The organism is Bacillus cereus group sp. BfR-BA-01379, assembly GCF_022663605.1.
Lineage (GTDB): Bacteria > Bacillota > Bacilli > Bacillales > Bacillaceae_G > Bacillus_A > Bacillus_A mobilis.
Window position 1 is genome coordinate 1 of sequence record NZ_JAKUFT010000007.1, and the last position, 57,671, is coordinate 57,671.

A 57,671-nucleotide genomic window follows, 5' to 3' on the forward strand; every position below is an offset into this window, starting at 1 on the left:
TTCTCATGCGGAAGGTAATCATACATCAACAGCTCATTTTGCAGGTAGCCATATTATGGGGCGCTTCGGCACAGCAGAAGAATCTTATTCTTGGTTTATTGCTAACGGTACAAATGAAACCGATCATCATATTGGTGCAAAGTGGCTTGCTCATAATGGGGAAATGTATATTGATGGCGCTTCTTACAATGCAAGTGGAACTGATTTTGCACAAATGTTTGAAACAGCAGACAATAATCTTATTGATGTAGGTTATTTCGTTACATTTAGTAGCGAAGAAAAAATTCGGATCGCTACTTCAAACGATTCATTCATTTTAGGAATATCTAGCGCAACCCCGGCACTTATAGGAAATAGCGGTGCTTTAAGTTGGCAGAAACGCTACAAAACAGATAGCTTTGGAAAACGTCAATATGTATGTGCGGAATCGCAAGACATACAACCTCTTTTAAATACAGAATGGGATCCAGCTTGCAAATATATAGCAAGAAAAGATCGTGCCGAGTGGCTTCCTGTCGGATTAATTGGACAAATGCTAGTACGCGATGACGGCACTTGCGAAACGCATGGATATTGTCGTCCAAATAACGATGGCATTGCAACAAAATCCGAAAGTGGATTTTTCGTTATAAAGCGCACGGGTGAAAATCAAATTTTAATATTATTCCGCTAAGAAAAAAGGGAACAAAATTCTTCATTACATAAGAATTTTGTTCCCTTTTTAAGTATGCCTTACTACCTCCTGCATATCACTTGGAATCGTTGTAGTGAAAGACATTTTCTTCTCTAAAATAGGATGATAAAACGCCAATGATGTACTGTGAAGTGCTTGTCGTTTCATTTCATCCCTTTTCCCACCATATAAAGTATCGCCAAGTAACGGATGTCCTATATGCGCCATATGTACACGAATTTGATGCGTTCTTCCTGTTTCAAGCTCAAGCGATACATGCGTCTTATGATAGGCGCTATCAATCACTCTAAAGTGAGTAACTGCTCTTTGCCCCTTATCACAAACCGTTCGCTCAATAATGCTATCCGATTTTCGTCCAATCGGTGCGTCAATCGTTCCTTCTCGTTCGAGAATCTCACCATGCACGATTGCTTCATACGTTCTTTTCACAGCTTTTTGTTGATGCTGTTTCGATAAAAGATGATGCACGAAACGATTTTTTGCAATAAGCATAAGCCCTGAAGTATCACGATCTAATCTTGTTACAATATGCACTGTACTTGCAAGATGCTGCTTATCATAATGAGATAAGAGCGCATTCGCAACACTCCCTGCCGGATGTTCTCTAGACGGAATCGTTGACATGTCTGCCTCTTTGTTTATGACAAGAACCGCATCATCTTCATATACGATACACAAAGGAATATCTTCTGCAACCATCCCTTCGCTTCTTTCCTCCACTGGAAAAAAGACACGTAATTCTTCACCAGCTTGCAACTGATGACGAACGCTCGCATGCTGACCATTTACTTCAATAGCTCCGCCGTGAAACTTTATATCCGTTAATGCAGCTTTAGAAATCCCTTTTGTTTTTAAAAATTCTCTAACTAAAGCTCCCTCTTCAGCCGATTCTATATCCCATTTCAATGTAAATCTGTTCAAATATATAAACCCTTTCTATTTATCTGCAACAAACGAGTCACGAACTCGTTTCCAAAACGGGAATGGACGGAAACGAACAAATCGTACTTTCTCGTTTGCAACGCGATACTGGATTGATTTCACATCTTGATGCACCATCGTTAAATGGTCCACCGTAATTTGTAAGTTCATTCCTGCAGCCGGCTTCAACACACATGTATGATGCTTCGGCAGTACGAGCGGCGAACCTACCGTACGAAACACACGATTATTAATAGATGCCATTTCTGCAATTTGAATCGCTTCAATAGAAGGGTGAATAATTGCTCCGCCAAGCGCCTTATTATACGCAGTACTTCCCGAAGGAGTAGAAATACAAAGGCCATCTCCGCGGAACGTTTCGAAGTACTCTCCGCGTATTTCCACTTCTGTTACTAATGTACCTTCCGCACTTTTAACAGTTGCTTCATTCATCGCCAAATACTGTGACTCTTTACTCCCATTCACATAGCGAATAATCACTTCTAAAAGTGGATATTCCACCACTTGGAATGGTGTTTTAGCAATTGCAATTACTAATTTCTCTACTTCTGTCGGTAACCAATCTGCATAGAAACCTAAATGCCCTGTATGTACACCAACAAACGCTGTTTCATCCAATCGATTATAGTAACGATGAAACGCATATAAAAGCGTTCCATCTCCCCCAACAGAAATTACAATATCGGGTTCCTTTTCATCCATTATAAATCCAAAATCTAGCAAGTACTCTTTCATCGTGCCTGCCAATGTATCTGATGATTGATCTCCCTTTGACATAATTGTAAATTTCATCGCCCAACACCCTTTAGTTTATGATTCGGAATCTTTCGTTTCTTGTTTTCTTGAAAAAGCTTTCTGCGCTTCTTGAATTTCAAGACGGATAGAGGACATTTCTTCATCTAATAAAAATGCTGCTTCCGCTGCGCGTTGCAAGCGTATTTTAATATCTTCAGGAAAACGTCCACTATATTTATAATTTAAAGAATGCTCAATTGTTGCCCAAAAATTCATTGCTAACGTGCGTATTTGGATTTCTACTAATACTTTTTTTTCTCCCTGAATCGTTTGAACTGGATAACTAATGACAACGTGATAAGAACGATAACCGCTATCTTTCTTTTGCGTGACATAATCACGTTCTTCCACGATTTCAAAGTCATTTCGTTTTCGAAGATATTCTACAACAGGCTTAATTTCATCAACAAATTGACACATCATTCGAAGGCCCGCGATGTCTTGCATATCTTCTCTTAGCCGATCTAGCGGCACATTTCTCTTCTCCGCTTTATCAATAATACTAGCAACCGACTTTACCCTTCCAGTTACAAACTCAATTGGAGAATGCTCTGTTAACATTGAAAATTGAGTACGCATTCCTTTTAGTTTCACTTTCAGCTCTGCCACCGCTTGATGGTAAGGTGCTAAAAATTCTTCCCAATTTCGATTCATTTCAACCACCACCAAAATCAATCCATTTGCTTATAGAAATACTTTTTCTACAGCAGTTACTAGTTCTTCTCCGTAATTTGCATTACCTTCAATATTTTCAACTAAATATTCTACTTCTTCTTTTAAATTTTCTAATTCCATTTCAACGTCATTCACACGAACGAACATTACTATATCGTTATTCATCGCTTCATGCATTGCTTCCCAGCATGTGTGCGGAATACTTACATAAATGAAAGATGATTCGTTTTCTAAAATATATAAAAATGATAAATTGTCTGAGTCTACAAGTACGTGATTACGCGTACTTAACTCCTTTACCTCTATTTCATTATTTTCCGCACAAAAAATAAGCGCATTCTCTCTCTTTTCTACGCTCTTAACTTGAATTTTATTTTGCATGCTCTAACTCCTCCATCTCAACTTCCTGTCTTACTTAACAGTATTATTGTATCATAACATGGACGCAAACAAATAAAACATTGAACCAAATTTATGAAAAAGCGATAATGTGTAAAGAATTATTTTTTAAAAGGAGCGCGTATGCAATGACACAAGAAATTGAAATTGAATTTAAAAATATTGTTACAGAAGCAGAATTCGATACATTATGTAAATCATTCTCTATTGAGGTATTTACGAAACAGGTGAATCACTACTTTGAAACACCAGGCTTCTCATTAAAAGAAGCTGGCTCTGCACTTCGTATTCGTCATAAAGGAGAAACTTATACATTAACATTGAAACAACCTGCAGAAGTCGGCTTGCTGGAAACTCATCAAGTCGTAACAGAAGACAAAGCAAGAATGATGATGGAAACAAACGTAATCATTCCAGGGACTGTAATGGATCAACTACACAAATTACAAATTCCTGTTTCCACTTTAACTTATATGGGTAGTTTAACAACTGAAAGAGCCGAAACGCTATTTGAAGGCGGAACACTTGTCTTTGATCATAGTTTCTATTACAATCACGATGATTATGAAATTGAATTTGAAGTGCAAGATGAAGAAACAGGCAAAGCTGCATTTATGCATTTATTAAAGCAACATGACATACCAATCCGTCATACAAATAATAAAGTAAAACGCTTTTTCCTTGCCAAACAAAACAAAGCACGCTAAAGTGAAAATTCCACTAGTGAATACGTTCTACTAGTGGATATATCTCACTTTTTAAAAGGAACAGATTCTTTTACATCTGTAGAATAAGCAAAGAACGTTATGAAGGCTGTTTATTTGCCCTCTGGAACATTCCATTGCTACAATAGATATACATTTCATGGAAAAAGGAGTTTATAAAGGATGAGCAAGCAACCGATGACACCATTTGAGGCAATTGGCGGTGAACAATGCATTGCAATATTAGTAGACACATTTTATTCCTATGTCAGTAAACACCCTGACCTATCTCCCATCTTCCCGGATGATTTAACAGAAACCGCTAGGAAGCAAAAACAATTTTTAACACAATATTTAGGTGGTCCTAATTTGTACACTGAAGAACATGGTCATCCTATGTTAAGAGCACGCCATCTTCCGTTTGAGATTACTCCAAAACGAGCAGAGGCTTGGCTATCATGTATGGAGCAAGCAATGGATGACACAGGAGTGCACGGTCATATAAGAGAGTTCGTTTTTGAACGTTTAGCATTAACTGCTCAGCATATGGTTAATACTCCAAATGAAACAGGTGAAGTGTAATGGATAAGCAGGAAGCAAAGCATATAAATATGCCATCTCCTTCCGCATGTGAGCATAAGTCTGTAGAAGCATATTTATTTATTGATCCACTTTGTAAAGATTGCTGGGAAATTGAGCCCTTTATTATTAAACTATGGCTTGAATACGGGAAATACTTCTCTATCCGTCATATCGTAACAGGAAAAGTGGACGGAACGAACGCTTCCTCACACAAATGGAATAAACCTGCTAATATTCGATTTGTGTGGGAAAAGACAACAAGTTTACAAGGTTTTTCATGTGATGGAAAGGTACATATGCAAGAGGCATCGTCAACACCATATTTAGTATCGATGGCAATTAAGGCAGCGGAGTTGCAGGGCCGAAAAGCAGGTTCGAAGTTTTTGCGAAAACTCCAAGAATACATTTTCCTTGAAAATGTATCAAACCCTGACTGCGAATTATTACTTGCCTGTGCAAGAGATAGCGGTATTGATGTAGAAGAATTTAAAAAAGACCTACATTCCACTAGCGCAAAAAAAGCTTTCCAATGTGACTTAAAATTCACAAATGAGATGCATATTACAGAAATACCTTCTCTCGTATTTTTTCATGCGAATTCAGATGAAGAAGGTATTAAAATCGCTGGAACTTATTCTTACGACGTATACGTACAATTATTGAAAGAACTTGTAAAATGTGAAATTGAACCAGAACCGTTACCACCTTTAGAAGTATTATTAGAAGCCACACAATTTATCTCTTCAAAAGAAGTAGCATTTATATATGACTGCTCGCAGCAAGAGATCGAGCGTGAACTAAAAAAATTACAACTGAAACGAAAAGTACAAATGATTGACGTAAAATGTGAGCGTTATTGGAAATGGATAGCAAAAGAAAAAGACCTGGTGTAAAACACCAGGTCTTTTTCTTTACGGCTTATAAAAATATTAAAGGGGATGGGAGAAATTTTCACGTTCAAACAAAGGGGTATATGTTTGTATGTGAATTCGTTCACGCTTATTATATTACAAGATTCGACGTCAGATGACAACCCCTTTTGTCGAATTTCACACTTTTGTCACATTCTAAACGTTTTCATTTCTGAATAAGCTATAAAAAAGCTATTTTGGAGGTGTTCTGTATGAAAAAAACATATATTTTACTTATCTTACTAGCTGTCATCGTTTCTTTTTTCTTGTACATCCTCTCTCTACTACAAGCTTTTCCTAAAATTATTGCCTTCCCTCTTTTATTTGGAGTCATTGTCATCGCTCTCTCTTATTTCAACCATAAAAAACGATTTAAAGGGTTTTAACTACAAAAAAAATCGCAAAACTGCCTTCTAATTTAGAAAAAAGAAGGAAATTCACTTTATTTTTCCGACAAATATCGACAAAAATATTTAAAGCAAAAAAGACGAGGTAAATTCCTCGTCTTTTCTCTTACTTCTCTTCAAATAATAATGCTTCTAATTCATTTAATTTCTCTTCAAATACTTGCAATGCTTCTTTTACCGGTTCTGGAGATGCCATATCTACTCCAGCTTTTTTCAGAACTTCAATTGGATAATCTGAGCTTCCTGCTTTTAAGAACTCATTAATGTAACGTTCTACTGCTGGTTGCCCTTCTTCTAAAATTTGTTTAGATAGAGCTGTTGCTGCACTAAATCCTGTTGCGTATTGATATACGTAATAGTTGTAGTAGAAGTGCGGAATACGAGACCACTCTAAACCAATTTCTTCATCGATGACTAAAGCATCACCGAAATATTTCTTATTTAAATCATAGTAGATCTCCGTTAACATGTCTGGCGTAACCGCATGTCCCTCTTGTACTTTCTTATGAATAATATGCTCAAACTCTGCGAACATCGTTTGACGGAATACAGTACCACGGAATCCTTCTAAATAATGATTTAATAAGTATAGACGCTCTTTCTTATCTTCGGTCGTTTTTAATAAATAATCGTTTAGAAGCGCTTCATTACAAGTTGATGCAACTTCTGCAACGAAGATTGAATAATCACCGTATACGTGCGGCTGCGTTTTTCTTGTGTAGTAACTATGCACAGAATGACCGAACTCATGAGCAAGTGTATATAAATTATTTACATTATCATGCCAGTTCATTAAAATATACGGATTTGTTCCGTATGCACCAGATGAATATGCTCCGCTTCGTTTTCCTTTATTCTCGTACACATCTACCCAGCGATTTTCATATGCTTCTTTTAAAATGTCAACATACTCATCACCAAGCACGTTTAAAGACTTTAATAACATGTCTTGTGCTTCTTCATACTTCACGTTCATTTTCACTTCTGGTACAAGTGGTGTATATAAATCATACATATGAAGCTCATCAAGCCCTAGTGCACGCTTACGAATATCAATGTAACGATGTAGCAAGTGTAAATTATCATTTACAGATTCAACAAGTTGATCATACACCGCTTCAGGAATATTATTATTACTTAATGCCGCTTGACGTGCAGAATCGTATTTACGAACACGTGCATTGAAATTGTTACGTTTCACAGCTCCGCTTAACGTACTTGCAAATGTATTCTTATATTTTCCGTACGTTTCATATACAGCTTTGAATGCATCTTCGCGCACACGACGATCATCACTTTCTAAAAACTGAATGTAACGACCATGTGTAATTTCTACTTCTTCTCCATCCTCACCTTTAATAGATGGGAATTTCAAATCCGCATTATTCAACATACCGAATGTATTACTTGATGCGCTCATAACTTCAGATGCTTCTGCTAATAGAGCCTCTTCCGCTTCAGATAATACGTGCGGGCGTTGACGCGTAATTTCTTCTAATGCATGCTCATATACACTTAAGTCTCTATTTTCTTTCAAGAATGTTTGCAATGTATCTTCTGAAATCGATAAAATTTCAGGCACAATATATGCTGTGCTACTAGATACTTGTGAATATAAATTTGTCGCGCGGTCATTTAACGCTTGATACACAGAGTTTGTTGTATCTTGATCGTAACGCATATGCGCATATGTATATAGCTTACCTAATCGCATTGAAATTTCATCTTCATATTGCAATGCTTCAAGTAAATTGTTCGCAGAGTCACCAAGTTTCCCTTTAAATTCAGTTAACTTCGGTAATAGCTCTTTAATGGCTTGGAATTCTTTTTCCCATTCTGCATCTGTTTGGAAAATATCTTCTAATCGCCACGTACTTGATTCTTCAATCTCTTTGCGATCTGGTAATGTTTTTGCTGTGTTTTGTTCAGACATCCTTTAAGCCCTCCTTTAAATATCTCTACTTACATACAATTCGATTTTTCTTATGTAATTCCTTCACGATCAGTCTTTATTATATCCCCTTTTCCTTCTCTCATGTTGTACTTTGCCTCAAATAAAGATAAGGCATACGCCAAGCAAATTTCATCATATTTCATAACTTCCTCCTCTGTTTTCAGCATAACTACACCCCTTTTTTTTCGGTACTTATAAGTCCCTACTTTCTGCAATACACCTGCATAACATAGAAATACCATATATTCAGCAACTGCTACCTTCCATATATGCCGTGAAAAGTAAGGGAGCATACGCCTTTTCGTATACTTTTTCACATAACTACACACATACCCGAGGGAAATATAATCCCCTACCGCAAGCTCACCTATACACTTCATATATAGAAAAGCTTGCCATATAAATGGATTTGTTTGAAGAGCAAATGAAGACGGGAGCGGCACACCAATTTCAGAAGGAAAATTTGCTGGGGTACATTTACATTGATATAAGAGGCGTAATAGTGACTTATGATTGTAATTCCAAATCGGCAGAGCATTTTGCCGAAAGTAGCTCTTTCGCTGTTTCCATTCCTCACCTAATGTTTCTTTTCGGAAAGAGACGGGAGAAAAGAGCATTTCAAAAGTAGTTGTATCAGTTGGCAAATGAAGAGTATGTGAGAAAGAGACGCTTGTAGAAAATAAAGTGATAAACGCGCATTTCATAAATGATTTTTGTTCCGGACAGAAAAAAATAAGAAATGGCTGAGGATAAGATTGTAAGGAGAAAGCCATAAGGGAGGAGAATTTTATCCAATATGCTGATTGCTTTTTCAATTGATTTCCACCAATAATCCAAATGACCTTTATACCAACTCGCCAATACGAATAGGTTCGTTTGTACAGCTGCTCTATAGAGAGATTGGCGCATTGGTACTCAATCGCGATTTTCCTCCCTGCTCTCTCTATGAAAATATCTGGTCGTTGCTGAATCTCTGGCAGATAGTGCTCTATATTTACATGAAAGTTTTGACGTTTGAACCACCTATATAACAGTTCTTTACCGTGCATGTGATACATAGATTCTGCTTCATAAAAAGCAAGACATGCCTCCATTTTTTTATGAGCAAAATGCCAGCTTTTTTGTTTCCCTAATTTCATTTGCACTTCTTTCCCGCAAGCTATGCAAAAGAAGCTTTCTATTTTACGCATACGATGTAAAAGCTCTTCATCATGATGATAGAGTAGGTGAATTTTTTCTCCGTTTTCTCTTTTGGCGATAAACATCGGAATCACTCCCTTTCAGCTCCTTATATTCTACAATTTATTACAAATTCCTTTTAAAAAAGAGATGTCCCAATTTCGGACATCTCTTTTTATAATAAAGGTGATAATAATCGATACGTTGATTCCACAATCCGTCTATGAAGACGCCTTTTATGAAAACGATCGACATGAATTTCACTTGATTCTTCTATATCCTCTTTAAAATCTTGAACGAGTTTTCGAATGCTGTCTGTATCATATAAAAAGGCATTTACTTCAAAGTTCAAATGAAAACTTCTCATATCCATATTAGCGGTCCCAATTGAAGCTAAATCGGAATCGACAATGACAACTTTACTATGGAGAAAACCTTTTTCGTATTCATATATCTTTACCCCTGCATCTAAAAGCTCTGGGAAGTATGATCTCGATGCGTAAAAGACGGTGCGCTTATCGGGCTTACTCGGCATTAACAAACGAACATCAATACCAGCAAGCGCCGCTACCTTTAATGCAGATAAAATATCATCATCCGGAATGAAATACGGCGTCGCAATCCAAATGGATTTCCGTGCAGAAGAAATCATAGCAAAATATAAATGTTTAATTGTTTCCCATTTATTATCCGGTCCACCTGCAACGAGCTGCACGCCTCCCCAATGACCCCCCTCAACTGCTTTCGCTTGTAAATATTCAGGGGCTAGCACAGCCTCACCGGTCATATAAAACCAATCTTGAAGGAAAATAAGTTGCAAGCTTTGAACAGCTTCACCACGCAAATATAAATGCGTATCTCGCCAAAAGCCGAAGTACTTATCCTTCCCTAAATATTCATCACCAATATTTAATCCACCTACAAATCCTTCATTCCCATCAATAATAACGATTTTTCGGTGGTTTCGATAATTAATCTTATCGTTTAAAATCGGAAAGCGCACAGGGAAAAACGGAATCATTTCAACACCTGCGTCGTTTAATTCTTCAATATACGAATTCGATAATCTAAAACTTCCAACCGCATCATATAAAAAACGAACAACTACGCCTTCTTTTGATTTTTGTATTAAAATATCTTTAATTTCTGTTCCAAGCTTATCATCACGCACAATGTAATATTCCATATGAATGTGATGTTTCGCTCGTTTTAATCCATCTAAAATGGCCTGAAACGTTTCATCTCCATTTGTTAATGTTCTCGTTTCAGTTTGAAATGAAATATTTAAAGCGCCTAGGCGATCCGCTAAACGAAATAAAAGCTCTTGATGCTTATGATTACGCAAAATTCGTTCTTCGTAATCTTCATGCCCCTTATATTGTAAAAACGCTTGTTCATCGAGCAACGCCTTCTTTTGGAACATTCTCTTCCTCCGAAAGTTCTGTCCGAATAATAAATAAGCGAAGAATCCAAATACAGGAAAAATACCTAACACAATAAGCCATGTAAGTGTTTTTGACGGATGACGGTTCTCTAAGAAAATCACGCAGCCAATTAAAAATGCAGATACTGTAAATAAAATACTAATAATACCTAGAATCGACACATCTTTTATCCCAATTACATCCGAATAAAATGCTACATCAATAAACATACGTAACGAAACAAATAATGCGAACAATAGTAAAACAAAGAAAATCAACTTTAACGTATTTTTCATCTCTTACCTCCTTACTAAGAAAGCTTTCCTATTCTTCATATAAAAAGCCGATTTCATACTACAGAAATCGGCCTACGTTTTAGCAGGAAAATTATTGCGAATTGTTTCAAGCGCATGCTCTTTCACAATTTGTTTCCCATACTCACTTACACGATGAATTGTTAAAGTTGATTCTTCTCCGTACTCTAAAACAATACTTAAAATACGATCAATTTCTTCTTCATCATGTAGCACTTCATCGAATTCCACATATACATAATAGCGGTTCTCAAATGAATACAGCTCATCTTTTATATCTTCAAAGATAAGACGGTGGCTTAATGAAATGACATCTTCCAAATCATTAAACTTAATTAAAAAGCCAAACGTACCATCTTCGTTAAAGTTTGTTCCTGCTTGTTCTTCTACCTCTTCCACTAATTCTTGCTGGAATAATGATTCAATGCCTTCCTCTAGAGGAATGTCTATGATTTTATCTACACCTATTGGTAGTTCTAACTTTTGTCCATCCTTTGAAAGCTCTGCTTTCGTTACAAGTACTTCAATCCCTTTATCGACTGCTTGCACTTGAATCCATAACGGTCCATCAATAAAGAAATCGTCATGATCACGAGCTTCGTCCATCATCTCCCAAAAGAGCTCTTCACTTCGTTCGCGGTCGTACCAAATTTCTTCACGATTAAACCCTCTGTCCTCTATATCAATGTACGTAATAAAAAATTTCATCGTATGGTCATTAATTCTTTCAATATCCAAAATACAACTCTCCCTTCCTGCTTAGAATTGTTATGAAGGGATTCCCCACTCATATGACAAATCAATAGATTCTTGTACTCTCATTTTATGATAAGATTCTCCAGAATGGAAATAAAATCGATTTATTTTACAAAAATAGTTATATGCCTATCTTTATTCGATTGTCTACACAAATATATCATTATAGCGATTTCTTACTCACAAAAAATTTGGACATACATTTCCCCCTTTCCTCGTACACTGTAATAAAGTGAAACTTTTATTAGAGAAGATGATTTAGTCTCTCTCTTCACCACATACATATAGTTCGCTTATTAAAACATCATAAATGGAGGCAGACGAATGGACTTAGAGTTTTTAACATCTGTACTAATGATTGTCGGTATCGATGTTGTATTAGGTGGTGACAATGCAATCGTTATCGCACTAGCTAGTCGAAATTTACCTGAATCGAAACGAAATAAAGCCATTTTGATTGGTACTCTTTTAGCAATCGTACTAAGAATTATCCTTACTATACTAGCTGTCTATTTACTCGACATTCCATTTCTGCAACTTATCGGAGGCGTTTTACTTACATTAATTGCAGTAAATTTACTAACTGATAATAGCAACGATCTTTCTGCTATTCAGGGGAAAACAACTTTATTTCAAGCTGTGCGTACAATTGTATTCGCGGATCTCGTTATGGGGTTTGACAATGTTATTGCCATTGCAGGTGCAGCTCACGGAAGATTTTTACTCGTAATAATCGGCTTACTCATTTCTATCCCGATTATTATTTGGGGCAGCAAACTTATTTTAATACTTATGGAACGCTTTCCATTCCTCATTTATTGCGGGGCAGCGATTCTCGCCTATACAGCCGGAAAAATGGTCACACATGAAGACCGACTTGCAACCTTTTTTCATAACAACCCAAGTTTCACTGCAGGCATTCCTTACTTATTTATTTTCACCATTTTATGCATCGGTATTATCGTGCAACGAGTTCGATTACGGAATGTGAAACATTAAAAAAAACCTTCTACTATATAATAGGTAGAAGGTTTTCATATTATTATAATTAATTTACAAGACGCTGTGCTTCACGTAATTGGAACGTTCTTACTGTACGTGGTAAGAAACGGCGGATTTCGTCTTCATTGTAACCTACTTGAAGGCGTTTCTCGTCAATCATAATTGGACGACGTAAAATCCCTGGATAGTCACGAATCATCTTATATAAATCTTGAAGTGGTAAAGACTCTAAGTTTACATTTAATTCTTGGAAAACTTTCGAACGAGTAGAAATAATCTCATCCGTTCCGCTTTCTGTCATACGTAAAATCTCTTTAATTTCCTCAATCGTTAATGGATCTGAGAAAATATTACGTTCTGTATAAGGAATATGATTTTCCTCTAGCCATAATTTCGCCTTTCTACAAGACGTACAGCTTGGAGAACTATATAATGTTACCATACAAAGCTCACTCTCCTTAAAGAGTACAAATTCTGTACTAATTACAGTTTAAATTTCTAAATTCAGCAATTTTTTGCGATACCTTGTCTTAAAACAAAGTGCAAAAATCGCATTTCATGTAAGCAACAACTTTTAGCAAACAACAATTACTTTTAATAAGTAACTTCTATAATCATTATACAATAGATTTTACAAGAAATATACAGTAAATTTCCTTCTAATTGAGAAAACTCTTCCGTGTATTCCACTGCTATGTAACATGATCACACTCGATTCATCTGTACTTTAACAATACCTCCAACCCTCTTAACACTTGCTTTTCATAGATTATTCATATGATATATAGTTATTTTTCCAGAATCTTTCCTATAAAAAGAGAACGTTTTCTTACCTTTTCTTGATAAATCAATTAAGAAATGTAAGACTATACAATTGAGAATAAAAAGGAACGTTTGTTCTTATTTTAACAAACATTCTCCTTCATGTCTATACGATTTCTAAAATAAATCAATAATTTTTCTGACATTTCTTTCTTTTTTATCTTTTATCTCATACAATAAACATACAGACAGGCAAAGGGGGAATTTGCAAATGATTGCTTTTTTTATTGATTTTGTCACGGTTGCTGCCCTCATCATCGGAATAACAGCATTGATTGGTGTCATTACAAATAGCATTGGTGAAAAACTCTTTGGCGGAAAAGAAAAGATGAAGTTTGTTAATAAAAGTTTGGATGTGCAATCCGGCTGGAATCAAGTTGGCGGAAAAGGTATTTATAAGAAACGTACGTATTAAAAAAAGCAGGCAATCACCTGCTTTTTTCTTATTTCTCTACTGACGCCCATTTAAAGCTTAAATCGCCGCCATATTTATGGTTGTACATATTTTTAATTGATTCTCTTTGTATATATGCTCTACCACGTTGATATACTGGAACAATCGCAGCGTCATCAAGTAACATTTTCTCTGCTTCTAGTAAGTTTTTCCAACGAGCATTTACATCGCTTCCATCTTTCTTCGCTTTCATGATAATTTCATCATATTTCGGATTAGAGTATTTCATTTTATTTTGCGATCCGTCCGTTATAAACATATCAAGGTATGTAACTGGATCTGGGAAGTCTGCACTCCATCCAGAGAATGACATCACATAATCGCCCGCATCTTCTAATTTTAGTTTTTGCGCGAATGGTTGTTGTTTAATTTTCACTGTTAAACCTGGTAAATTCTTTTCTAACTCACCTTTTAAATATTCACCCGTTTTCTTCGATAATTCAACGTCTTCATTTAATAGCTCTAATTCGATTTCATTTTTACCAAGTTCTTTTTTACCAGCTTCCCAATACTTCTTCGCTTCTTTCACGTTTGGTTTTACAATATCTCCATTTACAGCACGGAAGTCTTTCTTATCTGGCCCTTTAATGAAGTTATCAGGAATTAATCCTGTTGCTGGCTTAGAACCGTTATTTAATAATGTATCAACGAACGGCTTACGTTCAAAAGCAAGTGAAATTGCTTTACGAATATTTTTATTTGCTAAAGCTGGGTCTTTTTGATTTAAACGAAGGAAGAATACAGATGTATCTTCTACCGTTTGGAAATCTGGTTTTCCTTTATATTTATCGATGAACTCTGCTAATAACGTCGCTCGATCGACTGCGTTTGTTTCATATAAATTAATTGGCGTAGACGTATCTTTTACAATATTAAAGTTTACTTCCTCAATCTTCACTTCTTTATTGTCCCAATATGACGCGCTCTTTGTCATTTTAAAGCTACGTTCATGTTGCCAATCACTTAATGTAAATGGTCCGTTATAAAGTGTTGTATTCGCTTCCAAACCAAACTTCGTACCTTGCTCTTTCACAAACTTTTCATTCACAGGATAGAAGATTGGATATACCATTAAATCTACAAGGTATGGAATTGAATTGTCTAATTCCACTTCTAATGTATGATCATCAATCGCTTTCACCCCTAATTGATCTGGACTCATCTCTTTTTTATTAATTTTCTCTGCATTTTTTATATCATACATAATGTACGCTGATTTCGCAGCTGTATCTGGGTTAATCGCTCTTTGCCATGCGTATACGAAATCCTTCGCCGTCACAGGCTCACCATTTGACCATTTCGCGTCTTCACGTAATTTAAATGTATATTTTTTACCGTCTTCTGACTTTTGGAATTCCTTCGCTACACCAGGAACTAGCTTATCATCTTTACCTAAACTGTATAAGCCTTCCATCGTATTAGTCATTACTCTTGAAGAAACTGCATCAGCTGATAACGCTGGGTCCATCGTTGGAATTTCTTGTGTTTCAATTAAGTTAATAACTTGCTTCGCACCGCTTTTCCCGCTATCCCCTTTTGCGTTCGCTTGCGGTTCATCTTTTTGGTAGCTACATGCCCCTAACATCATGCTCATTGCTACTGTTGACGCTACAAAAACTGGTATCTTTTTTTTCATACTTCCACCCTCCAAAAAAATGTTAGCCCTTTCATTTTCAAACAAATAGAAATATATATATGTTCTAACAATTCGTATTATACACACAAATATATTTTTTGTATATTTATATTTCTATTTTATTAAAATTTTCTGTTAAGAAATAAACCTTTGTAAACGTTTTATATTGTTGATTTTTCTTACTAAAGTGTTAAAAATGAAGTTTATTGTATTTTTCTAAATTATCAGAGAAAAACAAATTTTATATCCTATAATACTTTCTGCATAATTATCCTTCTCTTTTTATCATAAAATAGCACCCTCTTCATATTAAAGATATGTAGGTTAAAATGAGTGCAAAGGATACGAAAGTATGTTACGATACATTTTGCTAAAAATAGATATCGGTAAAGAGGGGACGGACATGACAGCAATTCAGGCAAAAAACGGGCCGACAGAGAAATTAAGTTTATTCTTATTAACATGGCCTATTTTTCTAGAAGTTTTTCTATTTATGTTAATGGGGATCGCTGATACTTTCATGTTAAGTGCATTATCAGACGATGCTGTATCTGGGGTTGGTGCAGCGAATCAATATCTCCATATCGCTATTTTGGTACTAGAAGTCATCGGGAACGGCGCAGCTATCGTCGTATCTCAATACCTCGGTTCCAAACGTTTTATGGAAGCATCTAAAATATCAGCTTTAGCCGTCACATTAAATTTAGTGGTCGGACTCATTATAAGCGCTGGTTTTCTTTTATTTTCAAAACATATGATGATGGCAATGAACTTACAAGGCGATGTACTCATGTATGCGCAAAACTATTTATCCATCGTCGGAGGCGCTATTTTCCTTCAAGCTATTATTAATTCATTAGCCGCAATTATCCGCGTACATGGCTTCACAAAGCAAGCGATGTTTATTTCACTTGGAATGAATATTATTCATATCGCTGGAAACTACGTACTCATTTTCGGAAAATTTGGTTTCCCAGAGCTCGGTGTACAAGGGGCTGCTATTTCTTCTGCTGTCAGCAGATTAATCGCACTTATCGTTTTTTTCTGGTTACTGTACCGCGTTATGGAATACCGTGTGAAATTACAATATTACTTCACCTTATCAAAAGAATACATCGGGAAAATTTTAAAAATCGGGATTCCATCTGCATTTGAACAGGTTATGTATCAAGCTTGCCAAATTGTCTTCTTATACTATGCAACATACTTAGGAACGGAATCATTAGCGGCGAGACAATACGCTACGAATATTTCTATGTTCACTTATTTATTCGCGATTGCGATTGGTATGGGAACAGCCATTATTATCGGACGCCTCGTTGGCGGTGGTGAAAAAGACGAAGCGTATGAACGCGTATGGAAAAGTGTAAAGTGGGCAATTGGAGTCACTTTATGTATGGTCGCTCTCGTCATTACATTCCGTACACAATTAATGGGACTATTTACAGATAATCCGCACATTATTACGTTAGGTGCATCAGTTCTTTTACTAAGTGTACTACTTGAAACGGGACGTACAATGAACATCGTCATTATCAATTCACTTCGCGCAGCTGGTGATGCAAAGTACCCAGTTTTAATCGGAGCATTCTCTATGGTGTTAATGAGTTTACCACTCGGTTACTTTTTCGCCTTCCATTTAGATATGGGGCTCGTTGGTATTTGGTTAGCGATTGCTATTGATGAATGGACACGTGCCATCATTATGTTCTTCCGCTGGAAAAGTAGAGCGTGGGAACGTTATGCACTCGTTAAACCTGAAGAACAAGAGGAGAGTGTTTCTGTTCAGGCACAGTAATACTCGTTTAATCAAAATGCATGTATTCACTTACAAACAAATATTAACAATAAAACTGTTTATATAGTAGAAAAAAGCCAATCTTCCATAACGGAAGATTGGCTTTTTATTATTGATAAATCTCTTTATACTTCTTATACTCCGCTTCAGAACATAAGACGAAATGTCCTGGGCGAATTTCACGCATTGTTGGTGCTTCACTACCATAATCATGCTGAGATGGATCGTATACGATACGTTTACGATTACGCTCATAATCTGGATCTGGAAGCGGAATTGCTGATAATAGTGATTTCGTATATGGATGAATTGGATTCGCATATAACTCTTCACTTGTTGTAAGCTCAACGATTTGACCACGGTACATTACACCGATGCGGTCACTAATGTATTTTACCATTGATAAATCATGGGCAATGAATAAGTATGTTAAACCTTTTTCTTTTTGTAACTTTTTCAGTAAGTTTACAACTTGCGCCTGGATTGAAACATCAAGTGCTGAGATTGGCTCATCGGCAATGATAAATTCAGGTTCTACAGCAAGTGCGCGAGCGATACCGATACGTTGACGTTGTCCACCTGAGAATTCATGCGGGAAACGGTTTGCGTGCTCTTTATTTAAACCAACTGTGATTAATAATTCATGAACACGGTCCATACGCTCTTTTTTGCCTTTTGCTAGTCCGTGAATATCAATACCTTCTGCAATAATATCCCCTACTGTCATACGAGGGTTTAATGATGCATATGGATCTTGGAAAATCATTTGCATTTTACGGTTGAACTTCTTCAGTTGTGCGCGTGATTTTTTACCATGTACATTTTCACCATCGAACAATACTTCACCAGCAGTTGCATCATATAAACGAATAATCGTTCTTCCAGTTGTTGATTTACCACAACCTGATTCTCCTACAAGACCAAATGTTTCTCCGCGGTAAATATCAAATGAAATATCATTAACCGCTTTGACAACACCACCACTCACGTCGAAGTGCTGCTTTACATTTTTTACTTCAATTAATTTCTCACGTTGTTTAGTCATGTTGTTCACCTGCTTTCATTTGAAGAATGCGTTTTTCAACAACTGCCGGCGGTCTTACTTCTGGAGCTTGCTCGTGAAGTAACCAAGTTGCCGCGTAGTGTGTATCACTTACTTTAAATAAAGGTGGGTCCATTTCAAAATCAATTTTCAGTGCTTGCGGGTTACGTGGTGCAAAAGCATCTCCCTTTGGCGGCTTCAATAAATCTGGAGGCGTTCCAGGGATTGCATATAACTCTTCTTCTGAACCATCTAAACTTGGCATAGATGCGATTAGGCCCCAAGTGTACGGATGTTTTGGATTGTAGAAAATTTCATCAACCGTTCCAATTTCAACAACTTTACCAGCGTACATAACCGCTACACGGTCCGCAACGTTTGCCACTACACCTAAGTCATGCGTAATGAAAATGATTGCCGCTTCTGTTTTTTGTTGAATGTCTTTCATAAGCTCTAAAATTTGCGCCTGAATTGTAACGTCTAGCGCTGTTGTCGGCTCATCGGCAATTAATAATTTCGGGTTACAAGCTAACGCCATCGCAATAACTACACGCTGTCTCATACCACCTGAGAATTGATGAGGATATTGTTTTAAGCGCGCTTCTGGATTTGGAATACCTACAAGGTCGATTAATTCTAATGCAACTTTACGTGCATCTGCTTTACTCATCCCTTGGTGTTTAATAAGGCCTTCCATAATTTGATTTCCGATTGTCATCGTTGGGTTTAATGATGTCATAGGATCTTGGAAAATCATCGCGATATCTTTACCGCGCACTTGTTGCATTTCTTTTTCTGTTAATTTCGTTAAATCACGACCTTCAAATACGATTTCACCGTTTTTAATACGTCCTGGAGGATTCGGAATTAATCCCATTAACGCTTTAGAAGTAACTGATTTACCAGAACCAGATTCTCCTACAATCGCTAATGTTTCTCCTTTTTTCAAATCAAAAGTAACACCGCGTACAGCTTGTACTTCACCTGCATGTGTATCAAAGGAGACTTGCAAATCTTTTACCTCTAACAATGTTTTCATTTTTACTTCTCCCCTCTTTTACTTACGCATTTTTGGATCTAACGCGTCGCGTAATCCGTCTGCCATTAAGTTGAATGCTAAGATTAACATACTGATGACAACCGCAGGGATGAACATCATATGTGGATACGTTTGAATTGATTTATAACCATCATTTACAAGAGAACCAAGTGACGCAAATGGTGGCTGAATTCCTAAACCAATGAAACTTAAGAACGCTTCACCAAACACCGCTGATGGAATTGTAAACATTGTCATTACGATGATAGGTCCCATTACGTTTGGAATTAAATGTTTCACAATTAATTGTGTATTTGTTGCACCTAATGTACGAGATGCTAATACATATTCTTGGTTTTTTAACTTTAAGATTTGTCCACGAACAATCCGCGACATCCCTATCCAGCCTGTAATCGCCATTGCAAGTGTAATTGACCATATACCAGATCCCATAATGATTACCATTAAAATAACGATGATTAAGTATGGAATACCGTTAATAATCTCCATAACACGTTGCATAATATTATCTACTCTACCGCCATAGAACGCTGAAATACCTCCGTATGCAACCCCAATTACTAAGTCAATCGCTGCTGCTAAAAGAGCGATATATAACGATACGCGCGTACCTTCCCATGTTCTTGTCCATAAATCGCGTCCAAGATCATCTGTACCAAACCAGAAATACTCTTTAATATCACGTTTTTCATATTGGTCAACACCATATTGATCTGTACCGTCAAATGGTAGCCAATGAACATTTTCAATAACAGGAATTTTCGGTGGTAATTTCGCACGACCTAAGTCTTGCTCTTTATACGAGTGTTTACTTACCATCGGCCCAAAAATTGCTAGTAATACAATAAGCGCTAATAAAACGAAACCTAACATTGCTCCTTTATGTTGGAACAAACGTCTTCTTACATCTTGCCAAAACGTTAAGCTTGGACGGGCAATGACTTCATTATCCACATTATTTTGATTGGCTTGTTGAAATAAATCTGGAGATAATTTTTGTACATCTTTCATCATTTTTTCCCTCCCGCTAAACGAATTCGAGGATCAATAATTCCGTATAAAATATCAACAATGAAAATAACTAAGATGAAAATCGCACTATAGAAAATTGTAGTTCCCATAATAACTGTATAGTCATTCACTGTAATAGATTTAACGAACTGTTCCCCTAGTCCTGGTACTGCATAAATTTGCTCGATAACGAGTGTTCCTGTAATTAATGCCGCAACCATTGGTCCTAAAATTGTTACAACTGGAATTAGCGCGTTACGAAGTGCGTGTTTTACAATGATAACGCCTTGACTAATCCCTTTTGCTTTCGCTGTTAAAATGTAGTCAGCTTGCATAACTTCAATTAACTCTGCACGAGAGAAACGTGCGATTGTTGCGATAACTGCCATCGATAAAGCGATCGTAGGCATCACTGTAAACTCTGGCCCTTTCCAGAAGGCTACTGGGAACCAACCAAGTTTTACCCCTACGAAATATTGTAGTAATGCGGCGAATACGAACGATGGTACCGACATCCCGAGTACGGAAATAATTGTCGCCCCATAATCGACCCACGTATTGTTACGAAGTGCCGCAACGATTCCTAAAAGTAAACCGATAAATGTTCCTAATATAATCGCTTGTAAACCAAGTTGTGCCGATGGTCCAATGCGATCCACAATCATATCTGTTACTGGACGGTTATCATATTGGAATGATACCCCTAAATCACCTTTTGCTAAGTTACCTAAGTAACGTGCATATTGAACTGGTACTGGATCATTTAAACCATATTTTTCAAGAATGATTTCTTTTTGTGCCGGTGATAGTTTCTCCTGGTTTTTAAGCGGAGAACCCGGAAGTAATTTCATCAAAAAGAAAGTCAGTGTAGTAATTAAAAATAATGTCAAAGCCATGTACACGAAACGTTTTAATACATAACGTCCCATAGTCAAGCACCTCCCCGTTTTTCTCAAAAGCAATAAGATAGTTTTAAATATTCTTACTTTTATTTTTTTAAAATAAGAGCATATGCCCATCATAGGCATATACCCTTATTCATGATGGAAACCATTTTTAGTTTTTGAGTTCAACCCACTTATAGCTAAATTCTCCGCCATATTTATGTTCTAATAGGCCAGTAATTGAGCCACGTTGTAAATAAGCTTTTCCTGGTTGATATACTGGAGCAATCGCTGCATCTTCAAGCAGTTGTTTTTCCGCTTGTAATAATGCATCCCAACGAGCTTGTACATCAACTTCTGTTTTCGCTTTTTTAATTAAATCATCATACGCTGGGTTTGCATAATTTACTTTGTTTTGCGCATTACCTGTCGTATACATTTCAAGGAATGACATTGGATCCATATAATCTGGACTCCATCCCGCATATGACATTGCATAATCTCCACTTGCTTCAAGTTTTAATTTTTGTGCAAATGGCTGCATTTTTGTGGAAACTGTTAAACCTGGTAAGTTCTTTTCAAATTGACCTTTTAAATACTCTCCGATTTTTTTAGCATCATCAGTATCAAAGTTTAATAGCTCTAACTCTACTTTGTCTACACCAAGTTCTTTTTTACCAGCTTCCCAATATTTTTGAGCTTCTTTCATATCCTCTTTTATAAGCTTTCCATTCTCTTCACGGAAGTCTTTTCCATTCGGACCTTTTGCTAAGCCTTTCGGAACAAAACCATATATACCCTCTGAACCATCGTTTAAGATAACTTTGCCGATATTTTCACGCTCAAAGGACATTGCAATTGCTTTTCGGATATTTTTATTTGCTAAAAATTTATTCTTTTCATTTAAGCGAATAAATTGTGTAGATGGTCTCTTAATCGTTTTAAAGTCAGCATCTGATTTGTATTTATCTACAAACTCTGATGTTAAGACTACACGATCAATTGCTTTCGTTTCATATAAATTTATAGCAGTTGAACGATCCTTAACAATATTGAAGTTTATTTCCTCAAGTTTCACTTCTTTATTTTCCCAATACGTTGGATTCTTCTTAAGTTGGAAACTTTGTTCATGCTTCCATTCATTTAATACGAATGGACCATTATAAAGTGTCGTATTGGATTCTAATCCAAATTTTGCTCCTTGTTCTGTTACAAACTTCTCATTCAAAGGATACAATGTTGGATAGACTGTTAAACTTACAAAATAAGGAACAGGGTTATCTAATTCCACTTCAAGTGTATGATCATCAATTGCCTTTACACCAAGTTCTTCAACTGGTAATTCTTTTTTGTTAACTTTCTCCGCATTTTTCACATCAAATAGTATGTAAGCAAACTTGGCACCCGTGTTTGAATCTACAGCTCTTCGCCAAGAATAAACGAAGTCTTTCGCTGTTACAGGTTCACCATTAGACCATTTCGCATCTTCACGTAACTTAAATACATACTTTTTGCCATCTTCTGATTTCTCATAAGATTTAGCGACACCTGGAACAAGCTTATCGTCTTTGCCCAGACGATATAATCCTTCCATTGTGTTATTCATGATGTTAGAAGATGTTGCATCTGTTGATAACGTCGTATCCATAGTTGGGATTTCAGCTGTCTCGGTTAGATTTAACACTTGCTTGTTTGAGGATTTTTCTTTTGCGCCTGCTTTATTATCCTCTTTTTGGTAACTACAAGCTCCTAACATACTGACAGTCAACGTCGATGCAAGTAATAACGGTATCTTTTTCTTCATGTTGTGTTGCCTCCCCTAATTGCACTTCCTGTACCCTCACTTGTAAAAATGTAGAATTGAAAGAATAATCTCCAAGTTTCTACAATTTTCATTATACATATAATATAACAATTGTGAATATAGTTTTTTGTTTTTTTGTTAAAATTTTTAATAAAATGTTTATTTTTTTATTTTTTTGTAAAGGGATACGTTAACATTGCTACCATCATCTTGAAATCAGACCTTTAATTGCGTATAATTTTCAAAAAATTAATTCTAGTACATATTATAGCTTTTATAGTATAATAATTCTAGTAATATTTTGACGGAGGGGAACATTTTGAATAAAGTTTTTTTTCATACTTGTATACTAATTTTCATAGCGATAATCGCTTCTAGTATTGGCGCATTCCTCGTTTCATCGCAATTTTTGTTGAATTTTGTCAATATATCGTTTTATGTCGCACTATTTTTTATTCTTGTTGGCGGTTTTTTATTCATATTTCAAAATGGATTTTTCAATGTAACAATTTACGCCTTCCAAAGAGTATTTGGTACAAACAAAAAAATTGAGTCTTTAATTGAAGAAGTAGAGGAACCTGTCGATAAGAAAGAACGTATTTATAAAACATATTCATACAAATGGACGTATCCAATTTGTATTACAGGTATCGTTCTTGGGTTGTTCTCGACCCTCATTAGCTTTACTATTTTGATGTAGTTTGCAAACACTATCCCATATGATATAATAATCAGCAAAACATTTTGTTATAAAACTTTAGTTCTTTCATATTAAAAGAGCTCAGGTAACAATAAATAATTTTATATGTATGCGATGATAAAGAAGAGTACATATTGAGGCAATTTCAGAGAGCTTGTGGCTGGTGTGAACAAGTAATTGTACAGTATGGAATGGGCTTTTGAGCACCAAACCGAACCGAAAGTAGTAGGCTTTGGCGTTATATCCAAACGTTATTATGGATTAGAGAGATTTCACAGTAGTGAAATAATTAGGGTGGTACCGCGGTCCATTCGTCCCTATAGTTTTTTGGGATGAATGGGCTTTTTTGTTTGCCTTCTCTTCCCTATCACGCATTCAAATTTAGGAGGAATTACTTATGTCAGTTATCTTTTCTGGTATTCAGCCGAGTGGAACGATTACACTTGGAAACTATCTAGGAGCTATGAAGCAATTTGCAGAGCTTCAAAATGAACACGACTGTTATTTCTGTATTGTAAACCAACATGCGATTACAGTACCTCAAGATCCCGTACAACTTCGTAAAAACATTCGCAGTCTTGCTGCGCTTTATGTAGCATGCGGCATCGATCCTGAAAAAGCTACTTTATTTGTACAGTCAGAAGTACCAGCACACGCTCAACTAGGATGGATTATGCAATCAGTTGCTTACGTTGGAGAATTAGAGCGTATGACGCAATATAAAGATAAATCTTCTGGTAGAGATTCAGTTCCAGCTGGATTACTAACGTATCCACCATTAATGGCTGCTGATATTTTACTTTACAACACTGAAATCGTACCTGTTGGTGATGATCAAAAACAACATATGGAATTAACACGTGACCTAGCAGAGCGTTTCAACAAACGCTTCCGTGAAGTGTTCACTGTTCCTGAAATTCGCATTCCAAAAGTAGGAGCTCGCGTTATGTCATTAACAGAACCTACGAAGAAAATGAGTAAATCTGATCCGAATCCAAAATCAATGATCAGTATGCTTGATGAACCGAAAACAATTGAAAAGAAAATTAAGAGTGCTGTAACAGACTCTGAAGGTATTGTGAAATTTGATAAAGAAAACAAACCTGGAATCTCTAACTTATTAACAATCTACTCTTCATTCTCTGGAAAAACAGTAGAAGAAATCGAAGCAATGTACGAAGGAAAAGGATACGGAGACTTCAAAGGCGACCTAGCACAAGTAGTCGTAGATGCAATTCGTCCAATCCAAGACAAATATAACGAACTAATCAGCTCACCAGAACTAGACGAAATTCTAGACAAAGGTGCAGAAAAAGCAAACCGCGTTGCATTCAAACAACTTCGCAAAGTAGAAAACGCAATGGGGTTAAGTAGAAAACGTAGGTAATGTAAAAAGCGGAAGCGGCTGGCTTAGAATGTGAGGGGGATGGAGCTCCTGACGTAGTGGCGCTTTTTGCCTCGTAGGAAGGCGCGAAGCCACCGAACATTCTTGCCGCTGGAGCTGGATTGCTATATAAAGCGGAGGCAGCTCGTTCAGCTCTGACTGGCTAAGGTTCTTTCCCACAGAAGGTGCTTTTTACCTTCTCGTGGGGAAGGTTCTTAGACACGAAGAGCTCGCTGCTGGAGCTGGATTTCTTAGAATGCTCGCTGAAGCCAAGTTACAGCAAATTAAAAAACCGCCAATTGGCGGTTTTTTAATTTACCTTCTGCTCGTTTTCCATTTCCCATAACTTTTCAAAGAATGGCTGTCCTTTTACGAGACGCTCGCATAATTGTTCGTGCTTCTCAGACCAGCCTGCTTTCGCTTCATCATACAGTCTAGACCAAATATCTTCAAATTCCATATGTTGAACCATTCCGTATGCTGATGGATCCCACTCTGTGAACCAATAGCGAATTTCCGCTGTGTTTTTCGTTGTATGTAATTGATCTAACGCCATAAATAATAATTGTTTAAGTTGTCTTTCTTTACGAGTTAAACCATTCATAATGAAAGGTGATGGTGATAAAATATGATGTTCTTTTTCCATTTCTTCTACTTGGAACTCATATTTTTCTGCTTGTACGCTTTCTACCATCTCATATACCATCTGCTCTTGGCGCGGTATAAGTCTACTTTTTCGAATTGGTACATTGTAACCAATTGTGTCGATCGCAATAATTCCTTTTCCATCTGTAACAACAAAGCAATACTCTTGCTGCAAACGTTCATGATTTTTACGAATATAAGCCTTATGATGTACGTCTTCCAACAACTTTTGCGGAAGCTCTAACAATTCGTCTTCGATGTAATGATATAATGTGGAATCTACTTTTAATAATGGCACTTGATCTAATAGCTCAATCGTATCATCTTTTCGCCATTCGTAAAAATGACAAACGTTATACCCATTCTCTTCACCTTCAAACCAATTTACCCATACATCATGTAGATATAACATTCACTACCCCTCACTTCACTACTGTTTGTATCAATCATTATGTTCAATTTTTCTTAACTTTATTCCACCTAAGGAAATATATTCTAATTAATATTTTTTCTTCTATTAATACTAAAAAAAACAGGAAATAGAGATCCTGTTTTTTATATATGAAATGTATTTGCTTTATTCAATATCGCTTTTGCATCTATAGATAATAAAGAAAGCGTATCTTCTCCTTCCGAAGTTACACAATCTTTGACAATATGAAATCCAAGTGCATAGCCAAGCATCTTCGGATAAGAATGAAATCCATTTAATAAGATGTCATGCTCCCTTGTTCCTCGTTTTATACTTATTCTTTCATGTACAACGTTTTCCCAATAATAAATAGCCTCTTCTTTTGAAAGATACGTCGTCCACGGTGCATTGTTTTTTTCTGAATATCTTTCCGTTACTGCTTGCTCAGCTAGCCCTTCCATAATCATCGTATCAAGTAATGTATATTCTGTTTCTTTCTTCTCAATTTGATGTAACCTACATATGTGATGATATTCATGCGCCAATAACACTTTTAATTCTTCCACCGAATTCCGTCCGCATACGAATAAGAAAATAACGTGACGCATAGATAATCCAGCCCTTCCGTTATACTCTTCTTGTACAGTTCGATTATAGGAATCTGATAATAAAATAAAGACAGGGACATCTGGACCTTTCAACCAATCTTTCAGTTTCTCATACTCCGTACGTAATTCTTTCCAAATTCCCTTCTTCTCTAACTCTTTAATTTCCTGTTCTCCTCGTATAACCGGGCGATACATACCTTTAGAAATTAAAAAGCGATACAATCTTTCTTTTGGCAGCGGGATATACTTCGTAAACTTCTCACACAGCTTTTCTGGCCGTCCATAATATAGATGTAACCACTCAGCAGTTTCAACAATCCCCATCTTTATCCCTCCTTTTTCTTATATATATGCAAAAGGAGAAAAAGGCGTAAAAATAAATAAGGAGTTTTTTCGCAATATGCTACGAAAAAACTCCTTATTTCATCTATTATTTATACGATTTAAATACTAATACTGCGTTATGACCACCGAATCCTAGTGAGTTACTTAATACTGCATTTACTTCTTGTTGTCTCGCTTTATTCGGCACGTAATCTAAGTCACATTCTGGATCTGGTGTTTCATAGTTAATTGTTGGAGGGATTACTCCGTCTGTAATTGATTTAATTGAGAAGATCGCTTCAACAGCACCAGCTGCTCCCAATAAGTGACCTGTCATTGATTTCGTTGAGCTAATTGCCACCTTATACGCATGCTCACCGAACGTTTCTTTAATTGCCATCGTTTCATACTTTTCATTCGCATCTGTACTTGTACCGTGCGCATTAATGTAATCAATATCTTCTGGCTGTAGACCTGCATCTGCTAAAGCTTGACGCATTGCACGCACGCCGCCTTCACCGCCAGGAGCCGGCATTGTAATATGGAACGCATCACCAGTTGCACCGTAACCAGCGATTTCCGCATAAATGTGAGCACCACGAGCTAATGCGTGCTCTAATTCTTCAAGAATTAAAATACCTGAACCTTCACCCATTACGAAACCGCTACGATTTTTATCGAATGGACGGCAAGCTGTTGCTGGATCTTCATTAAATGTTAATGCTTTCGCTGAACTAAATCCTGCAAATGCCATACTTGTTAACGGTGCTTCTGCTCCGCCTGTTATCATTGCATCAGCATCACCGCGCTGAATTGCTTTAAATGCATCACCAATTGAATTTGCACCAGATGCACAAGCCGTTACAGAACAAGTGTTAATTCCTTTTGCTCCTGTTGCGATTGATACTTGACCTGCTGCCATATCTGGAATCATCATCGGTACGAAGAATGGGCTCACGCGGCGCGGGCCTTTCTCAGTAAAAATCTTAAATTGTTCTTCGTATGTTTCCATACCGCCAATACCAGAACCAATCCATACACCAATTCGAGGTCCGTTTTCTTCTGTAATTTCAAGCTTTGCATCTGCAACTGCCATTTTCGCTGCTGCTACTGCATATTGTGTAAAGCGATCCATACGGCGCGCTTCTTTTTTATCAATATATTTCTCGACTTCAAAGTCGTTAATTTCTGCTGCTACTTTTGCTGGAAATAGTTCCGGATCAATTCTTGTAAGTCGTCCGATTCCAGATACACCCTTTTTAATGTTTTCCCACGCTGTTTCAACATCTGTACCGATCGGTGTAACAGCTCCTAGTCCTGTAATTACGACCCTCTTTTTTTCCATACAAAATACACTCCTTTTTTTCTCTCAGTCCTTATTTACCCCAACGAAGAGCAACTGCTCCCCATGTTAATCCGCCGCCGAAACCAACAAGTATAATTAAATCACCATCTTGAATACGTCCATTTTGCAATTCCTCTACCATTGCAATTGGAATTGAAGAAGCTGATGTATTACCAAACTTTTCAATTGTCATACTCATTTTTTCTTGTGGTAAATTTAATCTCTCTCTTGCAGATTCCATAATACGAATATTCGCTTGATGCGGTACTAAGAAATCCACATCCTCTTTTGTAAGACCGGCCTTATCCAGCACGCGAAGACAAGATTCACCAAGTTGACGAACGGCAAATTTAAAGACTTCTCTGCCATTCATCATAACATACTCGTCTTGATATAGATGCTTACCGCCACTTCCGTCTGCTCCTAATTCGAAAGATAGAACGCCTCTTCCTTCTGAAACAGCCCCCATTACGATAGCACCGGCTCCGTCTCCAAATAGTACTGCTGTATTACGATCATTCCAGTCTACAATTTTAGATAGTTTATCACTACCAACTACTAATACATTTTTATAAGTTCCCGTTTGAATAAATTGCTGCGCTGTAATCATTCCGTACATAAAACCAGCACATGCTGCACCTACATCCATTGCAGCTGCATGTTTCGCTCCAATCGCTTCTTGAATGACACAAGCTACTGCTGGAAACGCACGATCTGGTGTTACTGTCGCTACTAAAATAAGATCGATATCTTCTCCGCTAATCCCTGCATCTTCAAGTGCTTTTTTAGCAGCCTCTACGGCCATATATGAAGTATCTATTGTATCATCGGCAATGCGTCTTTCTGCAATTCCCGTTCTCGTACGAATCCATTCATCGGATGTATCCATTATTTTCTCTAAATCGTGATTTGTGACTACTTTTTCCGGCACATATCTTCCGATCCCTAAAATGCCCACGTTCACATCGCAGCCCTCCGTTTTATATCAATTATTATGACTTGGTACTAATTTTAAAACATAAATGTATTTTTGTCTAGAATATATTTCAGCTAAAACATAAAGCTAGGCATTATTCACTTTATTGTTTATTAAAAGAAACAGAAACATACCTTTCCTGTTTCTTTTGAAATATAAAAAGGCCCGAACCGCTTCTATTCACGGTTCGAGCCCCTCTTCCATCTAAAAAAGAAGGTTTTATTCTTTATCTGCTTTCCCAAGCTCATATGCTTCGTTCATAACTTTCATCAATAACTCTAATACTGGTTGTGCTTTCTCCATATCAAGCGCAATTCCATTATCATCTAAAATGGCCTTTGCTTCTGGTAAATGCTTCATTGCGATTTGTAAAAATTGCATACTTTTCTCATTCATATTATGTTCTTCCTCTCCATTAAAAATTTCACATACATAGTGTAACACGCTCGCTATCCTTCGTATAACTCTTTATATTTTTTCATATGTGCCAATTGTTTATTTAAACCGTATTCTAACGGAGTATTTCTTTTTATCGAAATAACCTCGACAGTATCATCTCTTTCTTCCTCATTCTCTTTATTCACTTTATCCTCTGCACGTAAAAGGTTCATACCTTTTTTCCATAATGATTTTTTACCACTAAGTAAATTGTATATACCGAGATGCTCCTCGTTCATTCCATTTTCCCATAAGTATTCACATACATCTTCCACGTACAGTAAATCACTTCCGTTTTCCTCACTCGCATAATGGCACTCTTTCTCATCCAGTTCTGATAAAATGAGCTGATGGTACATCATAAAAGATGGTTGCCATGGCCCATATAATATAGGAACTCGAAATACACTATATTGTAACTCTCCTTTTTTCAATCCTTCTTCCACTTTCGAAAATAGACGTTTATTTTCGGACTCATCTGTGTTTCCTACTTCAATAGAAGAAATTAGATTTAACTTCACTTTATGTTCTTCACACAATCTTACAATTCGCTTTAAATACTGTAATATGACCCTTTCATTCCGAAAGCCACTTTGTTGATTTGGCTCATACAAGCAAAAGTAAACCGTATCGAACCTCTCTCCTTCTACTGATCTCCATCCATCTTCATCTCTTATCGAATAATACGTAAATAACGCATTTCGCCCAATTAACAATAACTTCTCTTCATTAATTTTTGTCATATTCTCGAATTCATCAAAATCAAGACCGTACACTTCTACTTCTTCTGCAATCATTTTATTCACAAGGTGATAACCTACAAACGTAAGTGCACCTATAATTAGCACGCGCTCCATACCACCAACCCTTTCTCCTTGAAACAAATAGCTCCTCATTTATGTATATGGGAGCTTCACAATTCTTCTTCATATTTTTTAAAGAAATCAGTCGTTTGCCTAACCATTTTATATTTCACATCTTGCAGATGGAATAAGACAGAAGTATCGCATTGATTGAATTGCCTCATTTTCTCATATTTACGTAACAACTGTTTTCTTCCTCTTTTTTCTTGTGTTGATACGAAAACTTTAACAGGTACACAAGACGGAAGAAGCGTAAATGATTTCTTATTTATTTTGGATTCTAATTCCTCTTCTTTGGAGTCATACGCTAAACTTAATTCCTTCACTAATCTTTTGTAAAAAAACTTATGCTCTTTCTCAAACTCCACATATTCTGGTAAATCTAAACACGGATTTAACATAATGACTGAGCGTATACATTCAGGGTATTTGTTCATCATTTCAAGTGCTACAAGTGCACCCATACCATCTGCCATAATGTGCATTTTCGCATTTAATGTCTCTTTTCTCAAAACAACGTCATATAAGCGTTTTGCTAGACGAACAGATTGGTCGTTTCCCCAATGTCTTCCGTATAAATTAGAAGAAAAGACCGTGTAGCCTTCCTCAATAAGACCATGTAAAAAATAAGATCGACCTGCATGCTGTGTCCATAAACTTGTACCATTCTCAATAAAGTAGTTATAATCACCAAGAAGCATTACAGAAAATCCATTTGGCTTCTCCGGTAAATAAATAACACATGGTTCTTTTTCTAAGTAAAAAAAACGTTCCGTAATACTCATTTTTCCCCCGCCTTATTTTCTAAACGTATAAAAGTACTCTTCTATAATGTATGAACGGAATGCAAATTTGCGTTGAAAAATCTACAAATATTTTTCTATATTCTTTTTTCAATTGTGTTACAATAAGGACAGATTGAACGAATAGAGGTGTAAAATATGCGTTTCATTTGGGCATTAATTTGGTCGTTCGCGCTTGTACATATGATGAGCTACGTAATCGGCTCTATGACTGGCGGTACATACGATTTTAACCAAGCGTCTATTTTCTCAGTTGTTCTTGCGGTATTAGTACTAGCAATTTCAGCTGCAATTCCAAACGAGCCAGTAGAACAACACTAAAAAAAGAGTCCGGATTTTATCCGAACTCTTTTTTATTTTACTTTACATGAACGACTAATTCGTTATTTTCTACATCAACAACTACGTGACTGTTATCAGTAATCGTTCCTGCAATTAATTCTCTCGCTAATTTTGTCTCAACTTGACGCTGTACATATCGTTTTAATGGACGAGCTCCGTACATCGGATCAAAGCCAGCTTCTACAACAAATTCTTTCGCTGCGTCTGTTAATTCAACTGTAATATGACGGTCAGCTAAACGGCCTTGCAATTCTTTTACAATTTTATCAACAATACCTTTAATTTCATTCGTTGTAAGAGGTTTGAATAAAATAATTTCGTCGACACGATTTAAAAACTCTGGTCGGAAATGTCCTCTTAATTGCCCCATGACAAGTTCTCTTGATTCCTCTTTAATGGAGCCATCTTCTTCTAATCCATCTAACAAATGAGCAGATCCAATATTTGAAGTCATAATAATAACTGTATTTTTAAAGTCTACTGTACGCCCTTGCGAATCTGTAATGCGCCCGTCATCTAACATTTGTAATAAAATGTTGAATACTTCTGGATGTGCTTTTTCGATTTCGTCTAACAAAATAACTGAATACGGTTTACGTCTTACCGCTTCTGTTAATTGACCGCCTTCTTCATATCCAACATATCCAGGAGGCGCACCAATTAAGCGTGACACAGCGTGTTTCTCCATATACTCAGACATATCGATACGAATCATTTGCTCTTCACTATCGAATAAAGACTGTGCTAACGTTTTTGCAAGTTCTGTTTTACCAACACCTGTCGGTCCTAAGAAGATGAAGGAACCAATTGGACGGTTCGGGTCTTTAATACCAGCGCGTGCACGAAGAACTGCGTCTGATACTAAACTTACCGCTTCCTCTTGTCCGATGACACGCTCTGATAAAATTTGCTCTAAGCGTAGTAATTTCTCGCGTTCACCTTCAACGAGTTTTGCGACAGGAATACCAGTCCAGCGTGAAACAATATCAGCAATCTCTTCTTCACTTACTTCCTCACGTAATAAACGATTTTCTTGTTTATTATGTGCGCCCATTTCTTCTGCTTCTTTTAACTCTTTTTCAATTGCAGGAATTTTCCCATGGCGAAGTTCCGCTGCTTTATTTAAATCGTAATTACCTTCTGCTTCTTCTAATTCACGGCGCAGACGCTCTAAATGTTCACGTAAGTCACGAACTTTGTGAATATCTTCTTTTTCTTTCTCCCATTTCGCTCTCATACCACTTGCAACTTCTTTTAAATCCGATAATTCACGTTGCAACGTTTTTAGACGTTCTTGGCTACCAAAGTCCTTCTCTTTTCCAAGAGCTGCTTCTTCAATTTCCAGCTGCATAATGCGGCGCGTTACTTCATCTAATTCTGTTGGCATAGAATCAATCTCTGTTCGAATCGTTGCACACGCTTCGTCAACAAGATCAATTGCCTTATCTGGTAAAAAACGATCCGAAATATATCGATCTGATAAAACAGATGCCGCTACAATCGCACGGTCATGAATATTTACACCGTGATAAATTTCAAAACGCTCTTTTAAACCACGTAAAATGGAAATTGTATCTTCAACAGTTGGTTCTTCTGCTAATACTTGTTGGAAACGTCTTTCTAGCGCTGGGTCTTTCTCAATATATTTACGATATTCATCTAACGTTGTCGCCCCGATACAATGCAATTCACCACGCGCAAGCATCGGTTTTAACATATTTCCTGCATCCATCGCACCTTCTGTTTTACCAGCGCCGACAATTGTATGAAGTTCATCAATGAATAATAAAATGCGGCCTTCACTCTTTTTAATTTCATTTAATACAGCTTGTAGGCGCTCTTCAAACTCACCACGGAATTTCGCTCCAGCTACGAGCGCACTCATATCTAATGCAAAGATTGTTCTATCTTTTAACCCTTCTGGTACATCCTTTTTCACAATACGCTGTGCTAATCCTTCAACGATTGCTGTTTTACCAACACCTGGCTCACCAATTAAAACCGGGTTGTTTTTCGTTTTACGTGAAAGAATGCGAATAACACGGCGAATTTCACTATCGCGGCCGATAACAGGGTCAATTTTCCCCGCTCTTACTTCCGCCACTAAATCACGACCATATTTCTCTAACGCTTCATAAGTTGCTTCTGGATTTTGACTAGTCACTCTTTGATTCCCCCGAACTGTCATTAAAGACTGTAATAAGTTATCTTTCGTAATATGAAATTTTGTAAGTAATTGATTTATATCGCCTTTTTCTTCAGAAAAAGCAAGCAGTACATGTTCAACTGAAATGTAGTCATCTTGCAATTTCTCTGCTTCTTTTCCTGCTCTTACAAGCAGTTGTTGCAGAGCACCTGTTATATATAATTTACCTGCTTCTGCACCGCTTCCTGTTACAGAAGGCTTTTTCTTAATTAAACTTTCGGCGCCTTGCTTTAACGCTTCTATATCGACATTCATTTTTTGAAAAATACGTACTGCTAATCCATCTTGCTCTTCTAATAATGTAAACAAGAGATGAACAGTATCTACTTCTTGATGATGATGAGACACCGCTAAAGATTGGGCACTCATAATCGCCTCTTGTGTTTTTGTTGTCATTTGATTTAAGTCCATCTTTACAGCCCTCCAAATGTTTGACTTTCTTTGACCTTTGATTTGATTATACGCCAACTGACTTTTTTATACAATAATTTTGCTTATGTATTTTCAAACTTATTATTGGAAAAAGAAAAAGAGTGCATTCATTATACAGGTTAAAAAGTCACGGTAAATGAAATTACAATGCCCCATAACAAAAAAGCCGCAATAATGATTGCGGCTTCTGTTACGGTTTTCTTTTATATGTCCACTGACGGTTATGATTTGTGTTATCTGGAAACTTTTCACCGGCAGTTAATTTCACCATTTGCGGATCTTTTACCATACTTCCTGTTTCACCAATTTCTACATAAATGCCATCATTTGGCGCTTTTTGTCCAGAACGAAACCTGCGATTTTGTCCCATTTCCATTCTCCTTCCATGACGTCTTTGCCTCATTAGTATATCCATTTTCAAAGAAAGCTTTTCTGTCATGTTTAGGAAACAAGTACTACATTTCGTTCTTGTACATATACATGAATGACACAAGCTTAGGAAGGGATTTCTTTCCTATTTGTAGAAAAAAAAGAAACCAACCTACTATAGGCCAGTTTCAAAGGAGAGTCAAACATATACGAGAAGATTACATGTTCATTATAAGCTCCCTCACATGAGCAATGTAACCCTTTTCACAATTTGTACATAATGAAAGAAACATTATTTGAACTTTCTAAAAAGACGTTGACTTTTCTTAATTTCCAACGAGAAATAGTAGACACCGTAGCGCTTTGCGACGTAAGATGGATATATAGTGAAGTTTCCATCTTTGGTGGTCTCACCCAGCTCAACCTCTTATTTCTGCATATTAAAAACGGAAATACAGATAGAAACAAAAAAATTATTATAAGAGGTGAAATTATGAATAAACAACATTTAATCGCATTAGACTTAGACGGTACTTTATTAACAGACAACAAAATAATTTCCACTCGAACGAAACATACAATTGCAAAAGCAAAGGAACAAGGACATATTGTCGTTATTTCAACAGGGCGTCCATTCCGTGCTAGTTTTGATTACTATAAAGAACTTGGTCTGAATACACCAATCGTAAACTTTAACGGCGCTTACGTACATCATCCTCTTGATTCAAAATGGGGAACACATCACTCTCCTCTTGAGCTAGCAACAGCCCAAGAAATTGTCCGAGCTTGCTTTGATTTTGGTGTAAAAAATATATACGCTGAAGTAATGGACGATGTGTATGTTCGTGAAATTGATGAAGATAAAAAACATATTTTCGAATTCGGTTCTCCGAAGATTTTTACAGGAGACTTATTAAATACTTTAAACGATCATCCAACTTGCTTATTAATTGACGCACATGATGAGCATTCTAGCGCAATTCGTCAACATTTAACTGATATGCATGCTGAAGTAATCGACCATAGAAAATGGGGCGCACCTTGGCCAATTATTGAAATTGTAAAAAGCGGGTTAAATAAAGCTGTCGGATTACAAAAAATTTCTAGTCATTACAACATTCCACAAGAGCGCATTATCGCTTTCGGTGATGAAGATAACGACTTTGAAATGATTGAATTCGCTGGTCACGGCATCGCAATGGGGAATGCTATCCCTGAATTAAAATCACTCGCAAACCATACAACGTTAACGAATGAAGAAGATGGTATTGCACTATATTTAGAAGAGGTTCTTGGGTTGTAATCTAAAAATTCCCTGCTTATAGTTTCTCGCTAAACGCTCATACTATTATTAGACGCAAAAGTCAGCGCGTCGATTGTTTTCAGCTAAATAAAGGGGGTTTTTCGAATGGGTAAAAAGAACAAATCAAAACGTTTTATCCAACAAGGAGCCGATGCTGTAATGAAGCATGATGCAAGATTCCCGTACAGAGGTACATTAGCTGAGGCAGAAAAAGCGAGAAGTAACTCTTCTTTTGGAGGGGTTTAAATGGGGAACTTACTATTCCAACAAGCTAGAGATGCTGTTGCAAATGCCGTAACTTGTTCAAGCGGTGCTGAGCAACAAGATCTCGTATATAGAGCAAAAAACGCTTTGCACTCTGCTTATGCAAACTCTTCAACAGCTGAAAAAGTTCAGCTACGTGAAATGCAGGAGCAGTTGCAAAACATTACGAATTTGCATTAAAAAAGAGGACCAGCTTTGGTCCTCTTTAATCTTTTCTAAATAATCCAAACACCCCGACCGTTTGCAGTACATTTGTAAATGCACCTGGGTCCACTTGTTTAATAACCCTCTCTAATTCATACAGTTCATAACGAGTAATAACGATCATTAACATTTCCTTATTTTCATTTGTATAAGCACCTGTTGCTGGGATAGTTGTAATCCCCCTCACTAAGCGTGAATGAATCGCCTTTCGTACATCCGTCCCATTCTTCGTAACGATTAATGCTGTAATCTTCACATGCCGCGTATGAATCGCATCGATAATTCGCGTTGAGACATACAAAGTCACCAAAGTATATAATGCTTTTTCCCAGCCATACACATAGCCAGCAGCGATAATAATTAGTGCATTAAAGAAGAAAAAATATGTACCGACAGGCTTGTCTTTTATTTTAGATAAAATCATGGCGATAATATCTAAACCACCTGTAGAAGCCCCCCACTTCAACGCCATACCTACCCCGATTGCTGAAATAATCCCGCCAAAAATCGCATTCAATATGATGTCGTTTGAAACCGCTCTAACTGGGATAATTTCTAAAAATAAAGTCATAAATATAACGCAAAGAAAACTAAAGAAAGTAAAGGCCTTTCCAACCTTTTTCCATGCTAAAATAACGACAGGAATATTAAACAAACTAAACAATACCCCCGTTGATATGTGAATAGATAAAAAGTCACCTAATATTTGCGATAACAATTGAGACAATCCAGCAAAGCCACTCGCGTACACTTTCGCTGGCGTTAAAAATAAATTCATTCCAATCGCGTTTAACAAACCTGCGACGATTACAACGATTAACTTCTTTATAAGTTCGGTATAATTCAACTTCAAATCCATTTCTAATCCACCTTTATTATTCATGAATGCACCGCTATACATAGTCTTTACGAAAAAGGAAATGATAAACGTACAACGTTTAGAAATGGAGTTGATACATATGCCACATACGAGTGATAACGACAAAAAAGCACGCGATAATAATGCAAAGCGTACGCAAAAAAATGAACAAGAACAAAAAAATATTCAGCAAGGTAAACGTGCCTATTCTAAAAAGACCGATCACCTTTGATTCCATCGTACATCAACAATATTGTTGATGTACTTTTTTTTACATTTCACAGGAAAAAACATTAAAAATTCACTTCATGTTCACTTCTATATTCTACAATAGCGATAACATATTCGGATGAGGTGTTGGCATGAGAGGGAAACACATTTTCATTATTACTGCACTAATAAGTATATTAATGCTAGCTGCTTGCGGACAAAAAAACAGCTCGGCTACAGTCGCTACGGCAACAGACTCAACCATTACGAAGAGCGACTTCGAAAAGCAGTTGAAAGATCGTTACGGAAAAGACATGTTATACGAAATGATGGCACAAGACGTTATCACGAAAAAATATAAAGTATCTGACGATGATGTAGATAAAGAAGTACAAAAAGCGAAAAAGCAATACGGCGATCAATTCACAGCTGTACTAGAAAACAATCGTTTAAAAGATGAAGCTGATTTCAAAAATCAAATTAAATTCAAACTTGCTATGAATGAAGCGATTAAGAAAAGTGTTACAGAAAAAGACGTGAAAGATCACTATAAACCAGAAATTAAAGCGAGTCACATTTTAGTAAGTGACGAAAATGAAGCGAAAGAAATAAAGAAAAAATTAGATGCTGGTGCTTCATTTGAAGAACTAGCAAAACAAGAATCGCAAGATCTACTATCAAAAGATAAAGGCGGCGACCTTGGGTACTTCCATTCCGGTACAATGACACCTGAATTTGAAACAACTGCTTACAAACTAAAAATTGACCAAATTAGTGAGCCCGTCAAATCACCAAACGGCTATCACATTATTAAACTAACTGGTAAAAAAGATTTACAACCTTACGATGAAGTAAAAGACTCCATCCGCAAAAACTTAGAAGCAGAACGTATTGCCGATCCTACATTCAGTCACAAATTACTACAAAAGGAATTAAAAAAGGCAAATATTAAAATAAATGATAGTGACTTGGAAGATACATTTACTCTTGCGCGTGAGCAAGGGAATTAAAAAAGCACGATCTTATTTAATAAAATAAGATCGTGCTTTTTAATCTTCCATCAATATTTTCAACTTTTTCTTCAAGCTTTTATAATGCCAATTGATATGATCTAATTCTATCTCTACTTCAATTAGCGTATCTATTAAGTCTTCTTTAGATTGCTGAGAATTTATAATATTTTCAAGTGATTTTTCAAAACTTTTACTACTCTCATATATATCATTTAAATCCACCGCTACTATTTCACGTTCTTTTTCAGGGGATAATACGGAAAGTCGTTTTATTAATTGTTCTAGTACATTATCTTGCATTATCATACCTCCCTTCTCCTCATGGATTGGTTCTATCACCGTCATAGAAGAATAAGTAATTTAAAATAAAAAAGTGTATCTCAAAATTAAACTATTTGTTTAGATTTTGAAATACACCGAATAGACTTTACTTTTCTTTTCCAAAAATACTAGCCAAGATAAAACTAATCCCCAGAAAAATTACAATTATCACGTTAATTGTGTAACCTAAGAACGACATATATGAAGTAAAACTTACTAGAATTGTATATATGAGACTTACTACTAACACCATTGTAGATGGATAGTTTTTCCTTTTCAACATAATCACCCATAATGCTACAATAAAAACAACATTATATATACCAGTCATTGTATGTGTCGTCTCCATTTTACTAATCTATCTCCTTCTTTTCTTCGGATTAGTTTTTTTCGACTTATAATATCCATCTACAAAAACCGCCGCGTCCGGAATCAGCCCTATCCCTCCAACAGCTTTACTACCAGTGAATAACGCTCCTTTAGCCGCTGATTTCACTGCATTTTTTATTATTTGCTGCTTTTGAACGCGCTGTCCCAGCGATAAATTTGTGATTTGTTTTTTCGAGTTACTTCTAGATGATTTCCATCCATAAGTTGCACCAACACCAAAGGTTAGCACCTTATTTATTATATTTCCAAATCCAACAAAGCCCGCATAACTACTTTTCACAGCACTCAATCATTTTTGTTACAAAAGAAATTACTTTGACTCTAATCATAGCTACGCTGGTATTAAGCGCATTATTAAAAGTTATATAATCTTTAATTCTGTAATTAACGGAACTTTCCATCTGCTAAAAACTTCGCAATACATCTTAACATTTTCTAAGGTATTAATTTTCCTAAGATATCAATTAGCTCTTCTAATGCTCTTCCCAAATCGTTTATATTGTCTCGTTCATCAAAACCTTTCTCTATTAATTCATCTGCTATAATATCTCTCAATTCATTTATTTTTTCAGTTTCTATCACACTTAGGTCTTCATAGATATTTAGCCATAGTAAATCTTTTTTTTGCGATTCTAATGTCTGTTTCAATAAAATCTGCATCTCTTTATTTAATTTAAACAAATTTATTTTCTTCCTTTCCTTGTGTATTTTGTACGTTTAGCAAAAGTTGTAATTACTTTACCTTTGTTATTTAAAACTACTACAGCTTGTTTACTAGTATATTTAGTTCTACCACCACTTTGTATAACCTTTTTACCAGTTTTAACAGCATTTAAAATGGCCTTAGATGATACTCCTACACCGTCACGACTAATCGCTTGATTTATACCATGTTTAGTATATCCAGTAATTTTACCTGCTACTGCTCTCGTATTTTTGTATTTTAATGGTTGCTTTACAGCACGTTTAGCCAATTGTTTACCAACAAAACGACCTACATGCGGAGCAGCGATTCTCGCACCCTGTCAGCTACTGGAATAAACCACGCTAAATGCCCATCCGGATCTACCGATAAGAACACACCATGCTCTGGATTATAATAACGCGCAATCAGATAATACATCCCAATTTCTTTATCATACATGTATCCCGCATATCCAAATGGATTATCTGCTGCGATACCTTTTACTTCGCTCTTTAATACGTTACCCCATGAATCATATTCATACGTTGCTACAACTTCTCTATTCTGATCTGTCATCGCAACGACATCACCACTAGAATTATAGTGACAGTATAACGTTTGCCCTTGCGACTTCATACCTAAACGTACACCGTCTACCGAATACACATATTGACGAAGGACCGTCCCATTTCCATCTGTTTCATATAATGGGTTGATGCCATCTCTGTCGTAGGAGTAATAATTTATTTAAAATAAAAAAGTGCATCCTAAAATTAAACTACCTGTTTAATTTTTGAGATGCACTGAATCTATAAAACTTTATTTTTCTTTTTCAAGAATATTATCAATACATTCATTTTGTAATCCAAGAGCGACATGTATGAAGTATTATTACTTTCAATATTTATATAATAATCCCTTTACTACAAACCAGCATAGTTTTCAACTAAAGCTTTCCTATACCTTTTTCCTCCATCGCGAAAAATTTCTTTATGGTACTCCTCCGTTACAATAAGAAAATCAGAAAGAGGCTGCCATATCGTTGAATCAATCATCTGATCTCTATAAATGTCTTTTTCACTAATTAGCACTGCTACTTCGTTATGAACATCAATCACCAATAACACCTTTCCAGAAGAAAATAGTATATAAAGTACATAATGATCACGAAGTGATAATCCGAACTCTTTTCCATCCTTTTCTTCCCGCCATGTGATAATATCCCAATAGTCTTCTGATGATATATTTACATCAAATTTTGCTGCCTTTTTTACATCTTCATCATAATATCCGCTTTTGGTAAAAAATAGAAAGGTTCGATATCGAAAAGTTTGTTTTGTGCATATATATGCCGTACGCTCTCCTAAAACTTCACCTATTTGTTTTAACGAATCAAGAAATTCATCTTCATCAAATTCATAGTCACTAAATAACAATACATATTTATCAAGATCACCTCTGACTACATACTCTGGTAAACTTTTTTCCATATCTACCATCTCGGCAATTCTTTTATAAACAAAACTATACTCTTTCTCGGTAAGTTGAAATAAGTTATCTATTTTTCTCAACCTTTTCCCCTTTCCCTTTAACCTAAATTTAATAACATCTTTCTTTTTTTCTTTCCTCTTCCATAATACTCAGCAGTATTCTCACCATTACTTGATCCATTGCGAGTAGTTATTTTACTTCCATAATTTAAATATTCAACTGAACATCCATTTTTCATACATTCTCTTTTATATAATTTTTAGCTACTTTATTATTAGGGTCATCTTTTAATATTTCTTGTGCCCAATTCACAGCTAACTTTTCTTCAAAAATATTCTCTGGAACACCTGCAAAAAACAATAAAAACTCTCTATATTGCATATTATTAGGCTCCAATTCAATACACTTCTTTGCATGATAAAAAGCGGCTAGGTATGCCCCCTCTAAATGACATAGTGGATGACATAAAATATCTGATGCTAGTGAATGTAATCTAGCATCATTTCGACTCTCTAAATAACTAGTCACGAAAGTGTATACAATGATATTCGGTTCATTAAAAGACCATTCCATTAATAAGTCTTCCAATTCCTCAATACTGATTTTATTTGCATATGCTATCGCGTTTACAATGTCTCCTCGATAAATTGCGTATTTTAACAAATCATGCATTATTTCACCCATCCATTCGATATATATTTCCCCGTTCTTCTTAGCATACGTAACCGTTACCTGTTTTCCTTTTACCTTCATAGTTCTTTGATAACTTGATTTTTTATTGTCGACATCATTTTCATGTTTGTACTTTTTTACTTCCCCACAGAAAAACTTTAATACTTCTCTCCCACCTCTATACGAAACTCAAGTTCCTAAAAGTCCTGCTTATTATAACGGTTTCTCAATATATTACTTATTTTTTCTTGATCTCTTGTGACTAAAAGCGTACAAAATTTATTACGAGCTATTAAAATATTTCCTACTTCATTTTTCAATAACATTCCCGTTCCACATTTAGCCGTATACAATACTTTTTTTAATGAAAGATCCACCTCTTGATCTTCTTCCATTAATAATTCACATTGTATATTCCCTTTAATATTAAAAAATGTTTCAAAAACATTTTTCTTTTTAGGGTTTCCATTCGTTATAAATGGAACCTCTTTATCTAGCGTCATCTGAAGATATTCCACCTGATCCTCATCATTCATATCAGTTCTATCAACAGATATATTTAAATACAAATCACTTCTTAATTGAATAGATATATCTGAACTTATTATCGTCTGATTTATATCTTTTTCTGATACTACTGGTGTTACGCTTAGTATATTTGCATCTTTTTCTTTCTCTAAAGTATCTATTGCATAGGGATGAACCTGTACTGGAATTATATAATGCGGTATTCCTAACATTATCCTATCTCCCTTTCTCTAACACCTTATATGTATTTCACAATTAGCCACGGATACCACAAAATTTCTTCTGCCTCAATTTCTCTATTATCAATTAAATGAATAATCTGTTTTGCATCTTCATAATTATCAACGAGTGATAATTCATTTAATTTCTTGCCAAACACTTGAAAGTCCGCTTGTAAATTATTGAAAATAAATGAGTAAAATCCATTAGACTCATAACCGCATATATCAAATCCTAATATCCCATCATTTTTCACATCAGCAGGTAATGAACTTTTGAGAAAACCATATATGGAAACTTTAAAATCATTTCCTTCCCGCTCATTCATTAAAAAGTCCGTCCAATACTCTTCTGAAAGATTTAAGCCGATAACTTCTAAGTTTTCTATCCCCTTTAAATAATTTTTCTTAAAGAATCTCGCATCCTCTAAATTTTTAAAAACATTCGGCCAGACAAACTTTTCTTCTTCCGTTAGTGTATCTAAAAAAGTTTGAGCACTTTCATGCTCTTCTTTGCTAATCTCTAGCTTTCCATTTATCATCTGAGCAATAGGATCATTTTTATTTGAATTACACCAAGAGAAAAACCAATAATCTGGAAATGTAGGGCGAACCCCATTACATATCGTTAAAATTGTTTGTGATAGCCCCTCGATATTACATTCTTTATAGATAAGTTCCCTATCATAGGAGATGATGAGGTATCCAGCACTATAATACTTCATTTACATACCTCTTTTCTTTTCAATTAAATTTAAATCCACACTCTCTTTCATATAGATATAACTATCTATCCTTTCTACATCTCCTAAAATATTCCTCTTCCAATGATCCTCTTATCGTACACAAAAAAAAGAACTATCACTTCCCTAATAAACCTAGAGAAAAGATAGTTCTTTGTTGTCTCACTTTATTTCTTAAAATACGTCCAGCCTTCTTCTTGATAAATCTTTTCTTCTTTCATCAACTTACCAAGCGCGCGCTTAAATGCAGCTTTACTCATGTTGAAGCGTTCTTTAATGTCTTCTGGGTGGCTCTTATCCCAAAACGGCATTGCTCCGCCTCGTTCTTCCATATATGCATAAATTACAGCAGCATCGTCTTCCATTCCTTCTTCTTTACGAGGAAGAAGTGAAATGTTAATTGTACCGTCATCTTTTACATCAATAATACGACCCGTTACACGTTCACCGATACGTACTTGTTCTTTTCTTTCAGTATGGTGTAAGAAAGCACGGAAATGCTCATCAGTTAGTATGAATGAACCAACTTGAAGTGAACGATACACACGTCCATTTACGTTTTTATTACGCATAGATGGCGTCGCATCTACGATAATTTCTTGCATATCACTATCTCTTGCCGGAAGAGCAATAAGACGATCACGATTCGTTAATTTTAACGTACAATATAATTCGTCTCCAACTTCTGGCCATACTGGCATGTAAATCGGGAACTCATCAGCTGGGATTAGTATATCTTTTGATACACCAATATCAACAAACACACCTAGACTAGGAATAACTTCTACAACTTTTACCCAGTTCCAATCAAAAGTTGTAATAAGTGGCTCCTTCATTGTTGCTGAAACACGATTTTGATGATCAAGGTATAAGAATACATCAATCGTATCGCCTTCTTCAATTTCTCCAACTAATTCGTTTTTATGTAGGAAAATTTCTTCTTCTTCATTCCCAACCATATATCCGATTTCCGTTTCACGTAAAACAGTTACCTGTTCAATCGCTCCTAATTGTAAATGCATATTTTTTAATTCCCTTCTCTATATAAAGTGAAACTTTAGTCAGTGGGGATTTTGTTCCTTCCCACTGATTGTCAACCCTCACCAATCAGGCGTTTACGGCAGTGGATCTCCCACTTGAACTTCTTTGCTCTAACTGAATGCCCGTTAATGCGGGATAAAATTATCTTTTTTATCATTCCAAACAAAAGTTAATTATAACACGATTTCCCCTTTATTTGTCCAACTGCCCAAAATTCACTATAATAAAATGAGGTTACATGATTATAAGTATGAAAACACTTAAGTCTAAGCTCGTTTTCAGCTATACTTTAGTATGTACAGTACATAAAAAGATTAGAAATTTATTTGGAGGTGCTAACTATGGCAAAAGATAGTTCTTTTGACATCGTTTCGAAAGTAGAATTACCTGAAGTAACAAACGCAATTAACATCGCATTAAAGGAAATCCAAAACCGATATGACTTTAAAGGAAGTAAAAGTGATATTAAATTAGAAAAAGAAGTACTAGTTTTAACTTCTGACGATGAGTTCAAATTAGACCAAGTAAAAGACGTTCTAATTTCTAAACTTGTAAAACGTAACGTTCCAATTAAAAACTTGGATTACGGAAAAGTTGAAGCTGCGACTGGCAACACTGTTCGCCAACGTGCAACACTTCAACAAGGTATCGATAAAGATAACGCGAAAAAAATTAACAACATCATTAAAGAAATGAAATTAAAAGTAAAAACACAAGTACAAGATGACCAAGTACGTGTTACAGCGAAAAGCCGTGATGACTTACAAGCAGTTATCGCTGCAGTTCGCAGTGCTGATTTACCGATTGACGTACAATTCATTAACTACCGCTAAAAAGAAAAACATCCTCTACACAGAGGATGTTTTTCTTTTTAGCGAGTAAGCAAACTCACAATCAGAGAGTTTGCCTAAATCAAAGAAGCCCTTTTGAAAATCGATGCAAGACCACCCTCCCCGCTCAAATGTAACAAATTATGAGTATAAGAATATTTTCCACCCTTTCATGTAATGTAAAATGAGTAAGGAATTTGTTTTATGAAAAATATTCATTAAAAAAGAGTTAGAAGTGGTTATTTGAAAAAATTAATACTATGGTTTTTATTAGCTACATTCTGTCTACATATTGCAGGATGTTCTAATAATATGACTACACTCAAAGATAAATCTAAAACTTCAACACCAACGAAGCACAAACACATCAACAAAGCTTGGTATAAGAAACATATGTAATGCAATACTCGAATCATCTTAATTTTAATACTATATAGACGGAAATATAAATTATTAACAGGGATACAAACTTGATTCAAAAATGATTTTAGAATCAAGTTTGTAGAAAATAATAAGATGTTTATAAGCGTAAAACCTACAGAGATTTTTCCTGTGGGTTTTGTTCTATGTATAAGTAATTTTCAAGAATTTATAGATGTTTTTTTAAATATTTTTCTTTAATCCTTTTTATATAATGCTCTTTTTCTGTTAGTTCAAATATAAATAATGCTTTTTTCATGTTATCAACAACATCTTCTTCATTATGTTCTTTAATCCTTAATAAATTCCAGCCCTTTAAATAGTATAGTTCACCTAATAGGTATAACGTGTTTAAATTAATAGCTAATTTGATGCCCTTATCAAGGTATTTCATTGCCTCTTCATGTTGGTATGCCTCACCTAAACAGTTCGCTAAATTAAAAATGATTTTTAATTTAATTTCTCTATCTCTAGGAAAATCTAACTTATTAAAGTTAGTTAAACATTTTCTTAATATATCAATACTTTTTTCATATTCTTTGTTTTCCGCATAAAATATAGACATTGTCTGCATAATGTCTATTTCTCTTTCTGATAAAAAATCAGCATTAGTTAACGTTAGTTTTAATGCATTATTTAAAAGATCTAACGCCGTTTTTGTTGATCTATTCACCATAAATATAGCAATTGCTTCATGCCATAGTAGAAATTGTTTATCTTCTTTTGTCTGGAAAGCATTTTCATCTTTTTCTTTTTTTACTATCTCATAAAGTTCTGTATATTGTTTTTGCTTTATGCAATCTCTTATTACACATTTTACATTTTCTACATATTTCAATCTTTTATTTTGAGTTAGTGCAAATATATTATTCGGATCAATACCAAGTCTTTCAGATAGTTGATATAACAATATACTTGATGGAAAAATCATACCTTTTTCTATTTTACTAATTTGACTTTGTGAACATATTCCATGACACAATTCAGATTGCGATATATTCTTTTTCATTCTAAGTTCTTTAATGGTAATACCCAAATCGTAAAATTCCATTTTTCCTCCTCAAATGTGTAACTCTTAATGAGTATAAGACTATTTTTCATCCTTTAATGTAATGTAAAATTCGTATAGTTGCAATTATTGTTTTTTCTAACGGGCTTTCCACTTCTTTGCTCAGCTGAATTTCGAGGTGAGAGTCTTACTTCACACAAATAGTAGAATGAAATGAAAATGAACTTGTGGAACTAATCCTTCTATAGAGACTCATACATATTCATTACAATGATTTTTGAAGGACCCATCATAAAAAACTCTTCTTTTTTTATCAGTGTTGACACAAAAAAACAGGCTAGGGAGAAAGTCTTCTACTTAGCATAGAAACCCCTCCCATTAGAGACGTTTTCGTACTTATTAAGAGCAACACATTATCGCTTTATCAAATGATTTTTCAGGAATATATACTTTATCATTTTCGATTTTGTATTTAATATTATTTCTCTTTAGAATTGCTGTATCAACAGAATTAACACTATCGCCCCACGGAACAAATTCCCCATCATCACGGTTGTCCCAAAAATAAAAACTTACAAATGCGATAAAAACACATACACATAGAGCGAACCACTTCTTTTTCCGCAAAGACCTCACCACCTTAAACTGAAGAAGAACTACTAAAAAAACGTTACTCATTTCCGTCTCTTTTTAACCGCAACTAAAAACGCAATAAATAATATATTCACACCGACTATTAAGGAGATAAACAACCAATTCACACCTGTTTCCCCGTTAACTTTATACACATTTGATTCTTCTCGCTTTAAAACGAGATAAAACTTTCCGTTTTCTTCTCTTATAATTTCATCTTCTAACAATCCTCTTAACTCTTGTTTTTTACCAATTGCACTTACAGGTAAAGCAACTTTTTGCGTTTCTTTCGTATTATTAATCGCTACTACTGTCACTTCATCTTTGTACTTTCTCTTTAGTACACTCATTCCATCTTTATCGTATAGAAGCTCAAACGTACCCCTACGTAGAGATGGTCTCGATTGTCTAAGCTCACCGAGTTTCGTTATGTGCTGCATAAATTTTTCATCTGATTTAAAATCCATTAATCGTCTATTATCTGGCGTATCCCCTCCATCTAATGCAATTTCAGTCCCATAATAAAAATTTGGAATACCCGGTGATGTTAATAAATATGTGAGAGCTAATTTCAAACGAGATGGCGGATAATTCATATACTCTTTCGCAATACGAGCAAACCTTTTTGTATTTTGATTATCTAAAAATATAATGGATTCCCCGTCTTTTTTACTCACATCATATAAAGGTTTCACCGATACGTCCGCTTTTGAAAACGATTCTACTATTTTTTCGTTATACTCACTATCTTCCTCTGTCATAATACGAAAATCTTTCTTTATCGCTTGTATATCTTTTTGTACATCATCCCAAAAAGTATCCGATTTTTTTTCACTATGTATCACATAACTTCCATCTAAATCAACTTCTTTGATCCACCATTTCATCGCGTCGATGACTTGTACTTCATTTTCCTCAAATGGAAATTGAAGTACCACTTTCATTCCTTTTGCATGCGCTGCTTGCACAAGTTCTTTCACATCATTTTCTGTTCCGAAATGTTCATTTACCTTTTGAAAATCGCGCACATCTACCCCATCATACTTGCCACTTTCAAAAAGCGGAGAAAGCATAACAGCGGTAAAACCCATTTCTTTTATGTAATCCAGTCTTTTTATAATCCCTCTTATATCTCCGCCCTGATATCCTTCCAAATTGCCAACTTCTAACTGTTTGTCATTTTTCGGTTCTCCATTATTGAAGCGATCAATCATAATCGAATATATAACTTCATCTCGCCACTCTCTTTTTTCATCCGCAAACGTATGTATTGGTACAAACAATACGACGGCTAAACAAAAACAAATGAATAGTTTCCTAGTCCATATTTTTCCCACATGCATCCCCCATGTTTTTTAATTGTAAGAATATTATACCAATTATCAGAACAAATCGCATACGTTGATTTCTTTCTCCCTAAAATACTTCATGTTAGATTTTCTAACATCAACTAAAAAGTTTTCTGAATTTTTAGTTGATTTTTCATTTTGTTTCGAATATGATATGAAACATAACAAGTTGATGTTATTTTTTCTAACATTATAGGAGGAGAGAGAATGAATACAGGAGATACGGTTTTTATGTTTGTAACGACAGTAATGGTCATGTTAATGACACCAGGATTGGCACTTTTTTATGGGGGCATGGTTCGCAGTAAAAACGTACTCAGTACAACAATGCATAGTTATAGCGCAATGGCTATCGTTTCGATTCAATGGATTGTGATCGGCTATTCTTTATCATTTGGACCAGATTGGCACGGACTTATCGGTACACTCGATTGGTTCGGTTTAAACGGCGTTACCTACGCACCAAATCCAGACTACTCATCTACTATTCCTCACAACTTATTTATGATGTTCCAACTCATGTTCGCCATTTTAACTCCCGCTTTAATTTCAGGTGCATTCGCCGAAAGAATGCGATTTTCTGCTTTCCTTATTTTCATCCTTCTATGGACAACAATCGTTTACAATCCTGTCGCTCATTGGGTATGGGGCGTCGGCGGGTGGCTAAGAGAACTTGGGGCGTTAGACTTCGCTGGTGGTAATGTCGTTCATATTACATCTGGCGTGGCCGGCCTTGTATTAGCTATTTTTCTCGGAAAACGAAAAAACATAAACGGCACTTCTCCTCACCATTTACCATTCACAATGTTAGGCGCCGGTCTACTATGGTTCGGCTGGTTCGGTTTTAATGTCGGAAGTGCATTATCTTTAAATGATGTAGCTTTAACCGCATTTATTAATACAAATATAGCCGCAGCTGCCTCCGCATTAACTTGGATGCTTTCAGAATGGTTCTTCCAATCGAAACCGACCGCGATGGGAGCTGCTTGTGGAGTTGTTTCCGGCCTAGTCGCTATTACACCAGCTTGTGGATTCGTTACACCTTTCTCCGCTCTTCTTATCGGAGCATTTGGCGGCGTATTATGCTTCGGAGCAGTCTTTTTCTTAAAAACAAAATTCGGATACGATGATACACTCGATGCATTCGGATGTCACGGTATCGGCGGCACTTGGGGCGGTATTGCGACAGGGCTATTTGCAACTACTGCTGTAAACAGTGATGGCGCTAACGGATTATTTTACGGAAATGCCGCTTTACTGCTTAAACAACTTGTAGCAATCGGCGCAACATATGCATTCACGATCATCATGACGTACGCCATTATTAAAGTGATTAACTTCTTCCTCCCTGTTCGGGTAGATGAGCATGAGGAACATATGGGACTTGATATTTCGATGCACGGGGAGAAAGCTTATGAGTACACGGAGCGAGTGAACTAAAAAAGAGATGCAATCTATTGGTAGTAGATTGCATCTCTTTTTATTGTGCTTGTTGGCGGTATACCCCACCTAGTATTCTAGTGAGTATATCGGCGATTCTCCGGATATATCAATTTATCAATAAACCCCAACATAACGAACCTGAAGAATACCCCGGTATAACTTACGAATCACCATACTTACTTTTATTCAAACTTAATATAATAAGAAATGCAATCGCTATTACAGCTAAAAAGCGAACTGGATTAAACGGCGTTCCTACCGTTTCATTAAAACGATGATAAATAAAGGGAATCATCTCGAGTACCATTAGCCCCATCGCTATTTTAAATGTCTCAGCCATCGCTTTGTTTTTTATAAACGTAGCACGCTCATCACCTTGTTTCCCAATCGCTATAAACATTTTTATAATAGCAAACACTACAAATAAAAAGACACTTAACGCAATAACAAAAATCAAAACATCCATTAAAATACACCCCTTATATGTAAAACTTATTTGACACGAGTATAGCATCTTTCGCCTCGCATGTAAAACATCTTTTACATACAAAAAAGACGACCGGTTAACAGTCGTCTTTTCCTATTTATTTCGGAGCATTCCCTACATATTGCGTAATATCAACATTTAAAGACTGCGCTAAACGCATTCCATACTCTTGATCTGCACGGAAGAAGTTACAAACAGCTAGTAATTTCGTGCGCTCATTTACGTCTTTTAAGTCATTTGTTAAGTTTGCAATTAAGTTGTCTTGCTCTTCTTTAGAAAATGAACGGTAACGCTCACCTGCTTGTTTGAAGTCATTTGGTTTGTCAATTTTTTCACGAGATACATAGCCTTCTACTTTCATAGTTGAATCGCGGTAAGTCGGGTCTTCAACTGGATTTTCAGCATGGCGGCTCGGTTCGTAGTTGATTGTAGATGGATTTTGATTGATTTGCATTGCACCATCACGTTGTTGGTTATGAACAGCTGCGTACGGGCAGTTTACTGGAATTTGCAAGTAGTTTGCACCAAGACGGTAACGCTGTGTATCTGGATAAGAGAATAAACGACCTTGTAATAATTTATCTTCAGATGGTTCAATACCATTTACAGTTGCACTTGGAGAGAACGCCACTTGCTCTACTTCTGCGAAGAAGTTTTTCGGGTTACGATTTAACGTCATTGTCCCTACTTCAATTAACGGGAAGCGATCTTCTGGCCATACTTTCGTCGGATCTAATGGATCGAAATCTAAAGAATCCGTTTCTTCTAGTTGCATCACTTGTACGTGTAAATCCCACTTCGGATAGTTTCCTTTTTCGATTGCATCGAACAAGTCACGAGTTGCATGGTTGAAGTCTTTTCCTTGTACTTCTTGCACTTCTTTTGCACTTAAGTTACGTACACTTTGCTGTGGTTTCCAGTGATATTTAATGTAGACGATTTTACCTTCTGCATTAATCCATTTAAATGAATGGACACCGAAACCTTCCATTTCGCGATAGCTTGCTGGTGTACCGTAATCAGAGAACACCCATGTCATCATATGTGTAGATTCTGGACTTAACGTCATGAAATCCCAGTAACGATCTGGCGTTTGAATATTTGTATCAGGTGCTGGTTTTAAAGAATGCACCATATCAGGGAATTTAATTGCATCACGAATGAAGAAGACCGGTAAATGGTTACCTACAATATCGTAATTTCCTTCTTCTGTATAAAATTTGACAGCAAACCCGCGTGGGTCACGAGCTGTTTCTGGAGAACCTTGACCATGAATAACCGTTGAGAAACGAACAAATACAGGCGTTTCAGTTCCTTCATTTTGTAAAAACGCTGCCTTTGTATATTGCTTCATGCTGTTTTTCGTTACGAATACACCGTGAGCACCTGCACCACGTGCATGTACAACGCGTTCTGGAATACGTTCACGATCAAAGTGAGCCAGTTTTTCTACTAAATGATAGTCTTCTAATAATACCGGTCCACGGCGACCAGCTGTACGAGAATTTTGGTTATCTCCAACCGGAGCACCTTGGTTTGTTGTTAAGCGATTATTTGGATTCATCAGGGGGATCCTCCTCTTTATCTTTTAGGAATTATTATTTATTTAAAATTATTATAAATTAATTATTATTCAAAACTAAGTTCTTGTCAACTATTTTCTTCATTTTTTTGGAAACAATTTCAGCTAAGCAATCGATAAATACAGATTTTGAATTTGGCATATTTGGTCTAAAATATGCCACGTTTAATTCATCAGTTACAACTTTACACTCGTAATCGTTGTCATATAAAACTTCTAAATGCTCTGCCACAAAGCCAACTGGGCAATATATGAAAGATTCATATCTATGCTCTTCAAATAAATCTCTCGTTAAATCTTGTACATCCGGTCCAATCCATGGATCCGGTGTATTTCCGGCACTTTGCCAACCAATTGTATAGTTTTGAATATTTGCAGCTGCTGCGATTAAATCCGCTGTATGTTGCAATTGCTCTACATAAGGATCACCTGCTGCAATAATTTTCTCCGGTAAACTATGCGCTGAAAAAATTACGATAGCTTTCTCTTTATCTTCAATATTTGTAAATGTTTCTTTTATTTGCTCTGCCCAATACGAAATAAATTTCGGTTCATCGTACCATTGTTCAATTGGTTCAATAACAGGGCCACCGATTTCTTCTGAAAGACAAATAGCACGGTCATTATACGCTTTAATACTAAATGTAGAATAGTGCGGTGCTAATACGATACTAATCGCCTGCTCAATTCCATCTTTCTTCATCTCTTCTACTGCATCTTCTATAAATGGAGCTGTATGTTTTAATCCTAAATAACAAGTAAATTCATACTCTGTAAATATATTATTCATTGAATCTGTTAATTTATGCGCCTGCTCTTTCGTAATTTTTGCAAGTGGTGAAATTCCGCCAATCGCTTTATAGCGCTCGATTAAGTCTTGGAGTGCTTCTTCTGAAGGTTTACGCCCGTGGCGAATATGTGTATAGTACGCTTCTACATCATCTAATGATTCTGGCGTTCCATACGCCATTACGAGTAAACCTATTTTTTTCTTTGTCATCTATATAACACCTCAATTTCATAAATGAGAATCTTTTTCAAGAACATTTGTTTCCAATTATAACAACTAATAATAAGTACGTCAAAATAATTATTCTAAATAAGTATTATTTCTAATATGATTTTAAATTTTATTTGACACTTTATTTAATAAAAAGCGACTTACATAAAAGTAAGTCGCTTTTCTTCTATTCTTTAATATTTACCCCATACTCTTTAAACCAAACATGAATTTGCGCTAAATGAGCTAAAAGCTGAGGTCCAGTCATTAATTGACCGAACCAAGGCGATTGAAATGCACTGCCGCCTGACTCAATTAATCCACTTAACTGCTCTTTATCAAATAACTCGTGCAAAATTGAGCCTTTATCCGTTAATAAATCTTGTAGCCATACTGTGACTGCTTTCGTATAGTGCGGATTATGCGTTTTCGGATATGGGCTCTTCTTTCTATATAAGATGTCATTTGGAAGTAACCCTTCTAACGCTTTACGCAATAGACCTTTTTCGCGGTTTTTATACATTTTCATTTCCCAAGGAATATTCCACGCATATTCGACAAGTCGGTGGTCTGCAAACGGAACGCGTACTTCTAAGCTTGCCCCCATACTCATACGGTCTTTTCTGTCTAATAATGTTGTCATAAACCATACCATGTTCAAGTAAAATAGTTGTCGTCTCTTTGCTTCAATTGGGCTTTCTCCCTCTAAAATAGGAACTTCTTGAATGGATTCTTCATAGCGCTGCTGTACATATTGTTGTAAATTTAATTTATTTCTCCATTCTTTCTTTAGTAGTTGTTCACGTGCTTCTGTAGAGCGCATCCACGGAAAGGCACTCGATTGCAAATCATCTTCTCTATAAAACCACGGATAACCACCAAATATTTCGTCTGCACATTCCCCAGATAAACCGACGACAAAATCTTGTTTAATTTCACGGCAAAACCATAATAATGACGAATCGATATCTGCCATACCAGGCAAGTCACGAACGAGTACTGCTTCTGTTAAATACTGTGCTAATTGTTCATTTGAAATGACGCAACGATGGTGGATTGTTTGAAACGTCTCCGTCATTAAATGAATAAATGGTGCATCTGAATTTGGCTGAAACGCATTCGCTTTAAAGTATTTGTCATTATCTTCATAATCAACAGAATATGTGTGTAATTGCCCTTTTCCTGACCTTGCATATTCTTTCGCAGCAATTGCTGTAATTGCGCTCGAATCTACACCGCCTGATAAAAAAGTACATAGTGGTACATCAGAAACGAGCTGCCTTGTAATCGCATCTTGTAATAAAAAGCGTGTTTTCTCTACTGTTTCTTCAAAGGAATCTTCATGTTTTTTGCTTTCCACATTCCAATATCTCCATATACATAGACCGTTCTTTGAAAATGTCATCGCATGACCTGGACGTAATTCTTTTATACCAGCATAAATGCCATGACCAGGTGTTCTCGATGGTCCAAGACCGAATATTTCAGATAATCCTTCTAACGTTACTTCCGCCTTCACATCTGGATGAGCCAATATCGCTTTTAACTCTGAACCAAATAGTAATCGCCCACTATCATATTTAAAAAATAGCGGTTTTACACCTAGTCGATCTCGCGCAATAAATACTTGTTCTTTCTGTTCATCCCATACGGCAAACGCATATATACCGTTTAAATGATCGACACATTCTTCTTTCCATTCGATATACGACGCTAATAGCACCTCCGTATCAGAATGGCCTTTGAACGTATATCCTCTTCTTAATAATTCCTTTCGAATATCTTCCGTGTTATACAGTTCACCGTTATAGCAAATCGCATAATTCGTTTCATCTTTTAAACAAGTCATCGGTTGTTTCCCGCCCTCAGGATCAACAACGATTAACCGTTTGTGCCCAAATGCAACATTGCCTTTAATCCAAACTTTATTATCATCTGGGCCACGCTTTGCTAACGTCTCAGCCATCTTCGTAACGACGTCTCGCTCTCCTTCTAATGAGCGTTTATAATCCACCCATCCTGTAATCCCGCACATATAAATCATCCTTCCATCCTATTTCTTTTCCTAAACGAGCAGTAATCCCCACCCTACAAGGTGCGGATCAAAAAAGCGAAAAACTTGACGATAACCTACTATCCACATATGGAATAGCATTTTCACTCAGTAAAACGTGTTTTATTGTATGCCCACCTATGTCTAGATGTGTCTAGTTATAAAGAATGCGCGAACTGTCTATAACAGAAATAACTACTTTTCATAAAGGAGAAATCGTGTATGATACAACGTAACCATATTTTATATAACCAGCCTCGTGCTCATACGGTCGGTAATGTAGAATATATAAACAATGAATGGGTATTCTTTGATGATGAAAATGATGAAGCATTTTTATTAGAAGATATTGCCGAAGATGGCTTTGAGATTTTATATAACAACAACTGGCTACCAGCTCGTTTCTATGAACAAGATGTATTACAAATCGCCAACGAACAGCACCACCTGCAAAACGGAGAAATGATACGAATTCGAAAGAAATTACTTCTTAGCTATACGGAATGGCTTGAGGAGTTACCTGACTCTGTCTTTACGTTATTAACTGAATCATTGCAATCCCTTCACTACTCTTTATATGATTGCATGTATTGTCATAATTATTTATCTTTCTTACCGAAAGAAGAAGCATGCGAAGGAGTAAATATTCTTTTGTTCGATAACGAAGAGATGATTTGTACACTGCAGCATCATTTCGTTCGTCACGCTACGTCAAATAAAAACATGTTTCGTTTTACGAAAGTAAACGGAGAAGAGTTGCACATCGATGCGACATAACGTAAAAAAACCACCTTATCTCCCAAGTCTTTGAGATTATAAGGTGGTTTTATTTTTTATTAGAATACTTGCCAACCAATCGGTAATTTCAGTCCAAGGTAAAATACTGCTACTAGTGCAACAATAAATAATCCCCAAAATGCCCCTGTTGCTTTGTTCTTGCTCATTTTCACAAGAACCATTTCCATTCCAGCGATTACTAATATACCAGCTAACATTTTTAGACCGTACCACATGTGATAGCTCTTATCGACTATAGTTTGATCTAGGTATAACCAAACGCCTGTCACAATAATGATAATGTACATAAGACGAAGCCCCATATGTACACCTTTACCTTTTCTTCCTGCTGAATAAAGTGAATACGCAACGAAGAATAAAATTAAACCTAACGCCCATGCTGTAATATGCATATGTACCATCGTATCCCTTACCTCCTCTTTTCACACTTTTTCACTCTATATGATAACATGTTCATTTATTTTCAGGAAATGTTTCGCTTTTTTACATTTAAATGATATAATATTTAGAGTATTTACAAACTTCTTGTAATAACAAAAGGGGGAACAATCATGATTCAAACTAAGGATATTATCGAACTTACAGACACATACGGGGCAAATAACTATCACCCACTTCCAATCGTTATTTCTAAAGCAGAAGGCGTTTGGGTAGAAGATCCTGAAGGAAACCGCTATATGGACTTATTAAGTGCATATTCTGCTGTAAACCAAGGTCATCGTCACCCAAAAATTATTAACGCTTTAATTGACCAAGCTAATCGTGTTACGTTAACTTCTCGTGCTTTCCATAGCGATCAATTAGGTCCTTGGTACGAAAAAGTTGCGAAACTAACTAATAAAGAAATGGTACTTCCAATGAATACAGGTGCAGAAGCTGTTGAAACTGCAATTAAAACAGCTCGCCGCTGGGCTTATGACGTGAAGAAAGTAGAAGCAAATCGTGCTGAAATCATCGTTTGTGAAGATAACTTCCACGGACGTACGATGGGTGCTGTTTCTATGTCTTCAAACGAAGAGTACAAGCGCG

The 57,671-nt window shown here is 36.0% G+C and carries 63 protein-coding genes, 1 pseudogene and 1 other annotated feature (1 of these 65 running past the window's edge); of the genes and pseudogenes, 20 read left to right on the top strand and 44 right to left on the bottom strand.

Translation table 11 applies throughout. The features are described 5' to 3' along the window. On the top strand, positions 1-673 hold a 673-nt coding region (locus MR113_RS04200; protein WP_277929621.1), incomplete at its 5' end, for a peptidase G2 autoproteolytic cleavage domain-containing protein. A gap of 48 nt (positions 674-721) precedes the next feature. On the opposite strand, the gene MR113_RS04205 is transcribed toward MR113_RS04200, so the two are convergent. Genes MR113_RS04205 through MR113_RS04220 form a run of 4 tightly spaced genes read right to left on the bottom strand, consistent with a single transcriptional unit; the run spans position 722 to position 3,487 of the window. After that, the gene (locus MR113_RS04205; RefSeq protein ID WP_242251421.1) at positions 722-1,615 is read right to left on the bottom strand and encodes an RluA family pseudouridine synthase; all 894 of its coding nucleotides are present in this window, start codon (positions 1,613-1,615) and stop codon (positions 722-724) included. A gap of 15 nt (positions 1,616-1,630) precedes the next feature. Beyond that, positions 1,631-2,428, bottom strand: a complete 798-nt coding sequence (locus MR113_RS04210; RefSeq protein WP_000673186.1) for an NAD kinase — start codon at positions 2,426-2,428, stop codon at positions 1,631-1,633. Between the two features lie 18 nt (positions 2,429-2,446). After that, positions 2,447-3,085: a GTP diphosphokinase gene (yjbM, locus tag MR113_RS04215; protein ID WP_242251423.1), complete on the bottom strand. Its 639-nt coding sequence runs from the start codon at positions 3,083-3,085 to the stop codon at positions 2,447-2,449. Between the two features lie 30 nt (positions 3,086-3,115). Beyond that, on the bottom strand, positions 3,116-3,487 hold the full coding sequence (locus tag MR113_RS04220) for a UPF0738 family protein (RefSeq protein ID WP_242251425.1): 372 nt from the start codon (positions 3,485-3,487) through the stop codon (positions 3,116-3,118). 146 nt (positions 3,488-3,633) lie between these two features. Between MR113_RS04220 and MR113_RS04225 the strand changes: the two genes are divergently transcribed. The 4 genes from MR113_RS04225 (at position 3,634) to MR113_RS04240 (ending at position 6,088) form a co-directional block, all read left to right on the top strand. Continuing rightward, positions 3,634-4,212 carry a CYTH domain-containing protein gene (locus tag MR113_RS04225; RefSeq protein WP_242251427.1) on the top strand — a complete coding sequence of 193 codons (579 nt, stop codon included), beginning with the start codon at positions 3,634-3,636 and terminating at the stop codon, positions 4,210-4,212. 180 nt (positions 4,213-4,392) lie between these two features. Further along, a complete protein-coding gene (locus MR113_RS04230) occupies positions 4,393-4,791 on the top strand; it encodes a globin domain-containing protein (protein ID WP_000043382.1) in 399 nt (132 codons plus the stop codon). Beyond that, positions 4,791-5,684, top strand: coding sequence for a ClpXP adapter SpxH family protein (locus MR113_RS04235; protein WP_000360655.1), 894 nt, complete (start codon positions 4,791-4,793; stop codon positions 5,682-5,684). The genes MR113_RS04230 and MR113_RS04235 overlap by 1 nt, the downstream gene beginning before the upstream one ends. Before the next feature lie 230 nt (positions 5,685-5,914). After that, on the top strand, positions 5,915-6,088 hold the full coding sequence (locus MR113_RS04240) for a hypothetical protein (protein WP_046957017.1): 174 nt from the start codon (positions 5,915-5,917) through the stop codon (positions 6,086-6,088). Positions 6,089-6,215: 127 nt separating this feature from the next. Here MR113_RS04240 and pepF read toward each other — a convergent pair whose 3' ends face one another. From pepF to mecA, 4 genes are all read right to left on the bottom strand, one after another. After that, positions 6,216-8,042, bottom strand: coding sequence for an oligoendopeptidase F (gene pepF, locus MR113_RS04245; RefSeq protein WP_000003387.1), 1,827 nt, complete (start codon positions 8,040-8,042; stop codon positions 6,216-6,218). Positions 8,043-8,092: 50 nt separating this feature from the next. Continuing rightward, positions 8,093-9,337, bottom strand: coding sequence for a competence protein CoiA (locus MR113_RS04250; RefSeq protein WP_242251429.1), 1,245 nt, complete (start codon positions 9,335-9,337; stop codon positions 8,093-8,095). An 80-nt stretch (positions 9,338-9,417) separates the two neighbouring features. Further along, on the bottom strand, positions 9,418-10,962 hold the full coding sequence (locus MR113_RS04255) for a cardiolipin synthase (protein ID WP_242251439.1): 1,545 nt from the start codon (positions 10,960-10,962) through the stop codon (positions 9,418-9,420). Between the two features lie 72 nt (positions 10,963-11,034). Next, entirely contained in the window at positions 11,035-11,718 is a 684-nt protein-coding gene (gene mecA, locus MR113_RS04260) for an adaptor protein MecA (protein ID WP_242251441.1), read from the bottom strand. A gap of 342 nt (positions 11,719-12,060) precedes the next feature. Between mecA and MR113_RS04265 the strand changes: the two genes are divergently transcribed. Further along, positions 12,061-12,735 (top strand): TerC family protein, encoded by a 675-nt coding sequence (locus MR113_RS04265; RefSeq protein ID WP_098596768.1) that lies wholly within the window; start codon positions 12,061-12,063, stop codon positions 12,733-12,735. A gap of 49 nt (positions 12,736-12,784) precedes the next feature. Here the strand turns inward: MR113_RS04265 and spx are convergent, their stop codons facing one another. Next, on the bottom strand, positions 12,785-13,180 hold the full coding sequence (spx, locus tag MR113_RS04270) for a transcriptional regulator Spx (RefSeq protein WP_000258267.1): 396 nt from the start codon (positions 13,178-13,180) through the stop codon (positions 12,785-12,787). Between the two features lie 591 nt (positions 13,181-13,771). Here spx and MR113_RS04275 point away from each other — a divergent pair. Next, positions 13,772-13,975, top strand: coding sequence for a hypothetical protein (locus tag MR113_RS04275; protein ID WP_000559978.1), 204 nt, complete (start codon positions 13,772-13,774; stop codon positions 13,973-13,975). A 28-nt stretch (positions 13,976-14,003) separates the two neighbouring features. Here MR113_RS04275 and MR113_RS04280 read toward each other — a convergent pair whose 3' ends face one another. Continuing rightward, positions 14,004-15,650 carry a peptide ABC transporter substrate-binding protein gene (locus tag MR113_RS04280; RefSeq protein ID WP_242251443.1) on the bottom strand — a complete coding sequence of 549 codons (1,647 nt, stop codon included), beginning with the start codon at positions 15,648-15,650 and terminating at the stop codon, positions 14,004-14,006. Between the two features lie 352 nt (positions 15,651-16,002). Here MR113_RS04280 and MR113_RS04285 point away from each other — a divergent pair, with 352 nt between their 5' ends. Next, positions 16,003-17,448, top strand: a complete 1,446-nt coding sequence (locus tag MR113_RS04285; RefSeq protein ID WP_242251445.1) for an MATE family efflux transporter — start codon at positions 16,003-16,005, stop codon at positions 17,446-17,448. 109 nt (positions 17,449-17,557) lie between these two features. On the opposite strand, the gene MR113_RS04290 is transcribed toward MR113_RS04285, so the two are convergent. The 5 genes from MR113_RS04290 to MR113_RS04310 form a co-directional block, all read right to left on the bottom strand. Beyond that, entirely contained in the window at positions 17,558-18,493 is a 936-nt protein-coding gene (locus MR113_RS04290) for an ABC transporter ATP-binding protein (RefSeq protein ID WP_242251454.1), read from the bottom strand. After that, the gene (locus MR113_RS04295; protein WP_000854348.1) at positions 18,486-19,529 is read right to left on the bottom strand and encodes an ABC transporter ATP-binding protein; all 1,044 of its coding nucleotides are present in this window, start codon (positions 19,527-19,529) and stop codon (positions 18,486-18,488) included. Before MR113_RS04295 ends, MR113_RS04290 begins: the two co-directional genes overlap by 8 nt. A gap of 18 nt (positions 19,530-19,547) precedes the next feature. Next, the gene (opp3C, locus tag MR113_RS04300) at positions 19,548-20,564 is read right to left on the bottom strand and encodes an oligopeptide ABC transporter permease (protein ID WP_063260237.1); all 1,017 of its coding nucleotides are present in this window, start codon (positions 20,562-20,564) and stop codon (positions 19,548-19,550) included. Then, positions 20,561-21,490 carry an oligopeptide ABC transporter permease gene (opp3b, locus tag MR113_RS04305; protein WP_063260236.1) on the bottom strand — a complete coding sequence of 310 codons (930 nt, stop codon included), beginning with the start codon at positions 21,488-21,490 and terminating at the stop codon, positions 20,561-20,563. The genes opp3C and opp3b overlap by 4 nt, the downstream gene beginning before the upstream one ends. Positions 21,491-21,617: 127 nt before the next feature. After that, positions 21,618-23,249 carry a peptide ABC transporter substrate-binding protein gene (locus MR113_RS04310; protein ID WP_048559567.1) on the bottom strand — a complete coding sequence of 544 codons (1,632 nt, stop codon included), beginning with the start codon at positions 23,247-23,249 and terminating at the stop codon, positions 21,618-21,620. 319 nt (positions 23,250-23,568) lie between these two features. On the opposite strand from MR113_RS04310, the gene MR113_RS04315 reads away from it, so the two are divergent. After that, positions 23,569-23,949: a DUF3899 domain-containing protein gene (locus MR113_RS04315; protein ID WP_242251457.1), complete on the top strand. Its 381-nt coding sequence runs from the start codon at positions 23,569-23,571 to the stop codon at positions 23,947-23,949. A 105-nt stretch (positions 23,950-24,054) separates the two neighbouring features. Then, positions 24,055-24,271 (top strand) — a binding site (T-box leader). Positions 24,272-24,346: 75 nt separating this feature from the next. Next, positions 24,347-25,336 carry a tryptophan--tRNA ligase gene (gene trpS / locus MR113_RS04320; RefSeq protein ID WP_242251459.1) on the top strand — a complete coding sequence of 330 codons (990 nt, stop codon included), beginning with the start codon at positions 24,347-24,349 and terminating at the stop codon, positions 25,334-25,336. Between the two features lie 307 nt (positions 25,337-25,643). Here trpS and MR113_RS04325 read toward each other — a convergent pair whose 3' ends face one another. The 7 genes from MR113_RS04325 to MR113_RS04355 all read right to left on the bottom strand — a co-directional run bounded on the left by MR113_RS04325 (position 25,644) and on the right by MR113_RS04355 (position 31,729). After that, positions 25,644-26,390, bottom strand: a complete 747-nt coding sequence (locus MR113_RS04325; RefSeq protein ID WP_088095535.1) for a YjbA family protein — start codon at positions 26,388-26,390, stop codon at positions 25,644-25,646. A gap of 143 nt (positions 26,391-26,533) precedes the next feature. Further along, positions 26,534-27,322, bottom strand: a complete 789-nt coding sequence (locus tag MR113_RS04330) for a DUF2268 domain-containing putative Zn-dependent protease (protein WP_242251461.1) — start codon at positions 27,320-27,322, stop codon at positions 26,534-26,536. Positions 27,323-27,428: 106 nt separating this feature from the next. Further along, positions 27,429-28,667, bottom strand: a complete 1,239-nt coding sequence (gene fabF / locus MR113_RS04335; protein ID WP_000412643.1) for a beta-ketoacyl-ACP synthase II — start codon at positions 28,665-28,667, stop codon at positions 27,429-27,431. Between the two features lie 31 nt (positions 28,668-28,698). Further along, positions 28,699-29,631: a beta-ketoacyl-ACP synthase III gene (fabH, locus tag MR113_RS04340; RefSeq protein WP_071713724.1), complete on the bottom strand. Its 933-nt coding sequence runs from the start codon at positions 29,629-29,631 to the stop codon at positions 28,699-28,701. A 231-nt stretch (positions 29,632-29,862) separates the two neighbouring features. Beyond that, positions 29,863-30,039, bottom strand: a complete 177-nt coding sequence (locus MR113_RS04345) for a ComZ family protein (protein WP_001986215.1) — start codon at positions 30,037-30,039, stop codon at positions 29,863-29,865. 53 nt (positions 30,040-30,092) lie between these two features. Next, positions 30,093-30,965, bottom strand: coding sequence for an NAD-dependent epimerase/dehydratase family protein (locus tag MR113_RS04350; RefSeq protein WP_242251463.1), 873 nt, complete (start codon positions 30,963-30,965; stop codon positions 30,093-30,095). 29 nt (positions 30,966-30,994) lie between these two features. Beyond that, the gene (locus tag MR113_RS04355) at positions 30,995-31,729 is read right to left on the bottom strand and encodes a lipase family protein (protein WP_048545174.1); all 735 of its coding nucleotides are present in this window, start codon (positions 31,727-31,729) and stop codon (positions 30,995-30,997) included. Between the two features lie 156 nt (positions 31,730-31,885). Here MR113_RS04355 and MR113_RS04360 point away from each other — a divergent pair, with 156 nt between their 5' ends. Further along, on the top strand, positions 31,886-32,068 hold the full coding sequence (locus MR113_RS04360) for a YjzD family protein (protein ID WP_001211112.1): 183 nt from the start codon (positions 31,886-31,888) through the stop codon (positions 32,066-32,068). A gap of 37 nt (positions 32,069-32,105) precedes the next feature. Here MR113_RS04360 and clpB read toward each other — a convergent pair whose 3' ends face one another. Both clpB and MR113_RS04370 read right to left on the bottom strand, forming a co-directional pair. Then, positions 32,106-34,706: an ATP-dependent chaperone ClpB gene (gene clpB / locus MR113_RS04365; protein WP_242251473.1), complete on the bottom strand. Its 2,601-nt coding sequence runs from the start codon at positions 34,704-34,706 to the stop codon at positions 32,106-32,108. Between the two features lie 211 nt (positions 34,707-34,917). After that, positions 34,918-35,097, bottom strand: coding sequence for a YjzC family protein (locus MR113_RS04370; protein ID WP_000531421.1), 180 nt, complete (start codon positions 35,095-35,097; stop codon positions 34,918-34,920). A 492-nt stretch (positions 35,098-35,589) separates the two neighbouring features. Between MR113_RS04370 and MR113_RS04375 the strand changes: the two genes are divergently transcribed. The 3 genes from MR113_RS04375 to MR113_RS04385 all read left to right on the top strand — a co-directional run bounded on the left by MR113_RS04375 (position 35,590) and on the right by MR113_RS04385 (position 36,843). Then, positions 35,590-36,399 (top strand): Cof-type HAD-IIB family hydrolase, encoded by an 810-nt coding sequence (locus tag MR113_RS04375; RefSeq protein ID WP_071721617.1) that lies wholly within the window; start codon positions 35,590-35,592, stop codon positions 36,397-36,399. 105 nt (positions 36,400-36,504) lie between these two features. Further along, entirely contained in the window at positions 36,505-36,645 is a 141-nt protein-coding gene (locus tag MR113_RS04380; protein ID WP_000516816.1) for a hypothetical protein, read from the top strand. Continuing rightward, complete coding sequence (locus tag MR113_RS04385; protein ID WP_000527404.1) at positions 36,646-36,843, top strand: DUF3813 domain-containing protein; 198 nt, start codon at positions 36,646-36,648, stop codon at positions 36,841-36,843. Between the two features lie 25 nt (positions 36,844-36,868). Here the strand turns inward: MR113_RS04385 and MR113_RS04390 are convergent, their stop codons facing one another. Further along, complete coding sequence (locus tag MR113_RS04390; RefSeq protein ID WP_061678719.1) at positions 36,869-37,726, bottom strand: YitT family protein; 858 nt, start codon at positions 37,724-37,726, stop codon at positions 36,869-36,871. A gap of 100 nt (positions 37,727-37,826) precedes the next feature. Here MR113_RS04390 and MR113_RS04395 point away from each other — a divergent pair, with 100 nt between their 5' ends. After that, positions 37,827-37,958, top strand: coding sequence for a DUF3941 domain-containing protein (locus tag MR113_RS04395; RefSeq protein WP_001120851.1), 132 nt, complete (start codon positions 37,827-37,829; stop codon positions 37,956-37,958). Between the two features lie 130 nt (positions 37,959-38,088). Beyond that, entirely contained in the window at positions 38,089-38,946 is an 858-nt protein-coding gene (gene prsA, locus MR113_RS04400) for a peptidylprolyl isomerase PrsA (protein ID WP_242251486.1), read from the top strand. Positions 38,947-38,985: 39 nt separating this feature from the next. On the opposite strand, the gene MR113_RS04405 is transcribed toward prsA, so the two are convergent. From MR113_RS04405 to MR113_RS04460, 11 genes and pseudogenes are all read right to left on the bottom strand, one after another. After that, positions 38,986-39,249 carry a hypothetical protein gene (locus tag MR113_RS04405; protein ID WP_242251487.1) on the bottom strand — a complete coding sequence of 88 codons (264 nt, stop codon included), beginning with the start codon at positions 39,247-39,249 and terminating at the stop codon, positions 38,986-38,988. 127 nt (positions 39,250-39,376) lie between these two features. Next, positions 39,377-39,619 (bottom strand): hypothetical protein, encoded by a 243-nt coding sequence (locus tag MR113_RS04410; RefSeq protein ID WP_242251489.1) that lies wholly within the window; start codon positions 39,617-39,619, stop codon positions 39,377-39,379. A gap of 9 nt (positions 39,620-39,628) precedes the next feature. Then, complete coding sequence (locus MR113_RS04415; protein WP_240516340.1) at positions 39,629-39,940, bottom strand: hypothetical protein; 312 nt, start codon at positions 39,938-39,940, stop codon at positions 39,629-39,631. 155 nt (positions 39,941-40,095) lie between these two features. Further along, a complete protein-coding gene (locus tag MR113_RS04420; RefSeq protein WP_242251491.1) occupies positions 40,096-40,341 on the bottom strand; it encodes a hypothetical protein in 246 nt (81 codons plus the stop codon). Positions 40,342-40,343: 2 nt separating this feature from the next. Then, the gene (locus tag MR113_RS04425) at positions 40,344-40,634 is read right to left on the bottom strand and encodes a hypothetical protein (RefSeq protein WP_242251493.1); all 291 of its coding nucleotides are present in this window, start codon (positions 40,632-40,634) and stop codon (positions 40,344-40,346) included. A gap of 83 nt (positions 40,635-40,717) precedes the next feature. After that, positions 40,718-41,092, bottom strand: a pseudogene (locus MR113_RS04430) (RHS repeat-associated core domain-containing protein); the annotation flags it as partial. 176 nt (positions 41,093-41,268) lie between these two features. Continuing rightward, on the bottom strand, positions 41,269-41,916 hold the full coding sequence (locus MR113_RS04435) for a hypothetical protein (RefSeq protein ID WP_242251495.1): 648 nt from the start codon (positions 41,914-41,916) through the stop codon (positions 41,269-41,271). 154 nt (positions 41,917-42,070) lie between these two features. Next, on the bottom strand, positions 42,071-42,508 hold the full coding sequence (locus tag MR113_RS04440) for a hypothetical protein (protein WP_242251497.1): 438 nt from the start codon (positions 42,506-42,508) through the stop codon (positions 42,071-42,073). Between the two features lie 197 nt (positions 42,509-42,705). Next, positions 42,706-43,248, bottom strand: coding sequence for a hypothetical protein (locus MR113_RS04450; RefSeq protein WP_242251500.1), 543 nt, complete (start codon positions 43,246-43,248; stop codon positions 42,706-42,708). Between the two features lie 26 nt (positions 43,249-43,274). Further along, a complete protein-coding gene (locus MR113_RS04455; protein WP_242251502.1) occupies positions 43,275-43,979 on the bottom strand; it encodes a hypothetical protein in 705 nt (234 codons plus the stop codon). 185 nt (positions 43,980-44,164) lie between these two features. Continuing rightward, complete coding sequence (locus MR113_RS04460; protein ID WP_242251511.1) at positions 44,165-45,019, bottom strand: CvfB family protein; 855 nt, start codon at positions 45,017-45,019, stop codon at positions 44,165-44,167. 360 nt (positions 45,020-45,379) lie between these two features. On the opposite strand from MR113_RS04460, the gene MR113_RS04465 reads away from it, so the two are divergent. Beyond that, positions 45,380-45,871, top strand: a complete 492-nt coding sequence (locus MR113_RS04465; protein WP_001040146.1) for a YajQ family cyclic di-GMP-binding protein — start codon at positions 45,380-45,382, stop codon at positions 45,869-45,871. Between the two features lie 586 nt (positions 45,872-46,457). On the opposite strand, the gene MR113_RS04470 is transcribed toward MR113_RS04465, so the two are convergent. The 3 genes from MR113_RS04470 to MR113_RS04480 form a co-directional block, all read right to left on the bottom strand. Continuing rightward, positions 46,458-47,339: a helix-turn-helix domain-containing protein gene (locus MR113_RS04470; protein ID WP_242251520.1), complete on the bottom strand. Its 882-nt coding sequence runs from the start codon at positions 47,337-47,339 to the stop codon at positions 46,458-46,460. 357 nt (positions 47,340-47,696) lie between these two features. Then, a complete protein-coding gene (locus MR113_RS04475; RefSeq protein ID WP_242251522.1) occupies positions 47,697-47,924 on the bottom strand; it encodes a hypothetical protein in 228 nt (75 codons plus the stop codon). A 47-nt stretch (positions 47,925-47,971) separates the two neighbouring features. Continuing rightward, positions 47,972-49,273 (bottom strand): alpha-amylase family glycosyl hydrolase, encoded by a 1,302-nt coding sequence (locus MR113_RS04480; RefSeq protein ID WP_242251533.1) that lies wholly within the window; start codon positions 49,271-49,273, stop codon positions 47,972-47,974. A gap of 213 nt (positions 49,274-49,486) precedes the next feature. On the opposite strand from MR113_RS04480, the gene MR113_RS04485 reads away from it, so the two are divergent. Next, the gene (locus tag MR113_RS04485; RefSeq protein WP_242251535.1) at positions 49,487-50,719 is read left to right on the top strand and encodes an ammonium transporter; all 1,233 of its coding nucleotides are present in this window, start codon (positions 49,487-49,489) and stop codon (positions 50,717-50,719) included. A 163-nt stretch (positions 50,720-50,882) separates the two neighbouring features. Here MR113_RS04485 and MR113_RS04490 read toward each other — a convergent pair whose 3' ends face one another. The 4 genes from MR113_RS04490 to asnB all read right to left on the bottom strand — a co-directional run bounded on the left by MR113_RS04490 (position 50,883) and on the right by asnB (position 55,826). Then, positions 50,883-51,188, bottom strand: a complete 306-nt coding sequence (locus MR113_RS04490; RefSeq protein WP_242251537.1) for a hypothetical protein — start codon at positions 51,186-51,188, stop codon at positions 50,883-50,885. Positions 51,189-51,306: 118 nt separating this feature from the next. Then, the gene (gene katB / locus MR113_RS04495; protein ID WP_242251539.1) at positions 51,307-52,773 is read right to left on the bottom strand and encodes a catalase KatB; all 1,467 of its coding nucleotides are present in this window, start codon (positions 52,771-52,773) and stop codon (positions 51,307-51,309) included. Positions 52,774-52,831: 58 nt separating this feature from the next. After that, positions 52,832-53,791 carry a ferrochelatase gene (gene hemH / locus MR113_RS04500; protein ID WP_242251548.1) on the bottom strand — a complete coding sequence of 320 codons (960 nt, stop codon included), beginning with the start codon at positions 53,789-53,791 and terminating at the stop codon, positions 52,832-52,834. Positions 53,792-53,978: 187 nt separating this feature from the next. After that, on the bottom strand, positions 53,979-55,826 hold the full coding sequence (gene asnB / locus MR113_RS04505; RefSeq protein WP_242251660.1) for an asparagine synthase (glutamine-hydrolyzing): 1,848 nt from the start codon (positions 55,824-55,826) through the stop codon (positions 53,979-53,981). A 240-nt stretch (positions 55,827-56,066) separates the two neighbouring features. On the opposite strand from asnB, the gene MR113_RS04510 reads away from it, so the two are divergent. Beyond that, entirely contained in the window at positions 56,067-56,621 is a 555-nt protein-coding gene (locus MR113_RS04510; RefSeq protein WP_048559584.1) for a DUF2777 domain-containing protein, read from the top strand. 59 nt (positions 56,622-56,680) lie between these two features. Here MR113_RS04510 and MR113_RS04515 read toward each other — a convergent pair whose 3' ends face one another. Continuing rightward, positions 56,681-57,043 carry a YisL family protein gene (locus tag MR113_RS04515; protein WP_061656766.1) on the bottom strand — a complete coding sequence of 121 codons (363 nt, stop codon included), beginning with the start codon at positions 57,041-57,043 and terminating at the stop codon, positions 56,681-56,683. Between the two features lie 150 nt (positions 57,044-57,193). Here MR113_RS04515 and rocD point away from each other — a divergent pair, with 150 nt between their 5' ends. Next, on the top strand, positions 57,194-57,671 hold the start of the coding sequence (rocD, locus tag MR113_RS04520) for an ornithine aminotransferase (RefSeq protein WP_000616654.1). 713 nt of this gene lie beyond the right edge of the window; only the first 478 of its 1,191 coding nucleotides appear in the window; the start codon lies at positions 57,194-57,196; its stop codon lies beyond the right edge, outside the window.

Excerpts from the sequence above, each read along its gene's own strand:
- MR113_RS04240 (WP_046957017.1), top strand. The coding sequence starts at position 5,915 with ATGAAAAAAACATATATTTTACTTATCTTACTAGCTGTCATCGTTTCT.
- MR113_RS04460 (WP_242251511.1), bottom strand. The coding sequence starts at position 45,019 with ATGCATTTACAATTAGGAGCGATTGAACAGGTAACTGTTTTACGTGAA.
- MR113_RS04325 (WP_088095535.1), bottom strand. The coding sequence starts at position 26,390 with ATGTTATATCTACATGATGTATGGGTAAATTGGTTTGAAGGTGAAGAG.
- opp3b (WP_063260236.1), bottom strand. The coding sequence starts at position 21,490 with ATGGGACGTTATGTATTAAAACGTTTCGTGTACATGGCTTTGACATTA.
- clpB (WP_242251473.1), bottom strand. The coding sequence starts at position 34,706 with ATGGACTTAAATCAAATGACAACAAAAACACAAGAGGCGATTATGAGT.
- MR113_RS04405 (WP_242251487.1), bottom strand. The coding sequence starts at position 39,249 with ATGCAAGATAATGTACTAGAACAATTAATAAAACGACTTTCCGTATTA.
- MR113_RS04285 (WP_242251445.1), top strand. The coding sequence starts at position 16,003 with ATGTTACGATACATTTTGCTAAAAATAGATATCGGTAAAGAGGGGACG.
- MR113_RS04220 (WP_242251425.1), bottom strand. The coding sequence starts at position 3,487 with ATGCAAAATAAAATTCAAGTTAAGAGCGTAGAAAAGAGAGAGAATGCG.
- MR113_RS04235 (WP_000360655.1), top strand. The coding sequence starts at position 4,791 with ATGGATAAGCAGGAAGCAAAGCATATAAATATGCCATCTCCTTCCGCA.
- MR113_RS04455 (WP_242251502.1), bottom strand. The coding sequence starts at position 43,979 with ATGAAGTATTATAGTGCTGGATACCTCATCATCTCCTATGATAGGGAA.
- MR113_RS04465 (WP_001040146.1), top strand. The coding sequence starts at position 45,380 with ATGGCAAAAGATAGTTCTTTTGACATCGTTTCGAAAGTAGAATTACCT.
- MR113_RS04265 (WP_098596768.1), top strand. The coding sequence starts at position 12,061 with ATGGACTTAGAGTTTTTAACATCTGTACTAATGATTGTCGGTATCGAT.
- MR113_RS04210 (WP_000673186.1), bottom strand. The coding sequence starts at position 2,428 with ATGAAATTTACAATTATGTCAAAGGGAGATCAATCATCAGATACATTG.
- MR113_RS04355 (WP_048545174.1), bottom strand. The coding sequence starts at position 31,729 with ATGAGTATTACGGAACGTTTTTTTTACTTAGAAAAAGAACCATGTGTT.
- MR113_RS04310 (WP_048559567.1), bottom strand. The coding sequence starts at position 23,249 with ATGAAGAAAAAGATACCGTTATTACTTGCATCGACGTTGACTGTCAGT.
- MR113_RS04375 (WP_071721617.1), top strand. The coding sequence starts at position 35,590 with ATGAATAAACAACATTTAATCGCATTAGACTTAGACGGTACTTTATTA.
- MR113_RS04230 (WP_000043382.1), top strand. The coding sequence starts at position 4,393 with ATGAGCAAGCAACCGATGACACCATTTGAGGCAATTGGCGGTGAACAA.
- spx (WP_000258267.1), bottom strand. The coding sequence starts at position 13,180 with ATGGTAACATTATATAGTTCTCCAAGCTGTACGTCTTGTAGAAAGGCG.
- asnB (WP_242251660.1), bottom strand. The coding sequence starts at position 55,826 with ATGTGCGGGATTACAGGATGGGTGGATTATAAACGCTCATTAGAAGGA.
- MR113_RS04370 (WP_000531421.1), bottom strand. The coding sequence starts at position 35,097 with ATGGGACAAAATCGCAGGTTTCGTTCTGGACAAAAAGCGCCAAATGAT.
- MR113_RS04295 (WP_000854348.1), bottom strand. The coding sequence starts at position 19,529 with ATGAAAACATTGTTAGAGGTAAAAGATTTGCAAGTCTCCTTTGATACA.
- MR113_RS04450 (WP_242251500.1), bottom strand. The coding sequence starts at position 43,248 with ATGTTAGGAATACCGCATTATATAATTCCAGTACAGGTTCATCCCTAT.
- opp3C (WP_063260237.1), bottom strand. The coding sequence starts at position 20,564 with ATGATGAAAGATGTACAAAAATTATCTCCAGATTTATTTCAACAAGCC.
- fabF (WP_000412643.1), bottom strand. The coding sequence starts at position 28,667 with ATGGAAAAAAAGAGGGTCGTAATTACAGGACTAGGAGCTGTTACACCG.
- MR113_RS04440 (WP_242251497.1), bottom strand. The coding sequence starts at position 42,508 with ATGCATGATTTGTTAAAATACGCAATTTATCGAGGAGACATTGTAAAC.
- MR113_RS04485 (WP_242251535.1), top strand. The coding sequence starts at position 49,487 with ATGAATACAGGAGATACGGTTTTTATGTTTGTAACGACAGTAATGGTC.
- MR113_RS04290 (WP_242251454.1), bottom strand. The coding sequence starts at position 18,493 with ATGACTAAACAACGTGAGAAATTAATTGAAGTAAAAAATGTAAAGCAG.
- prsA (WP_242251486.1), top strand. The coding sequence starts at position 38,089 with ATGAGAGGGAAACACATTTTCATTATTACTGCACTAATAAGTATATTA.
- hemH (WP_242251548.1), bottom strand. The coding sequence starts at position 53,791 with ATGACAAAGAAAAAAATAGGTTTACTCGTAATGGCGTATGGAACGCCA.
- MR113_RS04345 (WP_001986215.1), bottom strand. The coding sequence starts at position 30,039 with ATGAATGAGAAAAGTATGCAATTTTTACAAATCGCAATGAAGCATTTA.
- MR113_RS04255 (WP_242251439.1), bottom strand. The coding sequence starts at position 10,962 with ATGAAAAATACGTTAAAGTTGATTTTCTTTGTTTTACTATTGTTCGCA.
- MR113_RS04280 (WP_242251443.1), bottom strand. The coding sequence starts at position 15,650 with ATGAAAAAAAAGATACCAGTTTTTGTAGCGTCAACAGTAGCAATGAGC.
- MR113_RS04330 (WP_242251461.1), bottom strand. The coding sequence starts at position 27,322 with ATGGGGATTGTTGAAACTGCTGAGTGGTTACATCTATATTATGGACGG.
- MR113_RS04490 (WP_242251537.1), bottom strand. The coding sequence starts at position 51,188 with ATGGATGTTTTGATTTTTGTTATTGCGTTAAGTGTCTTTTTATTTGTA.
- pepF (WP_000003387.1), bottom strand. The coding sequence starts at position 8,042 with ATGTCTGAACAAAACACAGCAAAAACATTACCAGATCGCAAAGAGATT.
- MR113_RS04480 (WP_242251533.1), bottom strand. The coding sequence starts at position 49,273 with ATGCATGTGGGAAAAATATGGACTAGGAAACTATTCATTTGTTTTTGT.
- MR113_RS04385 (WP_000527404.1), top strand. The coding sequence starts at position 36,646 with ATGGGGAACTTACTATTCCAACAAGCTAGAGATGCTGTTGCAAATGCC.
- MR113_RS04360 (WP_001211112.1), top strand. The coding sequence starts at position 31,886 with ATGCGTTTCATTTGGGCATTAATTTGGTCGTTCGCGCTTGTACATATG.
- MR113_RS04410 (WP_242251489.1), bottom strand. The coding sequence starts at position 39,619 with ATGGAGACGACACATACAATGACTGGTATATATAATGTTGTTTTTATT.
- MR113_RS04275 (WP_000559978.1), top strand. The coding sequence starts at position 13,772 with ATGATTGCTTTTTTTATTGATTTTGTCACGGTTGCTGCCCTCATCATC.
- MR113_RS04390 (WP_061678719.1), bottom strand. The coding sequence starts at position 37,726 with ATGGATTTGAAGTTGAATTATACCGAACTTATAAAGAAGTTAATCGTT.
- MR113_RS04380 (WP_000516816.1), top strand. The coding sequence starts at position 36,505 with ATGGGTAAAAAGAACAAATCAAAACGTTTTATCCAACAAGGAGCCGAT.
- MR113_RS04395 (WP_001120851.1), top strand. The coding sequence starts at position 37,827 with ATGCCACATACGAGTGATAACGACAAAAAAGCACGCGATAATAATGCA.
- MR113_RS04510 (WP_048559584.1), top strand. The coding sequence starts at position 56,067 with ATGATACAACGTAACCATATTTTATATAACCAGCCTCGTGCTCATACG.
- MR113_RS04470 (WP_242251520.1), bottom strand. The coding sequence starts at position 47,339 with ATGGAATTTTACGATTTGGGTATTACCATTAAAGAACTTAGAATGAAA.
- yjbM (WP_242251423.1), bottom strand. The coding sequence starts at position 3,085 with ATGAATCGAAATTGGGAAGAATTTTTAGCACCTTACCATCAAGCGGTG.
- katB (WP_242251539.1), bottom strand. The coding sequence starts at position 52,773 with ATGAATCCAAATAATCGCTTAACAACAAACCAAGGTGCTCCGGTTGGA.
- MR113_RS04225 (WP_242251427.1), top strand. The coding sequence starts at position 3,634 with ATGACACAAGAAATTGAAATTGAATTTAAAAATATTGTTACAGAAGCA.
- trpS (WP_242251459.1), top strand. The coding sequence starts at position 24,347 with ATGTCAGTTATCTTTTCTGGTATTCAGCCGAGTGGAACGATTACACTT.
- MR113_RS04515 (WP_061656766.1), bottom strand. The coding sequence starts at position 57,043 with ATGGTACATATGCATATTACAGCATGGGCGTTAGGTTTAATTTTATTC.